Here is a 43709-nt window from a genome sequence, read left to right on the forward strand (position 1 = left end):
GAATAAATCAGGGTAAATTCATGATAAATGTTAGATGTTCTAATATTAATATTTAAGCATACTTAATATTATTAATTATACTTAAATATTTTTAATAAAAATAAAATATCGTGATTTAAACGATTAATAATAGTATAATTTATTATGTTGTCACATTACGCATTTTTGGTCATCGATACGGTTATCGTATAAAACTTACTCAAAATAATATATTTTAAAAATAAAATTAAAATCATATGTAAGAATATATAATTAGTATATTAATTAAAAATTTTAATTAATATGTATTTTTATGTATTAGTTATTTAGTATTTTATTTAGTATTTTATTTTCTTTTTTATTTTTTACAGTCTATTACAATAGAAGTTATCTATCGTATAATTATATCTATTTTAATTATATATACTTAGTCATCTTTTTTCATGTTAATAGTAATTGCATCTACAGGACATTTTCCTACGCATATTTTACAGTTGTGGCAGTCTGAAACATCAAAAGCATAGAACTTGCCGTCTTTGTCTTTTTTCCATATTCGTGGCCCTTTAGGACAAGCATAATAGCACTTTTCGCAACCAGTACACTTTTCCTTATCAACAATTATTTCTACGGACATAATTATCACATTTATATCTTTTTAGGATTTTATTTTAGTTTTATACGTATGCCCACCATAGGTATCAACCATTTTAAATCTTAATAAGATATGCCCATAATATAACTTATCATTTTATTATATATTATTTATTGCATTTTATCCATATTGGTGCATAATGTACATAATATACATAATATATTTATTCTAAAATTTATTCCATGACAATAATTTAAATAAGATAAAATTAAAAAAATAAAACTAATAAAAAATAAAACTAATAAAAAATAAAAAAAATAACAAACAAAATGTAATAAAATTGGTGCAGCTATGGAAGAATACAATTACGAATATGATTACAAAAAATATGCTAATAATAAAAACAGAAGCGGAAACAAGGACAAACACTACAAAAGATGTACAATGATATTGTACAATTCTTACGATAAATCAAAATGGCACGAAGCTCATAAAAGAGCAATAGCTAGAGCAGCGCCAATTTGCACAGCTTTTGATTGGAATTTAGCAATATATGATTTTCCAGTAGATAAAATAGAAAATTTGGAAGGTTTAGAAAGCACCAATACTGAAAAAGACGTTATAAAATTAATTGAAACTACCATAGGCGGTTCAGGTAGTTATTTAAGGAATTTGATTGATAATAATAGATTCATTGTAACAAATAAGTATCAAGCACAATTTGGTACGCCTATAGCTACAACTTCAAAGCCTGACGCTAAAAAGTTAATAACTCCAAAACAAGTGCTTCAAGAATTACAAAAAAAGCCTTGTGGTGTATTTATTGGGCTAGGAAGACACGGTTTACCTAAAGATGTGATGAAAATGGGTCATTATGAGTTAGATATCACCGAAAAAGGTTTATCACTTGAAACTTGCACTGCAATAGCTTCAATACCTTCAGTACTAGGTACTATGGCAAAATACGAATAAAATGACAAAATGACAATCTATTACATCATACCAACAATATAATAACAGTATAATAAGTTAAAAAAGAAAATAATATGTAAATTATATAAAATAAATAAAAAATTAAAAATTAAAAATTAAAAGGCGAAAAATTAAATATAACACAATAATTAGATGTAGATTAAGATTTAATTAACTAAATAATAGTTAAATAAATAATTAAATAAGAATTAACTATTATAGTTAATTATTTAACGTTAATCGAAACAATCGGCTTTACGCCTTTAACTTTTTTATCAGAGATTTTTTTGTCGATTAATGCTAAATCGTTTAATTTATCTTCTATTTCAACAGATATTTCTTTTACAAGGTCAACTGGGTCAATTGATGAATAAACGTATGGTTTTTTGCCCAAACCTTCCCTGTCCATTTTTTTCCTAAATACATGATCTTCATTAAACATCTCAAATATTGATTCCCTTACAGTTGATGGATATATGCCAGTTCCTTCCGCAATATCATCTACCGTACTTTCACCGTACATTCTTAGGTATACGTATATTTTAGCTTTGACCTCACTACCCATTAATTTGGATAAGTTTGCTATTAATTCTTTATTAACAGAACTCAAATCTTTGGTCAAATTTTCCCCTCCACTTAACGAAATAATGAATATTCATTATTCAATTGTAATAATCGCCCCTAATCGTTTAGTCACTCCATATATAAAGTTGCCGTGACTAACGATATTGTTAATTATTAAATAATCTAAATGTTTAGTCACCATAGTTGATAAATTAATGTAATTAAAGTAAATAATTAAGCAACATTATTTTAATTTCAGTAATTCAATTGACTTAGTTTAGTATGGTTTACTAATTTACTTAAATTTAAAATAATGCGTAGGCCCATTTAATCGTCTTTATTTTTCCATCTTCAAACGTAATAATCTCATTTATGTATCTTCTTTTATCCCACGATAAAAGGTTTATAGTTAATTGTTTATATAGTTATCCAATATGCCCATTATGTCACCAATTATATGGGTATATTATCCATTCTAAATTTAAAAATGGAATTAATAAGGGTATAAAATAAAAATAAGGATATGCAATAAAAAAAACTAAAAATGATAAAATAAAATGATAAAATAAGAAATAAAATAAAAAAATAATTGAATAAATAATTAAACGATTAATTTAAATTATAACCCATTTCAAAAGCTTTTAAATTTACATCTAAAAATCTTTCAGGAACGGTTTCCTTAATCGCTTTTACCCATTCCTCTTTAGCAATAGGGCTATTTTTTGCAAGTAATCCGATTAAAACAGTATTCACTGTTTTTATATTGCCAGATTCCTTTGCTAAATCAAGAGCATCAACAAATTTTGTATTTATGTTTTTTTCAGCCATTTTCTGCTTAATATCTTCAGGGTAGTCAACCGCTCCAATAATAACAGGCATTGGATTTATTTTTTGAGTATTGGATATCAATATGCCGTTTTCTTTTAAATAATCTACGTATCTAGCACCTTCGAGTAATTCGAAAGCCAAAACGATATCTGCGGAGCCTCTTTCTACCACTGGCGAATATATTTTATCGCCAAATTTAACATGCGCGACTACACTACCGCCTCTTTGTGACATTCCATGAACTTCAGATACTTTAACATCTTTTCCGATGTTTTGGGCTAACTTCCCAAGTACTTTAGAAGCTAATACGGCACCCTGACCCCCAACAGCAGCAATTAATATATTCATAATTCCACCTAAGTTTATTTTTTAAAATTTTTAAATTATGTATTACATTCACTAAATTTTTAAATTAAATTTAATCCTTTTTCTCTTTTAATTCGATTGCAGAACGTTTGCAAACATCTACGCATAAACCACAACCTACACAGAGCGATTTATTAATTTCTGCTTTTTTAGTTTCGTTATTAAATGAAATTGCAGGACAACCGATTCTTAAGCAAAGTTTACAACCATTACATTTTTCAGAATTCACTTGTAAATCTTTATATTCGAATTTAACTCCTTTTATCAATATACAAGGTCTTTTTGTAATTATAAGTGATGGCTCTTCAGCGTTTACTTCTGTTTTAATAACTTCTTCGAGTTTTTCTAAGTCGTAAGCGTCAACTTCTACAACTCTTTTAATACCGATTGCCTTACCTAATGCTACAAAATCAATTTGCGGAGCCATATCGCCTTTTAAGGTCTTACCAGTTGATGGATTTTCTTGGTGACCTGTCATAGCAGTTATTGAATTGTCTAATACTATAACGGTGCTATTTCCTTTGTTGTATACTATGTCGATTAATCCTGTAACGCCAGAGTGCCAAAATGTAGAATCTCCGATAACTGCAACGGATTTTTTCGCGAATTCTTTGCCTTTCGCCATTTCAAAGCCATGAGCCATTCCAATACTTGCACCCATACAAATTGTAGTGTCGATAGCACTTAATGGAGGTACACCGCCCAATGTATAACAGCCGATATCTCCTGAAACGTTTAATTTAAGCTTTTTCAAGATATAGAATGGTCCCCTATGGTGACAACCGGGGCATAATACTGGAGGTCTAACGGGTAAATCTTCCTGTACTTCGTAAGTAACCAAAGATTTGGATTCTAGCTCGCCAGCTTCTTTTAAACAGGTTCTTATGATTTCAGGGCTTAATTCTCCGATTGTTGGGAAAATTTCTTTTCCGATAACATATAATCCCCAAGATTTTATTTCTTTTTCGAAAATAGGTTCCAATTCTTCAATAACATATACCTTATCGCAATTATTAACGAATTCGGTTATTGCTTCTTTAGGTAATGGATATACCATTCCTAATTTAAAAAATGAAGCGTTAGGACATACTTCCTTTGCATATTGGTATGATGCGCCACTCGTTATAATACCTATAGCTTTATCATTGTATTCTACGTTTATAAGGTTATTTTCTGGATTGTTTGTGAATTCTTGAAGTTTACCAAGCCTTTCTTCGATAATAACTCTTCTTTTTCTTGCGTTTGCAGGTGCAGAGATGTATTTATCAGGATTTTTATCATAAGGTCTTGAAATTATCTCTTCGTCAGTTATCCGGTCTTCTAAGGATACAATACTTTGAGAGTGGGATATTCTTGTAGTTAATCTTAAAATCACAGGGGTATCAAATTTTTCACTTATTTCAAAAGCCATTTTCGTATAATCCTTACATTCTTGGCTGTTTGAAGGTTCTAAAACAGGGCATTTTCCTGCCATTCCGAAGTACCTTGTGTCTTGCTCATTTTGGGAGCTGTGCATACTTGGGTCGTCAGCTACAGCAATTACAAGACCACTGTTTACGCCAGTGTATGTAACAGTCATAAATGGGTCAGCAGCTACGTTTAAACCAACGTGTTTCATTGAAACTATACTTCTTGAGCCTGCTATTGATGCCCCTATAGCCACTTCTAATGCTACTTTCTCGTTTGTTGACCATTCTGAATTTATTTTATCATATTGTGCAATATATTCTGTTATTTCAGTACTTGGGGTTCCAGGATAAGCTGTTGCAACAGTTGCGCCTGCTTCGTACGCACCACGAGCTACTGCAAAGTTTCCAAGCAATAATTCTTTTTTTGACATGGTATACCTCAATTTACATTATATAGCCTATTTAGGTTATATGGATTATATAAATTATAATAAAATTTATAAGTTATAATAAAATTCGATTTAATAACTTTACTAATATAATTTACTTGTAATTTTACTTATCTTAATTGTAATAGTAATTGTAATCTTAATTGTAATTATTAATAGTGATAGTATTCGCACATAATAATAATTTCAATTCATATATAAATATTAAGTAGAAGTATTTAACAAAAACGCTGATTTAAAGTCTTCGTAAAAATTGATAAAGTTACATACTTAAATTAATATATACAAATCAATAAATAATATATTAAGGGGAAATTAAAAATATATCGTAAATAAGGATTAAAAAATACATTAAATTATAAATGGGGGAAATTTTGGCAAATTTATTAAAATTATTAACTTTACCAAAGTTATCGCGTAAGTCTAGTTCACAACGATGGATAAAAAACAGGGGAATTAAAAAATTATTTTTATTCATAGTTATTACTATGTTATTTTTAAACTCAAGTTGTGGATTAGTTGCTAAATTTATATTACCCACCATAAATACTGGAGATATCGAAAGTACGGACGAAAAAATAGTAAATACTAAAAATATAACTTCTTCAAACTATAAAATAGAATTAATTAAAGATTTAGCCCAAAAAGTACCTGTAATGGATAGGGGTACTGAATACGTAATTACTTTAATATCTGCAGTAACTTTTAGTATTTTGGCGTACGTATTTTTCGCTTACCTATCAGAAGAGCATAAAAAACAAAAAAAGCGGTTAGAGAAATCTAAAAAAAGAAAGGAACCGTCATACGTTTAGTATCTTATTAAATTATTTCTTTATTTCTTTATTTTATTATAGTAGTATTTTTTTATTTTTTTTATTTTTTTATCTTTATCTCATTGATAAATTTTTCACAATAATTACACCTTATTTTTAAATTTTCCTTATCTTCTATCTTGAATTTTCCCATAACTTTTTCCTTATTTGTTATACAATTTGGATTAGTGCAGATTAATATGCCTTCAATTTCGTCAGGAACTTTAACATTAAACTTTTTTACTACTTCACTATCTTTTATAATGTTTATGGTAGCATTTGAGGATATTAATGCAATTTTACTAACTTCAGCTTCACAAAGTTCCTTTCCTTCAATTTTTAAAATATCTTTAGCCCCATTTTTTGAATTAACGTTCATAGCTAAAGTTACAGTTGTATCTTTTGGCATATTTAATATTTGATATACGTTTAATGCCTTAGAGCTAGCTATGTGATCTATAACTGTTCCATTATCAATAGGTTTTACTTTTAACTGTTTTTTATCAATTTCTGCAACCATAAATTCACCATTATTATCTATCTTATTATTTATCTTATTATCTATCTTATTATTTATTTCGTTAGTTTTAATTTATAAGTTCATATTATATTTTACCCGTATTACTTATCTTGTATTACTTATCTCATATTATTTAACAATTTATATATAGCCATATTTATAAAATTTTATTACAGGTAATTTAGCTAATATAATACTCAAAAATAATGAGGGGGATTAAAATGGTCTTTAAAATACCTAAAATGAATAAAGAAGAATATGATACACTTGTAAATAGTAACCATGTTTCAAGAATCGCTTTTTCGGGCTTAGAATACCCATACATTGCACCATTCTTATACATCTTTGATGGTCAATATATGTATTTCCTATCAACTAAATACGGGCGAAAAATAGAGCTTTTAAAAAATAATCCTTATGTCTCTGTCGAAATTGATAAATTTTCTGAAGATATGTCTTGTTTTAAATTTATAACCCTTCAAGGAAAAATTGTTGAAGAAGAAAATGCCGAGAAAAAAGTTCAAATCAAAAAGAAATTCGCAGATATGATAATATCTAAGGGTTTGTCAAATATTGTACTTGAAGCACTCGGTCAAAATTCGGAAGAACCTGTGGAATCGATAATTACAAATGATAACACATACATTTGGAAATTAACGGATATTGAAGACATTGTAGCACTAAAAAATGAAAAATCATATTAAAATTATTATTTTTTATTTTATTAGACTATTATTTTTTTAATATAGTTTTAATATAGTTTATTTTAATTTAGTTTTAGTATGTGGTATATTTTTGCATAAACCCACATATAAATTAATAAATACTTTGTTTTAGAAATATAATTTATAATTATAACTATATGTACAATTTATAATCTAAATATGATAGTAGATAACTTAATAAAAATATGGGATTGATTAATATGGTATTATTTGAATTAGGCAGTGATAACAAAATAGCAGAGATTAAAGAAAAAGAATTTAAATTAGAAAAGGATTTGCAGGAAGTATGTGAAAAAAATTTAAAAGAATTTTTAAATTTAAAATTTGTTACAAGTGAATTTTCCGTTGAAAAATATCGCTTTGATACAGTTGCATATGATGAAGAAAACAAATCCTTCGTAATAATAGAATACAAAAGGGGACAAAATTACAGTGTTATAGACCAAGGTTATGCTTATTTAGCAACAATGCTAAATAATAAAGCCGAATTTATTTTGGAATTCAACGAAAAGTTCGAAACAAGCTTAAAAAGAAAAGATATTGATTGGTCTCAATCTAAGGTTATTTTTATTTCTCAATCGTTTAATAAATTTCAAAAAGATACAATTAATTTCAAGGATTTACCTATAGAAATATACGAAATTAAACGATTTGATAATAACATCTTATCATTTAGTGAAGTAAAAGGTAATAGAATTACAAATAGTATTTCAAATATAGCTGTGGAAAATGAAACAATTAAAAAGGTTAGCTCTGAAGTGAAAACATACACTATAGATTACCATTACAGTATGGGAAGTCCTGAAACGGTAGAGTTATACGAAAAATTTAAGGATAAAATAGAAGAAATGATTCCGGATATTCAAATAGAGCCTAAAAAATGGTACATCGCATTTAAAAAGGATAATAAAAACATTGTTGACTTTACGATACAAAAATCCCAGTTAAAAATGTGGCTAAATTTAAAAATGGGGGAACTTAACGACGTTAAATCATTATATAGAAATGTTGCAGGCATTGGTAAATTTGGAAATGGAGATTATGAATATAATTTTACAAATGACGAAGAGTTAGAATATATGTTAAGTTTAATAAAACAAGTTTATAAAATTCAAAATAAAATTAAAGATGAATAAATAACTAAATTATAAAATAAAATAGAGTGAAATAAAGTAAAAATAGGATATTAATAAAAATAATTACTCTTTAGGAATTAAATTTTCAAAAGGTCTAAAGTATCCTAAAGGTATCAATTCAAATTCCACATAACCTTCTTTTACCAATGGTAGCTTATTAATTTCTATTTCTGCTTCTTCTACGGAATTCGCTTCTAAAATCAACACCACACCTTTATTATCCGTTCTAAAATAAAATTCCCGTACAAAATCATATTTGTAGCCTTCCCAAAAATGAATAAATTCCTCATTTAAGATTTTTTGCATTTTTTCAGGATTCGTTTCAAAATCCATAGTTTTTATATCTTTTCCCACTGCCAATATTTTCATAATACCCCTCAAAAATATTGTTATTTTATCGTATTTTATCGTATTTCCATTATTTTTATTGTCATCATTCAAATTATTCTCATTAATAATTATTATTTCTTAATTGTTATAAATAGTATCATTATTTTTAATATTTCAATACTTCAATACTTCAATATTTGGCAATATATTAAAATTCATAAATATTAAATAAGGATATTTTCATAAATTATATTGGGTAAAAAATCAATATTTAAAATCAAATCTAACTATATGGGGGAGGAATTATGGTAGAAACACTAAAAGATGATACAAACTGCAAAAAAAGAGTTATTGTAGTCGTAAATAAATATTGGGAATGCGATCCAGTATGCTGGGTTCTTACAAATAGCTATCTACTAGACAAACACAATTATGGCGATAATGAAAAATATATTATTGACTTAGATGTTGAAAATTCGCTTACATTACTTACTTATCCGACTTATGGACCTGCTAAACCGTTTGAAGGTTCAGGAACTATTCCTAGAATGGTTTTTGAGACTGAAAAAAGAAATATCGAAGTATGGTGTATCTCGGACTTGCTTAGTAACAGTAAATCAGAATTACAGTCAAGTTCTGAAGAAAAAATGAGACTACTACCTCAAATTTATGAATATGAATATATGGGACAGAAATTAGACATTGAAATGGTTATTGCAGTAGGTACAGCTTCCGCAGGACCTTGTGTAACTTTTGATTCCCCATTTGGGACGGAGAACATCAATGGCGCCGTCGTAATTGGAAGTAACGTATTTATGCACGATAGTGGAAATGGGGGACAAGATCCTATAAGTAAATTTGAGTGTGACTGTTGGAGTCAAATAATGTCTTCATGCTCCAATGATTATATAAGAGAACTCGAAGAAGTTGATTTTAACAACTACAAAGGACTGATGCTTAGTCCACCAAATAATCCATCAACAGTCGAAACTCCTGTATATGTTAGTGAAAATTACGTTGCCTTAGGCTCTGTAAATGTAACGGACTATAATTTATATAGTACTAAAGATAAGGAAACAGCCAAAGACTTTTTTAGTAATTATCCAGGTAGCCATGACGGAGTTTCTATCGAAACTACGCATTGTTTGATATATTTAGCTGCAAAAGATTATTTATGTAGTAATCCGCCATTTATGTTTGTAAGTGGTATTGTAGACCGATTCGTATGCTTTCATGAGGATGTTGACCCTACGCCTTACGCCCAGAATGTTTCGGGAGCACATAACGCAGGAGTTGCTGTAGCTTACATAATATCCCAGTTAGAAAAATAATATTTAAATTAATTCTTATTAATTCTTTTTTAAATTTAGTTTTTAATTCGTATAATATTTTAAATTAAAGTTTAAAAAAGTAATAAAGTTTAAAAAAGTAAAATAGATAAATGAATAAATGAACAAATAGATAAATAAGTAGATAATTAAAATAATAAAAATTAAGAGGTTAATTATCTATTATTTTTTTATTTAAATCGTCAAGTGCTTTTAATTCACTATTTAAATTATTTTTCATAGTTTTTAATTCTCGAGTCTTTATATCGATTAATTCTTTTAATTCACACAATTCGTTTTGATTGTCGACATCTTCTGAATTCGTTGAATTCATAGTCTGAAGTTCGTGATAATCACGGATTATTTGCTCTAGTGAATTTTCACATTCAGCAATTTTTGAATTGTAATATATTACATTTTCTTTACAGTATTCTATTTCTAAAACTAATTCATTTAATAATTTCTTTTCACAAAGCAGATAACTTTTTTTATCGCTTTTGTCATTAGAGTCGTGATTATTTGTTGATTGAAGAGTAATCTCCCTCTGTTTTGAGTATTCTTTAGATTCATCTTTTGATAAAATAAAAAATAATTTACCAATACGATCTATAAAACCCTCAAAAAACATAGCGTAGATTACGATTATTCCTATTACTGCCATAATAATTATGGATAGTAGGTTAATATCTAATCCCATATTACCCCTATTCATATTCTATATATAATCTAATTTTGAATATTAAGTTCGTGGTTTAATATTTATCTTCCCATAATATAGTCAATAAGTTAATATCAACTAATATTATACCGTAGTTGGTAATAATTAAGTGAGAAATAGTACTAAATAAATAAATATTTTATTATCTAGCTAGTATTTAGTTAAAAAACTTAAAAATTTAAAAGTTTATTTAATATATTAAATTATGTAGTATTATATTTGCCCTTTGTAATACTTCATATTAATGCCGTTATGAATATATACCTTTTAATGTATATCATAACAACATTACTATATTATTTAGTTATCATATAAATACTATGTACAATTAATTCAGAACTTACTGAACAATTATGATATAATGTTCAAAAATGGATAAATAAATATATAAATAATTAGCTTCCAAAATGTTAGACTTAAAATAATGATAATAAAAAGAAAAATAAAAAAATAAAACTAAAAATAAATAATTAGGTATTATTAAACTAATTATCTTAACCTAACGGAATCTAAATTCATAGGTGATTTAGTCTCTTTTTTGAATAATTTATACGCGGTACTTGCTAAATCGATACATTTAGACGCTTCACCGTGTATGGTCAATATCCTATCTGGAATTGGTTTTAATTTCCTAAGGTATTTTATAAGCTGTTTTCTGTCACAGTGTCCGGAAAACCCTTCAAGCGTATGTACAGATAATTTAACCTTGATAGCTCTTGTTTTTCCGTTTTTACCCATTAAAGGTATTTCTTTCCAACCTTTTTGGATTTTTCTACCTAATGTACCTTCACTCTGGTAACCTACGAATACGATAGCGTTTTTCTCGTCATCTGCGAGTGTTTTAAAGTATTCGACACTCGGTCCACCTGTAAGCATACCTGATGTAGCGAGAATAATACACGGTTCATCCCTACCGATTACGTTTCTTCTATCTTTGGTATCTTTAACTTTCTTAAATACTTCTGATAAGAATGGGTTGTCGCCTTCGTGGAAAATTCTGTTTCTCATATTCTTTGATAAGTATTCTGGATAAGCAGTGTGTATTGCAGTAGCTTCCCAAATCATACCATCTAAGAATACAGGAGCATTGAATATTCCTTGGTTGTAACCTTCTTCAAGTACGAGCATTAACTCCTGAGCCCTACCAATACCGAATACTGGGAGAATTACCTTACCGCCTCTAGCGATAGTTTCAGAAATGACCCGTAATAATTCTTTTTCTGTTTCATCTCTTTCAGGTAATACATCGTCGTATCCCCCATATGTTGACTCCATAATAAGTGTTTCGAGTCTTGGGAATTGACAAACTGCAGGCTCTAATAATCTTGAAGCTTCAAACTTAATATCGCCGGTGTACGCTACGTTGTACAATCCATCACCGATGTGACAGTGTGCAATTGCAGAACCTAATATGTGACCCGCATTGTGTAAAGTAAGTTTTACAGCAGGTGCAATATCTGTTGTAACCCCATAATCTAAAGGTATTGTATGTTTAATAGCATTCTTTACATCTCTTGATGTGTATGGCACTTGTTTACCTTCTTTTTCTGCAATATCTATATAATCCTTTTGCAAAAGAGTCATTAAGTCTCTTGTAGGTTTAGTACAGTAAACAGGACCGTCATAACCATATCTGAATAAACCTGGGATAAAACCACAGTGGTCAAGGTGAGCGTGAGTAACTACAACAGCGTCAATTTCTTCAATTGAAAATTCTGGCGCATCAAAGTGAGGGAACGCTTTTTCGTCGTCCATACCTACGTTAATACCACAATCAATCATAATACGGCTTTCAGGTGTTTGGTGGTATAAACAAGTTCTACCAACTTCACGGCTACCGCCTAAAAATGATGTTCTAATCCAGCAATCGTCTCTTAATTTAACATCCCTATGTATTCTTCTTCCTATTCTTCTAAGGATATCTTTTACATCCGCTCTTTCTCTGTACATTGTTGACCTTATAGCCTTTATTGTATCAGATGGGATAGGTGGTGCTCTAACAGGTTTAGGTGCCCATTGAATTTCTTTTTTAATATCCTCTAATGTGCTACCTTCCTTACCGATTACCAAACCAGGTTTTTTTGACTCGATAATAACCTCACCGGTATTAGCGTCAAATATACAGTTTACAACCTCTGCGTCATCAGGAACGATTCTTAAAATTCTTTCCTTTGCTATGTCGGGTTCAAGTAAAACTGAAGGGTCAGGCCTTACAGCTATACGTTTTCTAAAATCTTTGGCAAGCTCCTTTATAAAATTATTTGAAAATAGTTCCGGGTTTTTCGCGTAAATTACCACTTCAGAACCTTCAAATTCCACATCCGTAATTACAGCATTTCCAGGGGCTCTTTTTACTACATTATCTTTTAATTCGTTAAGTATTTCTTCGGCTGACAAAATTGTCCCTCCTATTAATTACAAACAGGGTTTATAATTCATTAAAAGTATTGACTTATATTGATTAGTATTGTTATCACAATATTGTCTTAAAAATAACTGACTTAAATTGATTTAAAATAATGATTAAATAACTAATATTGCGTCATATTAATTTAATCGTTTAATTGTGTTTAAATTTAAATAAAACTAAATTTTACTTTATACTTTAATTTTTAATTATTTTATAAGCGATATACACAATTCTAAAAAATACTAATTTTAAAACTAAACTTAAAATTAACTTCAATATCTACATTATAGAACTATATATTGCTAAAAAAGAATCTCTTATTTTTTTAGTTACCTACTGACTTTAAGGTCGTTATTTTTACTATTTGTATCAATTATTGTGATGATTAATTAATAAAATGATAATACCTAATATTCCTAATAATATAACAATATAGGTTGATAATTGTCTAATTAATATAATTAATATCGTAAAATGTGACATTTTGATATTACACTATTTACATACTAATTGTATATAATTAAAAAAGAACACTGAATATGTTCATATCTATAATCATAATCATATAAAAAACATCATTATTTAATAGGTTGTATACAACTATGTTAATCATATATTTAATAGTATCTATTTATTCTAAAATTTTAAGCTACACCATAATGCACATTATAGTATAGTATTATCTATTAAGTATCTCCTTTTTATATTTTTTGGTTTATTGCTCTATTATTTTCTTTATACGCTCATTCAAATGTATAGCTTGTTTTATAGGGTTATTAGTTAAGTGATATGCTAGAAAAATAAGAAAAAAACTAAGAAGTAACTTACTAAAATATATGCTAAATTAAGTACTAAATTAAGTACTAAATTAAGTACTAAGATAATTAATAATATAATTTAAAAAACTAATTTAAAAAAAAATAAATTAAAAATAAAAATTTAATATTAGATAAATTAAATAAATTAAATAAATTAAAGTTATTCGATATCAATTCCTTTTTTGATTGAAATTTCTGATTTTGGAAGGAATAAAGTTAACATTCCATTTTCAAATTTAGCTTTTGATTCGTTTTCCTTAACTGGTGTTTGTAACGTAATCATTCTGTATGCGTCTTCTTCTGAAGACATTTCATTGTATATCACGTTTTCTGATTCAGTTACTGCTAAAGGTTGTCTTTTGGCTCTTAACTCAATTGAATTTCCAACTGCGTTTATAACAATGTTGTTTTTTTCAACCCCTGGTAAAAATGCCATAATTTTTATTGATTCGTCACCATCAATAATTGATATCGGCATAAATCCTTCGCCCTGTATTTCTAAACCATTCATTCTAACGTGCTTTTTTGAACCCATTGAGCCGAAAGCAGAACCCAAATCTGTCATTCCGCCCATAAAGCCCATTGATTTTATAATATCGAAAGGGTCGTTTGAATCTCTACCAAACATATATACCACCTCTAGATTATATCATAATTTAGCATAATTCGTTATATGGATATTACTTTGAAGTTCTATATATACTTTCCGGTTGTTAATTGACCTTATTTTTATTAATTTTTATTAATTTTACCCTAATTTGCAGATTCTCAATATGTTATATAACTCTATTTAAAATATATCTATATTTCTATATATTTAAATTTTTATTTTTTATTAATTTAATTCTTATTTTTAATTTTATTACATGTATTTTTTTAAATTGTAGATATTATTTATATTCCTTAATTCATAAATTATTATATAGCATGGTAAATCACATTAAAATAAATAATATGACCACGTATTTAGGATATAATTAGAATAATTGTTTAATTGTTTAATTGCATAAGTAGTATACAATTACTATGTAAGATAAGTAATATTATGTAATTATAGTAAAATTTGGTGATAATTTGGTTTTTAAGGCTTATGATATTCGGGGAAAATACAAAGAACAACTTGATTATGAATTTGCATATTCATTGGGTGTATCTTTAGGTGAAACCTATAAAAATGTACTTGTAGGTAATGACGTTAGAGTAGGCTCTGAAGAACTCGTTAAACCGTTCATTTGGGGGCTCTTAGACATGGGGAGCAAGGTTTATTATGCGGGGACTATCTCAACTCCGAAAATGTACTACGGGACTAAAGGGGGAGGCTACGATTTAGGTGTAATCTTAACAGCTTCGCATAATCCGAAAGAATACACAGGTTTTAAAGTATGCGACAAAAACGTTGTGCCACTTTCACCGGTTGAGGATATTAAACCTAATTTTTCAAGATTGGAGATACAAAATACAAAAATTGAAGAAATTCAAAATACAAAAATTTTGGATATACCAGATATTAATTTTGACCCAATCGATGATTATGAAGAATATTTCATAAAAAAATTTAAAAACAATTTTTCAGATGCGGAATTAGCTGAAATACCAATTTGTGTCGATTTTGCAAATGGTGCAACTACCATGGCCGAAAAAAATGCAATAATGAAGTTATTTAAAAACTATAACTTTATAAATGAATGCCCTGACGGAACGTTTCCAGCTCACGAACCAGATACTTTAAAAGAAGAATGTTTGAAGCAAATTAAAGATACTACTGTAATTACAGGTGCTAAACTAGGTCTTATCTTTGATGGTGATGGGGATAGGTTAGGCTTAATAGATGAAACCGGTAACGCGTTGAAAGGCGATATAATAACTGCCATAATTGCAGACCAAATTATGAAAGATATCGAATTGAAAAAAATAGATTATCCAAATTGTGAGTATGAATGCGAATGTATATGTCACCCTATAGGAGAAGATACAAACAGCGAAGAAATCGTTACCCATACTACAAAACTTACAAAGGACGGTAAACCTTGCATAACTACACCAAAAATAGTTTATGACTTAAGATGTAGCAATATAGTCCCTGAATTAGTAGAAAAACACGCTGCAAACGCTATTAAAACTCGTGTAGGTCATTACTTTATCAAAAAATTAATGCACGAAATCGACGCAGATTTTGCAGGGGAATTTAGTAATCATTTCTACTTTAAAGAAATAGGTTATTTCGAAAGCCCGTTATTAGCTTTAAAGTACGTTCTAGAGGCCATGAGCGATAATGATATGAAATTATCTGAATTAGCAAAACAATACGAAATATATTACCATAGCGGGGAAATAAACTTTAAATTAGCAGATAAAGCCACTCAGGAAAAAACGATTGAAACAATTAAGAATCATTTTAAAGAGTGTAAAATAGAAACTATCGACGGTATTTCCGTATATTGTGGAGATTGGTGGTTTAATTTGCGTGCTTCAAATACTGAACCACTTTTAAGGCTTAATTTAGAAGCTAAATCCAAAAAAGAAATGAATGATAGGGTAGATTACATAAAAAGTTTAATTATTTAATTAAATAGCATTATATAGTTAATTACGTAATTAATAAATAATTATTTAATATTTCTTATTTTTAATTATTATTTTGCTTTATTTTTATATTTTATATCCGTATTATGGTTATTTTTATTCTTATTTAATTTTATTCTTATTTAATTTTATTTTTCAGCATTTTTTTCTTCTAATTCTCTATCTTTTTTAGTCCAATAATTTGCCAATAAAGGACCGGTTATATTATGCCAAACGCTGAATATTGCACCAGGTACTGCTGAAAATGGCGAGAAATATTGCGTAGCTAATGCGACAGATAAACCAGAATTTTGAACGCCCACTTCTACGACTATAGCTCTTCTTTTAGCTTCAGATATGCCCAATTTTTTAGTAATTCCATAACTTATTAATAAGCCAAGCCCATTGTGCAAAATAACTGCGAGCAATACTAAAAGTCCTGAAGTTACTATTTTATCCGCATTTACTCCAATAATCGCTCCAACAATTAATATAATAGCTACCACTGATACTAGGGGCATTGATGACCTAAAAGGCTCTAATTTTTTGCCCATTAATCCATTTAATATTAAGCCCAAGGTTACTGGTAAAAGTACTATTAAAAATATCGACTGTATCATCGAAGATGCGGGAATCCCCACCCATTGATGAGCAAGTATTAAAGTCAATATTGGTGTTATTAACGGCGAAACTACCGTGCAAAATGTTGTTATTGCCACAGAAAGTGCTACATCCCCTCTAGCAAGATATGTAATCACGTTTGAAGCCGTCCCACCTGGACAACAACCTAATAATATAACACCTACTGCTAATTCTGGGGGTAATTGTAAAGCTAATGCAATAATATATGCTAAAAGAGGCATTAAAGTAAATTGTAAACCCATACCTAAGAATACATCTTTTGGTCTCTGTAAAACTATTTTAAAATCATCAAATTTTAGGCTCATGCCCATTCCAAACATTATTATTCCCAAAAATAATGATATGTGAGGTAACGCCCAGGAAAAAACATCTGCATTGAAAAATCCGATAATTGAGCCCAATATAACCCACAATGCAAAGTAATTTTCCGCAAGTCTTTTTATACTTTCAAAGACGTCTGAAAAAATGGTTAATATTTGGTACATAAAATCACCTAATAACAAAATCTAAATCTATAACACAATTACTATTTTAATAATCTATCTAATTCTATCTAATTCTATCTAATTCTATCTAATTCTATCTAACATTATATCTAATATTTTTATCTCATAAGTTATTTATAATTAAATTGTAATGATTAATCATTATAAATTGAAGTCAAAATAATATAATTACTCATCATATATAAATATATCAAAGAAACTTTAAAATTTCTATTTTATTTTTACATCGTATCTATTTTATTTTTATTTTAATAACCTATATATTGTACGAAAAAAATAATATATAGTATAGATTATCTAAAAAATTAGAATCTTTATTATTGGCTCTAATCTCATATCTGACAGGGGATATTATGTATCGATTTAAGATAAAAGATAATTCGAAAGGAATGGTAAGTTATCATATATCGTATTGTTATGAAAAAGAAACCGAAAACGAAAACGGACACAAAAACAGTGAATATAGTAAAAACAATAAACCAAATTATGAATTAATATTTGATGATGAATTTATTCAAATTATGAATGAGTTACAGGGTGAAAAAAACTTTAATAATTATGTGGATATAATTGTAAATTCAATCAATTATGAATTTGATGAAAAATTTTTAAAAGAATCAATATTGTTAAAAATTCCTACGTTTTATAATACGATAAACAAAAATATGCGTATAGGAACCGAGGAAGTCAAAGCAGATGCGCTTAATGATAATTTTTGCAATGAAATTTTTAAATATGTTAAATTAAATAATTTATATGATATAAATATAGAAAATAGCGACTTAAAAAGCCACATATTCAGAAAAAATATTATATTGTTTAATTTGTTGGATATTGAAGAAGATTATCTTAAAGACTTAAAAAATAAATTAAAAAGAAATGGTGCAAAAAAAGTAATCTTTATATCGTTCTTTAAACTACTGGGAAATCCTAAAGATTTGTTGGAGCAGATTACCAAAGAAGTTATATTGCAGGAGTTAAATGTAATACCTCGAAATAATCTGAATTCTGATAAATACGATTGGCGGGAGTATTATATCGAACAGCTTCGTAGGGATTCCTCATTGTGCATAAATCTCATAAATAGTCTAAATGATTCAGATTTGGAAAAATTTTCTGAAGTTATTTCTAAAAAATTAGAATATTTCCCAAATGACCCTAATTTAAATTTTAGTTTGGCAATAATAAATATTCTAAAAAAATACCCTGGAAAAGAAGATATATACGAGTTATCATTTGAAAATCAGGAAGAAATAGATTATTACAATAATTATGTGGATAAATATATAAGAAATGGTTTAGCTGAATTTAATGAGTTTATAGCAGAATATTTTGTACTCTATATCAATTTAAAATTTGAAAAAAATATTATATTGAAAAATAAAATGCTACAGCCGATTATGGATGGTTACATTCAATCTTTGGCAAAATATGAGGGTGAAAACTTATAATCAATAATCTGATTATATATGATCATATTATTAATTACAAATTATTAATTATGACGTATTGGTTATAACTAATATATATTAAAAAATATATATTTTCAAATATGTTAAACATAACCTAACATAGCTTAAATAAGTAGTAAACACATAACAAAATAGTAATGAAATATGAATATACTAGAATAAATCATCAATGATATATTTTTATCAACTAAATTAATTAAGTGGTGGAATAATGGAATGTCCTATTTGTAAGGGAGAAAAATGTATTAAAATGTCAGCTATTGAATTATATGAAGGTTTGATGGACTTATTTTTCAAATACCAAGACCCTGAAAGCGATGTAACCTTTAAAAAATACCCTACGGTTGGAGAAATCGGCGCTTGCGAGGAAACTGGTAAAAAAATATGGTACTGTCCATACTGTAAAAAACCATTCCCTGAAAACTATAAAACCAATGAAGTAACGATTATTTGCCCACATTGTGGTAAAACGCTTTGCATACCTGTTTCGAATAGAACTTTTTGTTAAATAACAATTCATAACCTTTCTTTTCAATTTTTAAATTAGTTTTTTAAATTATTTTTATCGTTACTTTATTTTTGTAATTATGTTATTTTGTATACCCGGTATAATTTTAGTAATTTAGTTCCTATTTTAGGAAATATAATTCATATATAGAAACTTTTATATACTATATTGTATACAAAAGTTCTTTAGAAATATATTAAAATTCATAAAATGCCCATACAAAAAACTCTCAATATCAATAAATCAATAGGTGATTTCTTGAAAAAAATAATCTCAACAGTACTTGCAGTATTGGTTGTATCTTCCGTCTTGTTATTCTCAGGATGTATCGAGGGCGATGCAAGCAGTAACCCAGTAAACCAAAAACAAAGTTTAAAGATATCTGGCTCTACAACCGTATTGCCAATAATAAAAGATTGTGTAATAAATTACGACGATAAAAACGTTTTAATCGACGTATCTGGCGGAGGTTCCGGTTTTGGAATTTCCGAAGTTGGAAATAAAATAGTAAATATTGGTATGAGTTCAAGAGACATTAAAAGCAGTGAATTCACAGATTATCCAGATTTAAAAGCACATACTATCGCAAAAGACGGTGTAGCCGTTGTAATAAACCCTGAAAATACAGCAGTTAATTCAATTACCAAACAGCAATTAAAGGACATATACGCAGGCAAAATAACCAACTGGAAACAATTGGGTGGTAACGATGCTACAATTAACGTATATACGAGAGATGAAGAAAGCGGTACGAGAGAAGTATTTGATAAAAAAGGACTTGACGGTCAAGAAATATTCCCTAAATCAATAGTTGTCGCTTCAAACGCTGCAATGAAATCTTCCGTTAAAAGCGATAAATACGGTATCGGTTACGTTTCAATCGGTTACATAGACAATACTGTGAAAACATTAAACTTTGAAGGCGTAGAACCTACAAAAGAAAATGTTATAATGGAAAAATATGAAATTTCAAGATCATTATATTTAATCACCAGTGGAGAACCTACCGAAGTAGAAAGTAACTTTATAAACTTCGTAAAAAGCCCGGCTGGTCAAGAAATTGTATCAAATAAAGGTTACATTGCATTAGCCTAATTAATCTTAAAAAATAAACTAAATTATTAATTTATTTATAAATTTTTTATCTAATTTTTAAATATTATTGTTAATTACCCATTTAATTCATTCTTATCTTCAAAGGTGATTTTATGCCAATTATGAATTTTACAAAGTTTACAAATTTCATTAATTCAAATCTCAAAAATAATCAGAAGAATCAGAAGAATCATAAAAAACTTAACAAAAAAATTCCCGAATATACTTTAAAATTTTTTGCAATGTTCTCAAGTTCGATAATTTTTGCAATAGTAATTTTTTTAATATATAATTCAGTTCCGCTAGTAACCGAGCTAAATATATTTGATTTCCTATTAGGTGGACAATGGACGCCCTCAAAAGAGCTCTACGGGATATTACCAATGATTGTGGGTACCATACTAACAAGTTTCTTATCGTTATTGATTGCAGTGCCTTTGGGAGTAGGTTGCGCCATATTTTTGTCAGAAATAATCCCAAACAATATTTCTAAGATATTTAGAAGTTGCATTGAGATATTGGCTACAATACCTTCCGTAGTTTATGGATTTATCGGCATGATATTGCTCATACCACTTATAAGGGACATTTTCGGCGGTACGGGCTTTAGCGCATTATCTGGCGGGATAATATTATCTATTATGATATTACCAACTATAGTTTCACTTTCGGAAGATGCACTGAGGAATGTTCCAAGTGCCTTAAAAGATGGAAGTCTTGCATTAGGGGCAACAAGATTTCAGACGTTAAAAAACATAACCCTACCTTCTGCACTTAGCGGCATAATATCAAGCATTATATTGGGACTTGGAAGGGCTGTAGGCGAAACTATGGCCGTCATCATGGTTGTAGGTAACTGGGCATTGATACCAAATTCCCCACTAGAGCCAGTTAGAACACTAACAAGCCATATCGTACTTAATATTAAAGAAACTGCTACTGGTGGGGTAATTTACCACATAATGTTTGCTACAGGTCTTGTTTTGCTCATTGTGGTTATGGCATTAAATTTAATTGCAAAATACGTTAATTCAAAGTATAATTTGAATAATTAACTATTAAAATTAAAACAACTCAAAAGGGGTAGTTTTATGAAAAAATTTATGGTCGGTAAATTAGGTAAATTAAGTAACGTAGATAAATTAACTAAAAAGGGCTTTAAAAATACAGTACTCAATAAATATTTAATTAATTTATTAATAAGTGATGTAACTATGGATAATACTAAAAATATTAATTATTTACAAGATGAAAATGGAAAATGGAAAATGTCAAAATATTTATCCCACTCAAAAAAGCGGAAAATTGAAGAAAAAATAGCATTTTCAATATTTTATTTGTGTGGATTAACCGTATTGGGGATATTATTCTTCATGATTTGGCATATAGTCTCCAATGGAATAGGGGTAATATCATTTAGCTTTATTGCAAGCATATACAATGCAATAGTTGGTACTTTATCATTAGTATCTTTATCCATCGTATTTGCAGTTCCTTTCGGCGTATTATCTGCAATATATCTTTATGAGTACGCAAAAGATAGTAAACTTTCGCAAATTGTTAGGTTTTCGTCAGACTGCTTAGCAGGTTTACCTTCAATCGTATTTGGGATATTCGGGTATGCAATAGCGCTTAAAACTATCGGTCCTTCATTATTAGTAGGGGGAGTTATATTATCATTCATGATATTGCCAATAATCATTAAAGCAACAGAAGAAGGCTTAAAATCTGTTCCAAGCGATATAAGGGACGGTAGTCTTGCTTTGGGTGCTTCAAAATGGCAAACAATCCGTCAAATAGTGGTTCCATCTGCCATGCCTCAGATTATAACTGGAGTTATATTGGCAATGGGCAGGAGTGCAGAGGAAACTGCTGCGGTAATGTTTACAGCAGCGACGATATATGCGTCTGGTTTTGGGTTATTAAACAGAGTTGAAACACTTTCATTTAATTTATACATTACTGCTACGGAGTATTCCACACAACAGGAATTAGCGTCTGCTTACGGTATTGCGGTCGTATTATTGGGTTTGATGATTACTTTATTTATCATATCTAATTTAGTAAAAAGAAAATTTGCAAAATACAATTCTAACATTTAATTGAATTAATATAGTATGCTATAAAATAAAAAATAAAAAATAAAACAAATAGAATACTGAAATTTGGTGTAATTATGGTGACAACGATGTCAAATGAAAATATTGGAAATGAAAATATGAATATTGATAATAATACCAATATGAATACCAGTACTAATACCGATATTGAAAATAATGAATTAAAAGACATAATAATTGACACAATAATCGACGTAAAAAAATTAAACTTAAAATATGGGGATAAACAAGTTTTATTTGATGTAGATATGCCAATTTACAAAAATAAGGTTACTGCTTTAATTGGCCCTAGTGGTTGTGGTAAATCCTCCTTTATCAGATGTTTAAATCGTATGAACGATGAAATACAAAATACGGAAATTAAAGGAACGATAATGTATGAAAACATCAATATAAACGATGTAGATGTGGAAGACTTACGAAAAAAGATAGGGATGGTATTTCAAAGACCTAACCCATTTCCTATGAGTATTTATGAGAATATTGCATACGGACCTAAAATTCACGGTACTAAACTATCTAAAAAAGAAAAAGATGAATTAGTAATTGAATCTTTAAAAAAATCGGCGTTATTTGATGATTTGGATGAGCCAAACGAATCTAATAAAGTTAAGATATTGCAAAAATCAGCGCTTAAATTATCTGGCGGTCAACAGCAACGATTATGTATTGCAAGATGTATTGCAGTTTCTCCTGAAATTATACTCATGGACGAACCTTGTTCAGCATTAGACCCGATTTCCACGCTTAAAATCGAAGAATTAATTAAAGAACTTAAAAAAGATTATACTATCGTAATCGTTACACATAATATGCAACAAGCAAAAAGAGTTTCTGACTACACTGGATTTTTTATGAATGGAAACGTTGTAGAATTTGGAAAAACTGATGATTTATTCAATAATCCAAAAAATAAGTATACTGAAAATTATATAAAAGGAATATTTGGATAATTTAATAATTTAATAATTTAAATAAGTTAAATAAGTTAAATATTTTAGATAATAAAATGAAGAATGAATAAATAAAGAATAAATGAATAAAAGAAATAATTTTAGTAAGGAACAGGTAATCCTAATTCCATTCTATGAGCTATTTCTTTTTCATTTTTCTCTTTTTTCTGCAATGAGAGTTTTTGCACTAAATCCAAACCTGGTTGTACGTCCTCGATATTTTTAGTTTCTAAGACGCCCGCTTCAACCATTTTGTTTAAGTATGCTTCACCTTTTTCAGTTCTTACAAATATGGTACTCCAGCCATCTGGACTACCCACTGAACCTGTTGAGATATCTGCAAGTTCTGCAGTGTAATCGGTGCAAATATGGCAGGATTTTTGTTCATACATATGTGTATCTTTCAATTTAACGGATTTTACATCACCGTATTTTGAGTATACCCAAAATTTACCTTTTCCGATGTCTGTTTTTAAAACATCATCCATTCTGATGCCCGCGTACTCTTCTACGATTGCTTTCATACCTTCGTATGAAAAGTTTTCCATACAGAATATACCCATTACTAAAGCAATTTTCGAATCTGTGTGCCTAAATCCCATAGGATACTTGATTAATTTTCTTATAGCCTGCACTTGGCAAGGTGTTCCTACAATACCTACCTTTTCGAGTGCATATTCCCTAACGGCGTCTTTTAAAACTGATACATTAGGTGATACAGTATATTTTGTACCTGCAGCATTTAAAACTTCTTCAGGGGTTGTAGCAACTTTTGGAGCTGCATTAAATCCATCTTCGGTGTTTGCAACAATTACACCATCGAGAAGTTTACTTTCTAAGCCATATATGTAAGCTGCGGATACGATACCACCATCTTGTGCCTTTTTTAAAATTTCTTTATCTGTGGCTCTTGCAGATATTACCGTTTTATAATTTCCAAATGGGTTCAAAATACCACCTCTAAGAAATATGAGCGTATTTCATTATTTTATTGAGTTTTTTTCCTTTATTTTCCGTTTATCTGTATTTATTCAAGTTTTCGAATTATTTCTGGGAATCTAACTCTTGGACATTGAGCACTACAAATTCCACATTTTATACAGAATTCTGAATTAATGTTTGGTTTTCCTTCGACCATATCTATTGCATTAACTTGGCAAGCTGCTGCACAAGTCCCGCAACCCATACAGAGCGATTTATTAATAACTTCTTTAATTACATCGCATCCGCAAGCATCTTTTCCATATTTTGCAATTTCTGCGAACGGTTCTAAATATTCCATATCTCCTTCTAGAGCTGCTGTAAGCAATTTTACAATTGATTCTGTGGAAGGAGGGCATCCTGGAAGTGCTAAATCTACTTTAATCACGTCACCAATCGGTACAAATGAAGCGTGACTAGGTTGTGACATTTGACCGCCTCTCGCAAATCTAGTAACTCCGCCAGAAGCTGCACAAGCTCCGAGTGCTACAACAATTTTTGAGTTCTTACGGGTGGTTAATATATCATCCATTGCGTGAGGATCATCTAAACACACGCTACCCTCAACTAATGCTATATCTATACCTTCCGGTATTTTTCTTTCGATTAATATTTTATCATCGGTTTCTGTGATTTCTGTTTTTTCATCAGCCAACGTTAACGCATAAACTAACTCAACAGACCCTAAAATATCAAGTAATTTTTCATAGGTATCTGTAAGGGATATTAAACATCCTGTACAACCACTCATGTGTATATGGGCAATTCTTACCACTATATCACCATTATCGATATAATTTATTTTATTTATTCTAAAACTTAGTTAAATTAATTTATTAACTCATTAATAGTCAATTTATAGTCCATTTAGTAATTTAGTAATTTAGTATAATACATCCATAAATATATTTTAAATTTAAAATTAAATTTAAAGAAGGACTAAAAACATGTTTTTAGATTATTTTAGATTATTTTAGACTATTTATTTAATTATTTAGTCTAATTTAATTCTTCAATTATCATTTTAACCGCATCATCGATTGAATTGGTTACTTCATCCGATAATTCAAGTAATATGTCCGGTGCCGTAACTCGTTTTTGTTGACATCCGATAACTACAATCTCAACCCCGTAATCATCGTTAATTTCTCTTAACATACCTGCTAATGGCATATCGTGGGCATCCACGTGATATTTAGGAAGATTTGGTATATCTTCAACATATAGTTTTTTCAAGGTCCCTGGTTCTAAACCATAGTCAATAATATCTGCAATTACAATCTTTCTTAAAGGGGTTTCTCCATCTATTAATGATAAAATAAAGTGAGAAGCTCCCGTACCTGCGTCAATGAGTTGTATTTTTTCGGAATTTAAGATAGGATATTGCTCTTTTAATTCATTTAATCTGTTTATTATATGGTATCCAAATCCATCGTCCCCAAAAAGGATGTTACCACATCCAAGTACTAATATCTCTTTATTTAAGTATCCTGGCATAATTCACCATTTTTAGTTTGGTAGTATACAATTATAGTTTATATGTAGTTTACATATGGTTTATAAAATATATTTATAGATTTAAATTAATTATTGTATTGTTATTATATTTTTATAATATTTTTATAATATTTTTTTATATTTTTATTTGAAGTATTTCTCATTTACAACCTTATTATCGTAATCTAAGGATATCATGTGAGTTGCACAGGAAACACACGGGTCGTAGGCTCTTACAACGTGTTCAGCGAATTTATAGTGCGTACCTTCTACCGCTTTACCAATTAATGGAATATTCCATGTGGTTGCTACAATTGCGTTGTAATAGGTAATTCTACCTTTTTCGTCTATTGAAGCTTGGTGGGTGTTGTGACCTCTAGCAGCTTCGTGAACTCCAAGACCTAATTTTTCACCATCTCCCAAAATAGGGTCTTTTGCTCTTGTTGGACCGTCCACGTTTAATTCGTCGACTATTTCCATCGCTCTTTTTACGTGCACAACGTTTTCGTAAGCTCTTGCAATATGTATTGCCATCGCACCTTTTTCCTTGAAATCGTGGAATTTCGCAAATCTTGCACGTGGACCTACTTCCATCAATCTACCGTTATACCTTGGGATTGTTGTACAAGCTTGTACTGCTACTTCTTTTTCATATACATCGTATGGCGTATACTCGTGTACCTTTTTCTGGTCTATATTTTCCCTATTTCCATATGTGGAGTCAGTAGCTAAATATCCAAAGTCGTGGTATCCTAATTTTTCAGGAATTTCTGTTCCATCAACTAGTGTTCTATTTTCAAAAATAGGAATTAAATATTCGAGCTGTTCTTTTGCTAATTTTTCAAATTCTTTACATTTGTAGTATATTTTTGAAGCTGCTGAAGGAGTAATGCTTTTTAACATACCGCCCACTTTAATGTTTGGAGCGTGGATTGCTTCCCCACCTATTGTATCAACAATATATTGACCGGTTTTTCTCATCTGCTGAATTCTTGTGATGTATTCAACACGGTCTTTTTCAGGTATAAAATCAGGAGCAATTAAAAATTCATGTAATGGGTGTGAGTGCATTTTGTTCCCGATTCCGGTTAATTCTCTTAATAATAATCCATCTTTTGGAGGTACAATACCACAAGCGTCTTCAATTGCTTCCACAGCTGATGTAGCGTGTGCAATAGGGCAAATACCACAAAATCTTGAAACTGCAATAGGTGCAAATTCCGCCGGTTTACCTACTAAAAACTTTTCAAAGCCTCTTACTGGCGTTACACTTAAATAGTTACCTTTCTCTACGATTCCATCGTCATCTACTTTCAAAACAAGTTTTGTATGACCTTCGTGTCTGGTTGTCGGGTTAATTTCAACAGTTTTTCCCATTAAATCACCTATTTGTTAAGCCACAATTAGTATTCTATTTATTTTTTATTTAACCACATTTTAATTTAAAATTTTTAATTTAAGAGATATTTATCGGTATTTTAAGTTTTTAATTTTTAAGCATTTTTTACACATATTTTTATTAAAAGTCACAAATTAGTCATTTTATTTAGTCTATATCTAGACTATATTTAGCCCAGAATTTCACATGTCATTAAACATTCAAATATTTATTAAAAAATTTAATATGGTATTTCTATAATTAATAGATATTAGAAATATTATTAACCATATTAATAATTCAATATAATGTCTTTAAAATTTTCTATATAAACCTTTTGATTTCGTTTTAAAAATTGTATTATATATATTAGGTAACGTTATACACATATGAGAAATTAGAATAACTATTGACTATATTAGATTATCTAATGAGGTGAAAATGTGGCTGAAAACTGGGAACCGAAAATTGTCGGTTTTTGTTGTAACTGGTGTACTTATGGTGGTGCAGATACAGCAGGTGTTGGGAGAATGCAATATCCTCCAAGCATCAGAATCATTAGAGTGATGTGCTCAGGCAGAATCGAACCATCATTCATATTAAAAGCATTCAAAGAAGGCGCTGATGGTGTATTCATCGGTGGTTGTCACCTTGGAGACTGTCACTACGATGCAGGTAACTACAAATGGCAAAGAAGAGTTATGATGCTCTACGATATGCTCGAAGAACTTGGTATCGAAAGAGAAAGAGTCATGCACGAATGGATTTCAGCTTCTGAAGGTGAAAAATTCCAAATTGCAATGAATGATATCTACGATAAAATAAAAGCTATGGGTCCTTGTACTTTAAAAGAAAATACGGGCAGTATAGACGAAGAATAATAAATAAACCGATTTGATTTAAAATATACTAGTATTATAAATTAATACTGAACTAATACTGAACTAATACATACGGTGGTTTCATGGTTAAAATAGCTACTACATGGCTTGGATGTTGTTCTGGTTGCCACATTAGTCTTTTAGATTTACATGAAGACTTATTAGGCATTTTAGAACAAGTTGAATTAGTCCACAGCCCTGTTTTAATGGATGTTAAAGAAATACCTGATGACATAGATGTTGCATTAATCGAAGGTGGGGTTAGAAACGAAGAAAACCTTCATATTGCAAAAGAAATGAGAAAAAAAGCGAAAGTTGTAATTGCTTTCGGTACTTGTGCAGTTTACGGTGGTATCCCAGGTATGGGTAACCTTTACTCAAACGAAGAATTGCTCGAAAAAGCGTACAAAACGACAATTACTACTAAAAATGATGAAGGTATCATTCCAAACGAAGAAGTACCTGCATTAACTTCGAGAGTAACACCCCTCTCACAAGTTATTGACGTTGATTACATACTTCCAGGATGCCCTCCTAAACCAGAGTTAATCGCAAGTGTATTGACTTCACTTTTAGAAGGCAAAGAACCTGAATTATCAAATAAAAACATGTGCGAAGTGTGCCCTAGAGAAAAAAGTAGCGAAGGGGTTGTTGTAGGCGAGCTTAAGAGAAATTACGAAGGCGAAATCGACCCTAAAAAATGTTTACTTGAACAAGGTTACGTTTGCATGGGTGTTGCTACAAGAGCAGCTTGTGGTGCCATATGTCCAAGTGCAGGCGTTCCCTGTACTGGTTGCTACGGTCCAACCGATAAAGTTGTAGACCAAGGTGCTAAAATGATATCTGCGTTAGCTTCCGACTATAAAGTTGATGATGATAAAGAAATGGATCCTAAGGAACTTCCAAACAAAATGATTGACAAAGTAGGTAGTTTTTATAAATTTACACTCCCTAGTGCGTTAATTCCTGTGAAAAACGATAGAAATAAAAAATAATTAAAAATAATTAAAAATAATTAAAATTGTTAAGTGGTTAATAACTCATATTTCCTTATTTAATTTAATTTAAATTAAATTGGTTATAAACTCAATATGGGGAATTTAGTAAAATAAATTGATTAAAATAGACAATTATATTATTTGACTATAAAATGACTATAAAATAATACCAATCTACTTTAAAATTAAAATAAATTAAAATAAAACGAATAGTTTAAAATTAAAAATTATGGATTATCATATATGGTGATATAATGACAAAATTGTCAATAGAACCTGTTACTCGGGTTGAAGGACACGGTAAGGTTACGTTATCATTTGATGATAGCGGAAAGCTCGACAAAGTCAATTTTCACGTTGTGGAAGTTAGAGGTTTTGAAAAATTCTTAGAAGGGAGATATATTGAAGATGCACCAATATTCACCCCGAGAATCTGTGGAATTTGTCAAGTTTCACACCATTTAGCAAGTGCTAAAGCAGTTGATAACGTATTTGGTGTAAAAATACCTGAAACAGCAGATATGCTTAGAAATTTAATGCAACAAGGTTCAAACGTGCACAGTCACGCTTTACACTTTGGTATGCTCGCATCTCCAGATTTAATGTTCCCAACTACGGATGACGCTTTAAAAAGAAACCTTTTAGGCGTTGCCGGGGAAAATATGGACATAGTGAAAGATGCAATTGCAATGAGAAAAGTAGGTCAAACTATCGTTCAAAAAGTAGGCGGTAGAGCAATTCACCCAGTAACTGCGATAGTAGGCGGTCAATCAAAACCACTAACCGAAGAAGAAAGAGATGAACTTTTAACTTTATCTGATAATCTTGTTGAAACAGCTGAAAGAACATTAAACGTCGGAAAACAGATGGTTGAAAGCTTAAAAGAAAAAGACTTAATGGACCTCGGATATTTCGAATCCTACCACATGGGTTTAGTAAATAAAGGCGCTCAAGACATCTATGAAGGAAATATTAGAGTCGTAAACGCTGAAGGTAAAACCGAATACGAATTCGATCCTGCAGAGTATGCAAACTATATTTCAGAAGGAGTAAGACCTTATTCATACTTAAAATTCCCGTACTTAACTGAAAAAGGGGAAGGCGAAGGAAATGGGGCGTATAGAGTTAATACACTCTCAAGATTAAACGTATGCGATAAAATGCCTACACCACTTGCTCAAAAATACTACGAAGAATTTGTTCAAACATATGGAAAACCTGCACATCAACCTATGTTATTCCACTATGCAAGATTAATTGAATTATTATCAAGTTCAGAATTAATCAGAAAATTCTTAGAAGACGATAAAATCGTTGGAACAGATGTTAGAGCTGAAGCTAACGATATTGTGGGCGAAGGTGTTGGTTGCGTTGAAGCTCCAAGAGGTACTTTAATCCACCACTTCAAAACCGACGATAAAGGAATTATTAACGATACTAACTTAGTTGTTGCTACCGTTCAAAATAACCCTGCAATGGACATCGGAGTTCAAAAAGTTGCTGAAAAATACATCAAAACACCGGAAGACGCAAAGCCTCATATTTTAAACCATATGGAAATGGTTATTAGAGCTTACGACCCTTGCTTATCCTGTGCAACACACACCATCGGTGAAGAACCTAAAATGTTATCCATGGATGTTTACCAAGGCGGAAAATTAATTAAAACATTATAATCGGTAATTTACTGATTAGTAACTAAATTAATAATAAATAATTGTTAAATACTGGTATAAATACGAGTATTGCTAAACGTAGTACGATCATGCTATAGAATTATGCTATAGAATTGAATTGAATAATACATTTACATAGTAGGGGATGTTTATGACTAACTTAAATTCAGAGAACAAGTGCAGTTGCTGTGATTCAGCTAATTCATGCGACGGAACAAATGGTATCAATTGGGACAAAGAGAAATGTGAATATTGTGGTCCTTGTGCGATAAAATGCCCAAATGATGCTATAATGGTTGTGAACCCAAAAGGTCTTGAATTACCATCTAGGGCTAAAACCGAAAGAGCAAATGAATTTAAAATGTGCGATTTATGTGGAACTTGCGTATCTGCATGCCCAACAGAAGCTTTAAAAATGGGAAAAATTGTACATAACGAAAAAGAATACGACAGGATTGAATTTACCCCAAGTCTCTGTGATAGTTGCGGTACTTGTGTTGAAATCTGTCCACAAAATGTATTAAAATTAAATGAAGAATACAAACTCAAAGGATTTTGCGTAATGTGTCTTAAATGTATAGATGCTTGTGACAAAACCAAAAAGAACGCTTTATCATTAAAATAATTTTTTTGATAAATGTAGGTATTAAGAAAATTGATATATTTATTAACATATTTAATATGTAAAATTTTACGATATTATATTAAAAATACCAAATTAAATTAAGATATTACCATTCCTATCTTTAAATTATAAAATAATATAAAATAATATAAAATAAGTATAAAATAACCATTAAAATTAATTATATAGCCAAAATATCGGTGATATTATGGAAGAACCAAGAATTGGAGTTTATGTTTGCCATTGTGGTGTTAACATAGGCGGAGTTGTAGACTGCGAAAACGTAGCTAAAACTGCCGAAGGACTCGAAAACGTAGTAATTGCAAGAGACTACAAATATATGTGTGCAGACCCGGGGCAAGAAATGATTAAAAAAGATATCAAAGAGCTAGGGTTAAACAGAGTTATTGTAGCAGCTTGTTCACCAAGACTTCACGAACCTACATTTAGGAGATGTGTTGCAGAAGCTGGATTAAACCCATTTTTATTTGAGTTCGCTAACATTAGGGAACACTGTTCGTGGGTTCACATGAAAGATAAAGAAAAAGCTACTGAAAAAGCAAACGATCTTGTAAGAATGGCCGTAGCAAAATCAAGAGGCTTAGAACCATTGGACTACCTTAACGTACCAGTGACCAAAAGAGCACTCGTTATCGGTGCAGGGGTTGCAGGTATCCAGGCAGCTCTTGATTTAGGTGACGCAGGTTTTGAAACAATCGTTGTAGAAAAAACCCCATCAGTTGGAGGTAGAATGGCGCAACTCGATAAAACATTCCCTACTAACGACTGTTCAATTTGTATCCTTGCTCCTAAGATGGTAGATGTTGCAAAACACCCTAAAATTAAATTATACTCATACTCTGAAGTAAAAGAAGTAAAAGGTTACATAGGTAACTTCACAGTTAAAATTGAGAAAAAGCCAAGATACTTAAGTGAAGAGAAATGTACCGGTTGCGGTTCTTGTGCTGAAGTATGTCCTATTAGCGTTCCAAATGAATTTGACATGGGACTTGGAATGAGAAAGGCAATCTACAAACCATTCCCACAAGCGGTACCTGCAAAATACACCATTGATATGGAACACTGTATAGATTGTGGTCTTTGTTCAAGAGTTTGTGGCCCTCAAGCAATTGACTACAAACAAAAACCAGAAATCATTGAAGCTGACGTAGGTTCAATCATTAATGCGACAGGTTACGACCCATACGACCCAACCGAAAAAGAAGAATACGGTTACGGAGTTTACCCTAACGTTGTGACTGCGATGGAATTAGAAAGAATGATTAACGCATCCGGTCCTACGCTAGGTAAAGTAATTAGACCTAGCGATGGTCAAAAACCAAAAAGAATCGCATTCATTCAATGTGTCGGTTCAAGAGATGCTAAAACAGGTCACAGATACTGTTCAAACGTTTGTTGTATGTATGCAATGAAAAACTCACAGTTAATCAAAGAAAAATCACCTGAAACAGATATCGATATCTACTATATGGATATTAGGGCATTCGGTAAAGCATACGAAGAATTCTACGAAAGAAGTGCGAAACAGTACGGTATTCAATTTATTAGAGGAAGACCTGCACAAGTATTGCAAGATGTTGATAGTGATAACCCAGTGATTAGAGCTGAAGATACACTTTTAGGTGAAATATCTGAAAAAGAGTACGATTTAGTAGTTCTCTCAGTTGGTATGGTGCCTTCAGAAAGTGCGGACGACATCCAAAAATTACTCGGTATTTCAAGAAGTGCGGACAGATTCTTCTTAGAAGCACACCCTAAATTAAGACCTGTAGATACCGCAACAGACGGTGTGTACTTAGCTGGTGCTTGCCAGGGTCCTAAAGATATTCCTGCATCAGTTGCACAAGGTTCAGCAGCTGCTTCGAGAGCTTCAATTCCATTAGCTCAAGGGGAAGTTCAAATTGAACCTATAGTTGTAAACATCGACAGTGAAGTTTGTGGTGCATGCGGTATTTGCGTACAACAATGCCCTTACGGTGCACCAAGATTTGTTGAAAAAGACGGTAAAATGGCTGTAGAAGTAATTTCTGCACTCTGTAAAGGTTGCGGTACTTGTGCGGCAGGTTGTCCGAGTGGAGCCCTAGAGCAATCACACTTTAAAACAGGACAAATTTACAGTCAAATTGAAGGAGCATTTAAAGATTCATTCTAATTAATACTCCATTCTACCAAATATTTTAAATTAAAATTAATTTAACTTAATTTAATTTAAATTGTTAAAATAGTTAAATAGTGGTATAACTAGTACAATTTAGATTTTAAAAAAATAACATATGTAAGCATATACGATAATGTATATACTAATTTACTTTAAGATATTATTAATTTCTATTTTTTTATATTTTTATTGTTTATTTTATTATTATAATTATTAGTATTATAATTATTATAATTATTTTATTAATAACCTAATTCAATTAATCGCCTAAGGTAAATAGCAAACCTTTTCCTACACTCGGAACAGTGTTTTACATAGAGCAAATAGTGTATAACGTTTCCACGGTCTGCTTTTTTCTGCAAAATATCTTTTGGCAAGTGTTTTATATGTGGCGATACATCTTCCAAATCTGATTTATGATTGTAACCCCTACTAATCATTTCTTTTGCTAGTTCATCGTGTCGTTCCTTTATGGTGTCAACTTCAACTTGGTCAAATTCCACGTGCTTTGTTATCTGTCTTTTACGTTTTAAAGAGCCTAAAAGCATATGACTCTCCACATGCGCACTTCCAAGGTGTTTTTGACACAAAGCTACGGCGGGAAAATGAGGAAATTGATTAACCATAGTTGCACCTTGTAAACTTATAATATTGTTAAAATCGTAATCCATGTAATAAGTATTGACATTTGTTCTTGTATTAATATATCTACAATAATGTATATATATTATAAGATTTCTATAGGTAAATATTGAATAAAAAAATTAATAAAATAAAATAAGATAAATAATAAAATAAAATAGAATAAAATAGAATAGTAAAAAATCAAAACAAACTAAAACCAAAGTTTATAAAAATCAATGGTGTTTAAAAATGAATCATATACCGAAAATCTCGAGTAAGGATAGTTTCCGAAATATGAATGCAAATGACTTGAATAATGAAATTAATAACGTAAATAGTTTAAATTCAAAAATTGTTGTTTTATCCCAGTGGTGGCACTAATCGCTGTGTAATTTGTTAGCGAACGCTATAGTTCGATAACGGTAATTGTAAATTAATTGTATTTTGCAGTAGTTAACTAAAAATTTATAAATTTTAAAATAATTATATCCATATATTTGACCATTTAAATTTATAGATGTTTAATTACTATTTTATGCAAATATATTGTACAATTAATATATTTAGATTTACAAATTTTAGTTAATTAAACTTAAAAATTTAGTAAATTTAACCAACTACATCTAAATTAACGAAAATTTAAGGCTGATTATCATGATAAATTTTAAAAGACAGGCGAATGCCATAAAAAATTGCAATAAATCGAATAAAAAGAATAATATGGATGAAAAGAATAAAACCAATAAAAATGCAGTAATTGCAGAAATTAAAGTTCATTCTCCTAAATACGGCGATTTACTAAAACAAAGGAACGAATTGGATATATTAAATATATATGAAGAAGCTGGAGCTGTTGGAATTTCTTATATCACGGATAAACAATATTTCAATGGAGACTTTGAAGTATTTAAGAAAATTTGTAAAAATACGGAACTTCCCGTACTTAGAAAGGATTTTATCACTGCAAAAGACGAAATTGAAAAAACTGCAGAAGCAGGAGCCAGCACAATACTATTAATTCCAAGGCTATTAAGCGAAGAAACAGCTGAATTTGTGGATTATGCAAACAGCTGTGGACTCGATACACTCGTTGAAGTACACAATGCGCAGGAAATAGAAATTGCGAAGAATACAAAAACTTCTATGATTGGAATAAACAACAGAGACATACGTAAATTAGAACTTGATGACGGGACGGTATCTTTAACTGAAAAATTAGCTAATTTAATACCTAAAGATAGAATACTAGTTAGTGAAAGCGGAATTTCTAATTTAAACGATTTAAACACTGCTTTAAAATATGCTGACGCCGTATTGGTTGGCACGTCATTTATGAAAGCAGACTTTAAAATACAGAAAGAGTTTGTTGAAAGCTTTGTAAGGGGAAAATATGACTGAAACAGCAGATAAAGAATTTATGAATAGAATTCTTGATAAAAATGATTTGACATTTGAAGAAGCTTACAAACTTTTCGGAATATTACTAAATGAAAACGAAATTAAAATAGGGGCTTACTTAACCGCCCTACAAATGAAAGGCATTACTTCTGAGGAAATTGCAGGCTTTGCAAAAGCAATGCGTGACAATGCAATAACTATGAATTTAGGAAACGTCGTAGACACCTGTGGGACAGGCGGGGATGGCTCAAAAACAATAAATGTTAGTACGGCGGTTTCTTTGATACTTTCCTGCTTTACAAAGGTTGCAAAACACGGTAATGTATCAGTAACTTCAAAAAGTGGCTCTGCAAATGTTTACGAAGCTTTGGGTTGTAAAATTCCTGAAACGATCGAAGAAGCAGAATTATCAATGGAAAAAACCAATTTTACATTCTTACACGCTCAAAAATACCATCCTGCTCTTAAAAAAATAATGCCCGTAAGGAACGAATTAAAATTTAAAACGATATTCAATGTATTAGGACCTTTAGCAAACCCTGCTAGTCCCAAATACCAAATAATTGGGGTAAATTCGATTGAATTGTGTAATAAAGTTGCAAAAGCGTTGCCTAACTTACAAAATATTGAAAAGGCATTGGTTGTAAACGGCTATGGGAAAAGTGGGAAAAGCTACGAAAAAAATTATACGCTTGATGAGTTAAATCCAAACGGAAATTCAAAAATCGTGGAATATAATAAAATTACTAAGAAAAATGAGTCAGAATGTAATTTCGAAGATAATTTCGAAGATAATTTCGAAGATAATTTTAAAAGTTATATTGTAAGTCCTGAAGATTTCGGACTTGAAAATTCAAAAATAATTCCTTGCATTAGTCCGGAAGAAAGTGCCGAACGTTTAAAAAATGTATTTTCCGGAAAAATAAATGAAGATAGGAATTTTATACTAATGAATGCCTCAGCGGGTTTATATGCTTGTAAAATTGCATCTGATTTCTTAGAGGGCGTGGAAATCGCAAAAGAAGTGCTTGATTCAGGATTAGTTTTGAAAAAACTCGAAGAACTTAACAAACTTAAAGAAAATAGCAGAATAAAAAAAATAACTGAGTATAAATCAAAGGGTGGGAATTATGAAAATTAAATTAGATTATGTAAACCCTTTGAAACTCTATGAAGTTATACAAAATGAAGGTAAATATCCATTAATGCTTGAATCACGTTCTAAAGGTAAAACAAACGCTAGATATACATACATTTCATTTAATCCAGAATACATGTTGCGAATAAAAAATAAAACCAAAATAGATAATCAAACAGTTTCAAAAGAGAGTAACCCGTTTAAATCGTTAAAAGAAATTTCAAAAATCAGTGGAATCAATGCCGATAAGGGTAATAATAATAGTAATAATAATTTAAAATACACCGATGACAGATTTACGGGTGGTTACCTGGGATATATGGCTTATGATTGCATACACAACTACATTGGTGGAAAAATAGAAGAACCATCTGTATTTGGGTATTATGGCAGTATGTATGTTTATGATCACCTTTTGAAGAAATTTTATTATTATTCTGAAAAAAATAATTCGATTGACGAAATAAAAGAAGCTAATAAATTTGTTGAAAAAGCTAAAAAACTTGAAATTGAAGATAAATGTGGAAAAAATAATGAAAATAAATATAAAAATAATGAAAAAAATGTTGAAATAATCGGTTGCGATGCAAATTTTGAAGATTATATTAAAATGGTGGAAAAGGCAAAAGAACATATATTTGAGGGCGATTCTTTCCAAATAGTACCTTCGAGAGAATACTATTTAAAAAGCGAATATTCTGCGTTTGAATTGTATAAAAATTTGAGAAAAATTAACCCGAGCCCATATATGTTCTTACTCGAATTTGATAAAAAAATAGTTGGTGCATCCCCTGAAACCATGGCATCGGTACAAAATAACATTTTAAAAGTAAATCCAATTGCAGGTACTGCCCCAATTGGTAAAAACGAATTAGAAACGGAAAAATTTGCAAAAGAGCTATTGAATGATGAAAAAGAGCAAGCAGAACACATGATGCTCGTGGACCTTGCTAGAAATGACGTTAGAAAGGTTTGCAAACCCGGAAGTGTAACTCTTGACAAGTTTTTCGATGTTGTAAAATACAGTCATGTTCAACATATTGAGAGTGAAATTAGCGGTATTTTAGATAAAAAACATAATTTCAATATGTTTGATGCAATAGAAGCTACATTCCCTGCAGGTACTCTTACAGGAGCTCCTAAATTTAGGGCGATGGAAATAATCGATAAAATAGAAAAATCAAGGCGAAAAGTCTACGGTGGTGCGGTAGGTTACTTCTCAAATAGTGGAAATGCTGATTTAGCGATAGGGATTAGGATGACAGAGATTGAAAAAAACGATATTTGTAGCGTTAGAGCGGGTGCGGGTATTGTAGCTGATTCAATTCCTGAAAAAGAGTATTATGAAACAGAACGGAAAATGCGAGCGATGATGAAAGCTTTAGGCGTTAAATCTCCATTTAAAAAGGGTGAAGATGTATGATAGTAATAATCGATAATAAAGATTCGTTTGTATGGAATTTAGCAGACTATGCGTCATTATACGATGAAATAAAAGTGGTTCCAAACACTATAGAAGTCGAACAATTGCTAAATCTAAATCCTGACGGTATTATCATATCTCCAGGACCGGGAAGCCCCGAAAACGATAAAGATGTTCAAAATTGCCCTAAAATTATTCAAGAATTAAATGTTCCGATTTTGGGTGTCTGTTTAGGTCATCAAACTATTGCAAACGTCTTTGGAGGGAAAGTCGGTAAAATTCCACCGTTTCATGGTAAATCAAGCTATATAAAACACGATGGAAAGGGAATTTTCAAAGATGTTGAATTACCATTTAAAGCAGGTCGATATCATTCGCTTTCGGTCTTAAAAATGCCCAAGAACTTCCATATATCGGCTACGAGCGATGATGGAACTATAATGGGGATAAGGCACAATTCAAAACCCATATTTGGTGTTCAATTTCATCCCGAAAGTATTTTAACAGAATTTGAGAAAAAAGAAGGTTTAAAAATTATTAAAAACTTTGTAGAGCTTTCAAAATTTTATAAATCGGATACTGAAACTAATCTTAATTGTAAATCTTAATATTCAATCTTAATTGTAAATCTTAAAAATTAGAAATAACGACGTGAAAAAATGTTTTTAAAAATTTGTGGAATAAAAACTTTAGGGGAATTAAAAATCGTCGAGAAATACGCAAATGCTACGGGAGTTATTGTAGAATGCGAATCAAAACGTAAGATAAACTTGAAAACTGCGGAAAATATCATCAATAATTCCGAAATTCCAGTTTTCACAGTTTCGACATCTAAAAATTTGGAAATTTGGAAATTAATAATTGATTCGACTTCAAAAAATTCAAATTTTAAGCCATATGTTCAAATTCATTCAAATTTATCTTCAAAAGATGTGAATTATCTTAAAAATGAATATGACTGCTTCGTAATGAAATCATTTAAAGTCCTTGAAAGAAGCTTAAATCCTAAAATAGACGCTGAAAAACTTATTGACGAAATTAAGGAGTATAACGTTGATAAAATTCTACTGGATACTGGCATGGGTTGTGGGAAAACTCATGACCATAGAATCAGTGCAATTATTTCAAAAAAATTTGATGTCGTACTCGCAGGCGGTCTAACTTTTGAAAACGTGAAAAAAATTGTAAATTCCGTAAAACCTGCAGGAATTGATATTTCGAGCGGTGTCGAATTAAAAAATAGCAAAGACGAATTATTAATAAAAAAGTTTTGTGATAATTTGATTTAATAAGAATTAGTCAAAATAATCAAATTATAACTAATTGTAGTTAATTAAAAATTATAACTAATTAAAAGTCATACGTAATTAAATTATGGTGAAATTATGAAATGTAATACAAAATGTGATAAAAACGGATATTTTGGAGAATTTGGGGGTCAGTATATACCTGAAGTTTTAAAACCTGCTATTGAAGAGCTTAAAGAAGCTTATAAAGAATTAAAAGATGATGAAGACTTTCAAAATGAACTTTCATACTATTTGAAACATTATGCAGGACGTGAAACGCCCCTTTACTATGCAAAGAATCTATCTGAAAAACTTGGTGGTGCTAAAATCTATCTAAAAAGAGAGGATTTATTGCACGGTGGCGCCCATAAAACTAATAATACAATAGGTCAAGCATTACTTGCTAAAAAAATGGGTAAAACAAGAATAATTGCGGAAACTGGCGCAGGTCAACATGGTGTCGGTACATCAATGGCAGGGGCACTTTTTGGCCTTGAAACAGAGATTTTTATGGGTCGGATAGACACGGAAAGGCAACAACCTAACGTAGCACGTATGAAACTATTGGGTGCAAAAGTAACACCAGTCGATACAGGTTCAAAAGTTTTAAAAGACGCCGTAAATGAAGCTATGAGAAACTGGACTGCTACATTTGAAAATACGCACTATTTACTCGGTACAGTGATGGGTCCACATCCATTCCCGACCATGGTACGGGATTTTCAATCAGTAATTGGTAAAGAAGTTAAAAAACAAATAATGGAGCAGGAAGAAAGACTACCTGATTATTTAGTAGCCTGTATTGGCGGGGGTAGCAATGCAATGGGTTTATTCCATCCATTTTTGGGTCAGGATATCCAGGATAGCAATAATAATGGTGCCAAAAATATTAAAATGATAGGGATAGAGGCCGCAGGTAAAGGACTTGATACTAGTCTCCACGGTGCATCCATATCCAAAGGGGAAAAAGGAATACTTCACGGCATGCTTTCGTATTTCCTACAGGACGAAGATGGACAGATAGAGGAAGCCTACAGCATTTCTGCAGGATTGGACTATCCTGGAATAGGTCCTGAACATGCTTATTTGCATAATCTCGGACGTGTACAATATGCTTCAGCAACAGATAAGCAGGCGTTAAATGCGTTCATGGAACTTACGAGAACCGAAGGAATTATTCCTGCCCTAGAATCATCTCACGCGATTGCTTATGCCATTGAAAATGCGGGTAATATGAGTAAAGATGACATAATGGTGATAAACCTTTCAGGACGTGGAGATAAGGATTTAAACACCGTAATAAACTCAGTAAATAAATTAGATAATAAAATTAGATGATAAAATTGCCAATAACATCAGATGATAAAATATCGAGGAATTTAAATGAAAAACTTAGAAAATAATTTAGAAAACGATTTAAAAAAAGATTTAAATAAGAATATCGATGAAAAACCAATTTTAGTTAGTTTTTTAGTATCTGGAGACCCAAATATTGAAGCTACACTAAAATTTATGAATGCACTAGATGAATATTGTGGAGTTATCGAGCTTGGTATTCCATTTAGTGACCCAGTAGCAGATGGTTCAACTATTCAAGAAGCAAATGTACGTTCTTTATCAAATGGTTATAAAATACATCAATCTTTTGACGTATTACGGGAATTTAGAAAATTTTCAGATACGCCTGTTGTATTGATGACTTATTACAACCCCGTGTATAAAAGAGGTATTGAAAATTTTATAGTTCAGGCAAAAGATGCAGGAGCAAATGGACTTATAATTGTAGATTTACCACTAGATGAAGCAGAACAGTATAGAACGATATGTAAAAAACACGATATGGGGACCATATTTCTTGTGGCACCAAATACATCGGATGAACGATTAATTTATTCTGATGAGGCTAGTACAATGTTTCTATACTTAATTTCAACATTTGGTATTACTGGAACAAGAGATTCATTTGAAAAGATGACTTTTGACTTTATAGCTCGTGCAAAAAATCTTTGTGGTAAAAATAGTAAGTTGTACGTAGGTTTTGGAATTTCAAACGGTGAGCATGCTGAAAAAATAATTGAAAATGGTGCTGATGGCATTATAGTGGGAAGTGCTTTTGTAAACATTATTAAAGAATACGGGGACTCTGAAACAACCCCTTATAAATTAAAAGAATTAGCTAGAGAATTAAGTGATGGAATTACTAGGGGTTATGATAAATACAATGAAAAGAATAATTATTAAATTAGAGAATTATTAATTTAATAAATAAAAAAAGATTAATGAGTAAACTACATATTTATTTTATAATATATTTATTTTAAATTTTTTGGGTGGGAATATGGATTTAAAAGATAATATACTTTATAAATCAATCAAATGGTTTTTTGCAGTTGAATCAGAGAAACCTAAAAATTATGATACAGAAGTAAAGCCTATATTATATGAACAAGAGCGACGTGGTAGGCGTCGTATAATCTAAATTTATAAGTTTGTAAATTTATAAAATAAAAATAATAAAGTAAAAAAGAAAAATATTGTTAATGTGTATCTAATGTATTGTATATTAATAATTAATTAATTAATTAATTAATTATTCATTTAATTCTTTTTTGAATTCAAAAAGTTTTTAGCAACATCCATTATATTTTCAGATATGACATATTTTGAATTCTCTTTCAAAACACTATTTGTAACGTCGAGTGATTTATAAAGTTGTGCTTCACCTTTAAAGTACTGTTGTGCAGCTTCTGCAACTGTTTGTATTGCTTTAGCTTGCCCTTCAGCTTCAATTTTAATACTTTCTGCAGTACCTTGCGCCCTAAGGATTTTACTTTGCTTTTCCCCCTCAGCTTCCAAAATTGCAGCTCTTTTAAGCCTTTCAGCCTTCATTTGTTGGGTCATTGCGTTTTTGATATCAGTAGGCGGGTCAATTTCCCTAAGTTCTACTTTTTCAACTTTTACCCCCCAACTGTCAGTATCCTTATCGAGTGACTCTAAAAGTTTGTTATTTATGTATTCCCTTTTGTTTAAAACTTCATCCAATTCAAGACTTCCGATAATTGCCCTAAGTGTCGTTTGAGCTAAATTTACTATTGCATACTGGTAGTTTTGAACTTCAAGAACTGCTCTGTTAACGTCCATAACTCTATAGTAAATAACCGCATCGGTTGTAACTCCCGCGTTATCTCTTGTAATCATTTCTTGAGGTGGTACATCGATTACCTTTGTTCTTACATCCACTTTTATCGCGTTATCGATGAAAGGGATTATTAAGTTTACACCAGGTCTTAAACTTCCTACCACTTTTCCTAATCTAAATATTAAACCCAATTCGTATTGGTTAACAATTACAACGGATTTAATAATTATAAATAATATAATTAGCCCTACTATGGGTAGTAATAGCCAGTCCATATATTTCAACCTCTAATAAATATTTAAACAATTATTCCGTATTTTATTTGTTTAAGTTAAGTTATATAGTTAATTTAATTTATTTAATTTATTTAATTATGATATTATCTATATTCCTAAGTATATTAATATGCAGGTATGTAATTTAAATAACTATTGATTAAAATTAAATTTAATTTAAAAACAGAATATCAAATGTAAAAAACATAATAAACTTTGTAATATAAATCTATTTTAAAAAAATAAAAAGAAAAAGAATTGAATTAGGGATTAATCCCCATTAATTAATTAATTAATTCTTAATTAATTAATTTTTTTAGCTTTTCCAGAAACTTTTGAAAAAAGTTTCATCAAAACTTAAGTAAAGCTTACTAGCTTACTAGTTTAACAGCTT

General features: G+C 30.3%; 41 protein-coding genes and 1 pseudogene. 26 read left to right on the top strand and 16 right to left on the bottom strand.

Going from position 1 to position 43709, the window contains the following annotated elements:
* Positions 1-406: 406 nt before the first annotated feature.
* Positions 407-613 carry a 4Fe-4S dicluster domain-containing protein gene (locus J2127_RS07840; RefSeq protein WP_209733008.1) on the bottom strand — a complete coding sequence of 69 codons (207 nt, stop codon included), beginning with the start codon at positions 611-613 and terminating at the stop codon, positions 407-409.
* Positions 614-922: 309 nt separating this feature from the next.
* Here J2127_RS07840 and J2127_RS07845 point away from each other — a divergent pair, with 309 nt between their 5' ends.
* The gene (locus tag J2127_RS07845; RefSeq protein ID WP_209733009.1) at positions 923-1543 is read left to right on the top strand and encodes a DUF531 domain-containing protein; all 621 of its coding nucleotides are present in this window, start codon (positions 923-925) and stop codon (positions 1541-1543) included.
* Positions 1544-1769: 226 nt separating this feature from the next.
* On the opposite strand, the gene J2127_RS07850 is transcribed toward J2127_RS07845, so the two are convergent.
* The 3 genes from J2127_RS07850 to iorA all read right to left on the bottom strand — a co-directional run bounded on the left by J2127_RS07850 (position 1770) and on the right by iorA (position 5141).
* The gene (locus tag J2127_RS07850; protein WP_432442933.1) at positions 1770-2108 is read right to left on the bottom strand and encodes a helix-turn-helix domain-containing protein; all 339 of its coding nucleotides are present in this window, start codon (positions 2106-2108) and stop codon (positions 1770-1772) included.
* Positions 2109-2716: 608 nt separating this feature from the next.
* Positions 2717-3283 (bottom strand): indolepyruvate oxidoreductase subunit beta, encoded by a 567-nt coding sequence (locus J2127_RS07855; protein ID WP_209733011.1) that lies wholly within the window; start codon positions 3281-3283, stop codon positions 2717-2719.
* 70 nt (positions 3284-3353) lie between these two features.
* On the bottom strand, positions 3354-5141 hold the full coding sequence (gene iorA, locus J2127_RS07860) for an indolepyruvate ferredoxin oxidoreductase subunit alpha (RefSeq protein WP_209733012.1): 1788 nt from the start codon (positions 5139-5141) through the stop codon (positions 3354-3356).
* A 392-nt stretch (positions 5142-5533) separates the two neighbouring features.
* On the opposite strand from iorA, the gene J2127_RS07865 reads away from it, so the two are divergent.
* A complete protein-coding gene (locus J2127_RS07865; RefSeq protein WP_209733013.1) occupies positions 5534-5971 on the top strand; it encodes a hypothetical protein in 438 nt (145 codons plus the stop codon).
* A gap of 61 nt (positions 5972-6032) precedes the next feature.
* Here J2127_RS07865 and pyrI read toward each other — a convergent pair whose 3' ends face one another.
* A complete protein-coding gene (gene pyrI, locus J2127_RS07870; protein WP_209733014.1) occupies positions 6033-6491 on the bottom strand; it encodes an aspartate carbamoyltransferase regulatory subunit in 459 nt (152 codons plus the stop codon).
* A 221-nt stretch (positions 6492-6712) separates the two neighbouring features.
* On the opposite strand from pyrI, the gene J2127_RS07875 reads away from it, so the two are divergent.
* Both J2127_RS07875 and J2127_RS07880 read left to right on the top strand, forming a co-directional pair.
* Positions 6713-7195, top strand: a complete 483-nt coding sequence (locus J2127_RS07875) for a pyridoxamine 5'-phosphate oxidase family protein (protein WP_209733015.1) — start codon at positions 6713-6715, stop codon at positions 7193-7195.
* A 221-nt stretch (positions 7196-7416) separates the two neighbouring features.
* Positions 7417-8352 (top strand): DUF5655 domain-containing protein, encoded by a 936-nt coding sequence (locus J2127_RS07880; protein ID WP_209733016.1) that lies wholly within the window; start codon positions 7417-7419, stop codon positions 8350-8352.
* A 63-nt stretch (positions 8353-8415) separates the two neighbouring features.
* Here the strand turns inward: J2127_RS07880 and J2127_RS07885 are convergent, their stop codons facing one another.
* The gene (locus J2127_RS07885; protein WP_209733017.1) at positions 8416-8721 is read right to left on the bottom strand and encodes a hypothetical protein; all 306 of its coding nucleotides are present in this window, start codon (positions 8719-8721) and stop codon (positions 8416-8418) included.
* A 266-nt stretch (positions 8722-8987) separates the two neighbouring features.
* On the opposite strand from J2127_RS07885, the gene J2127_RS07890 reads away from it, so the two are divergent.
* Positions 8988-10013, top strand: a complete 1026-nt coding sequence (locus J2127_RS07890; RefSeq protein WP_209733018.1) for a hypothetical protein — start codon at positions 8988-8990, stop codon at positions 10011-10013.
* Positions 10014-10182: 169 nt separating this feature from the next.
* On the opposite strand, the gene J2127_RS07895 is transcribed toward J2127_RS07890, so the two are convergent.
* From J2127_RS07895 to J2127_RS07905, 3 genes are all read right to left on the bottom strand, one after another.
* Positions 10183-10707, bottom strand: a complete 525-nt coding sequence (locus tag J2127_RS07895; RefSeq protein ID WP_209733019.1) for a hypothetical protein — start codon at positions 10705-10707, stop codon at positions 10183-10185.
* Positions 10708-11217: 510 nt separating this feature from the next.
* On the bottom strand, positions 11218-13125 hold the full coding sequence (locus J2127_RS07900) for a beta-CASP ribonuclease aCPSF1 (protein ID WP_209733020.1): 1908 nt from the start codon (positions 13123-13125) through the stop codon (positions 11218-11220).
* Positions 13126-14116: 991 nt separating this feature from the next.
* Complete coding sequence (locus J2127_RS07905) at positions 14117-14584, bottom strand: Hsp20/alpha crystallin family protein (protein ID WP_209733021.1); 468 nt, start codon at positions 14582-14584, stop codon at positions 14117-14119.
* Between the two features lie 446 nt (positions 14585-15030).
* On the opposite strand from J2127_RS07905, the gene J2127_RS07910 reads away from it, so the two are divergent.
* Positions 15031-16521, top strand: a complete 1491-nt coding sequence (locus J2127_RS07910; RefSeq protein ID WP_209733022.1) for a phosphomannomutase/phosphoglucomutase — start codon at positions 15031-15033, stop codon at positions 16519-16521.
* A gap of 146 nt (positions 16522-16667) precedes the next feature.
* Here J2127_RS07910 and J2127_RS07915 read toward each other — a convergent pair whose 3' ends face one another.
* On the bottom strand, positions 16668-17645 hold the full coding sequence (locus J2127_RS07915; RefSeq protein ID WP_209733023.1) for a bile acid:sodium symporter family protein: 978 nt from the start codon (positions 17643-17645) through the stop codon (positions 16668-16670).
* Positions 17646-18019: 374 nt separating this feature from the next.
* Here J2127_RS07915 and J2127_RS07920 point away from each other — a divergent pair, with 374 nt between their 5' ends.
* The 6 genes from J2127_RS07920 (at position 18020) to pstB (ending at position 23814) form a co-directional block, all read left to right on the top strand.
* Entirely contained in the window at positions 18020-19117 is a 1098-nt protein-coding gene (locus tag J2127_RS07920) for a hypothetical protein (RefSeq protein WP_209733024.1), read from the top strand.
* A 232-nt stretch (positions 19118-19349) separates the two neighbouring features.
* Complete coding sequence (locus J2127_RS07925) at positions 19350-19646, top strand: hypothetical protein (RefSeq protein WP_209733025.1); 297 nt, start codon at positions 19350-19352, stop codon at positions 19644-19646.
* Between the two features lie 258 nt (positions 19647-19904).
* Positions 19905-20741 (top strand): phosphate ABC transporter substrate-binding protein, encoded by an 837-nt coding sequence (locus J2127_RS07930; RefSeq protein WP_209733026.1) that lies wholly within the window; start codon positions 19905-19907, stop codon positions 20739-20741.
* A gap of 113 nt (positions 20742-20854) precedes the next feature.
* On the top strand, positions 20855-21796 hold the full coding sequence (gene pstC / locus J2127_RS07935; RefSeq protein ID WP_209733027.1) for a phosphate ABC transporter permease subunit PstC: 942 nt from the start codon (positions 20855-20857) through the stop codon (positions 21794-21796).
* Between the two features lie 213 nt (positions 21797-22009).
* The gene (gene pstA, locus J2127_RS07940) at positions 22010-22843 is read left to right on the top strand and encodes a phosphate ABC transporter permease PstA (protein ID WP_209733049.1); all 834 of its coding nucleotides are present in this window, start codon (positions 22010-22012) and stop codon (positions 22841-22843) included.
* 74 nt (positions 22844-22917) lie between these two features.
* Positions 22918-23814, top strand: coding sequence for a phosphate ABC transporter ATP-binding protein PstB (gene pstB, locus J2127_RS07945; protein ID WP_432442932.1), 897 nt, complete (start codon positions 22918-22920; stop codon positions 23812-23814).
* A 101-nt stretch (positions 23815-23915) separates the two neighbouring features.
* Here the strand turns inward: pstB and frhB are convergent, their stop codons facing one another.
* The 4 genes from frhB to frhA form a co-directional block, all read right to left on the bottom strand.
* The gene (gene frhB / locus J2127_RS07950; RefSeq protein ID WP_209733028.1) at positions 23916-24764 is read right to left on the bottom strand and encodes a coenzyme F420 hydrogenase subunit beta; all 849 of its coding nucleotides are present in this window, start codon (positions 24762-24764) and stop codon (positions 23916-23918) included.
* 77 nt (positions 24765-24841) lie between these two features.
* Positions 24842-25570, bottom strand: a complete 729-nt coding sequence (gene frhG, locus J2127_RS07955) for a coenzyme F420 hydrogenase subunit gamma (protein ID WP_209733029.1) — start codon at positions 25568-25570, stop codon at positions 24842-24844.
* A 224-nt stretch (positions 25571-25794) separates the two neighbouring features.
* Positions 25795-26292 (bottom strand): coenzyme F420-reducing hydrogenase, FrhD protein, encoded by a 498-nt coding sequence (frhD, locus tag J2127_RS07960; protein WP_209733030.1) that lies wholly within the window; start codon positions 26290-26292, stop codon positions 25795-25797.
* Positions 26293-26436: 144 nt separating this feature from the next.
* A complete protein-coding gene (gene frhA, locus J2127_RS07965; protein ID WP_209733031.1) occupies positions 26437-27669 on the bottom strand; it encodes a coenzyme F420 hydrogenase subunit alpha in 1233 nt (410 codons plus the stop codon).
* A gap of 444 nt (positions 27670-28113) precedes the next feature.
* Between frhA and J2127_RS07970 the strand changes: the two genes are divergently transcribed.
* The 5 genes and pseudogenes from J2127_RS07970 to J2127_RS07990 all read left to right on the top strand — a co-directional run bounded on the left by J2127_RS07970 (position 28114) and on the right by J2127_RS07990 (position 34023).
* The gene (locus J2127_RS07970) at positions 28114-28551 is read left to right on the top strand and encodes a hydrogenase iron-sulfur subunit (RefSeq protein ID WP_209733032.1); all 438 of its coding nucleotides are present in this window, start codon (positions 28114-28116) and stop codon (positions 28549-28551) included.
* Between the two features lie 83 nt (positions 28552-28634).
* A complete protein-coding gene (locus tag J2127_RS07975; protein WP_209733033.1) occupies positions 28635-29546 on the top strand; it encodes a F420-nonreducing hydrogenase in 912 nt (303 codons plus the stop codon).
* A gap of 257 nt (positions 29547-29803) precedes the next feature.
* Positions 29804-31225, top strand: a complete 1422-nt coding sequence (locus J2127_RS07980; protein ID WP_209733034.1) for a Ni/Fe hydrogenase subunit alpha — start codon at positions 29804-29806, stop codon at positions 31223-31225.
* Positions 31226-31445: 220 nt separating this feature from the next.
* Positions 31446-31850: pseudogene (locus J2127_RS07985) on the top strand (4Fe-4S binding protein); the annotation flags it as partial.
* Positions 31851-32058: 208 nt separating this feature from the next.
* On the top strand, positions 32059-34023 hold the full coding sequence (locus tag J2127_RS07990; RefSeq protein WP_209733036.1) for a CoB--CoM heterodisulfide reductase iron-sulfur subunit A family protein: 1965 nt from the start codon (positions 32059-32061) through the stop codon (positions 34021-34023).
* Positions 34024-34271: 248 nt separating this feature from the next.
* Here J2127_RS07990 and J2127_RS07995 read toward each other — a convergent pair whose 3' ends face one another.
* On the bottom strand, positions 34272-34655 hold the full coding sequence (locus J2127_RS07995) for a pyrimidine dimer DNA glycosylase/endonuclease V (protein WP_209733037.1): 384 nt from the start codon (positions 34653-34655) through the stop codon (positions 34272-34274).
* Positions 34656-34902: 247 nt separating this feature from the next.
* Here J2127_RS07995 and J2127_RS08530 point away from each other — a divergent pair, with 247 nt between their 5' ends.
* The 9 genes from J2127_RS08530 (at position 34903) to J2127_RS08035 (ending at position 42380) form a co-directional block, all read left to right on the top strand.
* Positions 34903-35034: a hypothetical protein gene (locus J2127_RS08530; RefSeq protein WP_281063940.1), complete on the top strand. Its 132-nt coding sequence runs from the start codon at positions 34903-34905 to the stop codon at positions 35032-35034.
* Positions 35035-35304: 270 nt separating this feature from the next.
* Positions 35305-36051: an indole-3-glycerol phosphate synthase TrpC gene (gene trpC, locus J2127_RS08000; RefSeq protein WP_348635426.1), complete on the top strand. Its 747-nt coding sequence runs from the start codon at positions 35305-35307 to the stop codon at positions 36049-36051.
* 19 nt (positions 36052-36070) lie between these two features.
* Positions 36071-37192, top strand: a complete 1122-nt coding sequence (gene trpD, locus J2127_RS08005; RefSeq protein ID WP_209733051.1) for an anthranilate phosphoribosyltransferase — start codon at positions 36071-36073, stop codon at positions 37190-37192.
* The gene (locus J2127_RS08010; protein WP_209733039.1) at positions 37182-38612 is read left to right on the top strand and encodes an anthranilate synthase component I; all 1431 of its coding nucleotides are present in this window, start codon (positions 37182-37184) and stop codon (positions 38610-38612) included. The genes trpD and J2127_RS08010 overlap by 11 nt, the downstream gene beginning before the upstream one ends.
* Positions 38609-39220 carry an aminodeoxychorismate/anthranilate synthase component II gene (locus J2127_RS08015; RefSeq protein ID WP_209733040.1) on the top strand — a complete coding sequence of 204 codons (612 nt, stop codon included), beginning with the start codon at positions 38609-38611 and terminating at the stop codon, positions 39218-39220. The genes J2127_RS08010 and J2127_RS08015 overlap by 4 nt, the downstream gene beginning before the upstream one ends.
* A 51-nt stretch (positions 39221-39271) precedes the next feature.
* Positions 39272-39901: a phosphoribosylanthranilate isomerase gene (locus J2127_RS08020; protein WP_209733041.1), complete on the top strand. Its 630-nt coding sequence runs from the start codon at positions 39272-39274 to the stop codon at positions 39899-39901.
* A 96-nt stretch (positions 39902-39997) separates the two neighbouring features.
* On the top strand, positions 39998-41239 hold the full coding sequence (trpB, locus tag J2127_RS08025) for a tryptophan synthase subunit beta (RefSeq protein WP_209733042.1): 1242 nt from the start codon (positions 39998-40000) through the stop codon (positions 41237-41239).
* Positions 41240-41284: 45 nt separating this feature from the next.
* A complete protein-coding gene (gene trpA / locus J2127_RS08030) occupies positions 41285-42142 on the top strand; it encodes a tryptophan synthase subunit alpha (RefSeq protein ID WP_209733043.1) in 858 nt (285 codons plus the stop codon).
* Positions 42143-42239: 97 nt separating this feature from the next.
* The gene (locus J2127_RS08035) at positions 42240-42380 is read left to right on the top strand and encodes a hypothetical protein (protein WP_209733044.1); all 141 of its coding nucleotides are present in this window, start codon (positions 42240-42242) and stop codon (positions 42378-42380) included.
* Positions 42381-42499: 119 nt separating this feature from the next.
* Here J2127_RS08035 and J2127_RS08040 read toward each other — a convergent pair whose 3' ends face one another.
* Positions 42500-43315, bottom strand: coding sequence for an SPFH domain-containing protein (locus J2127_RS08040; protein ID WP_209733045.1), 816 nt, complete (start codon positions 43313-43315; stop codon positions 42500-42502).
* Between the last annotated feature and the right edge of the window lie 394 nt (positions 43316-43709).

This window comes from Methanococcus voltae (assembly GCF_017875395.1).
Taxonomy (GTDB): Archaea; AGJL01; Methanococci; order Methanococcales; family Methanococcaceae; genus Methanococcus; species Methanococcus voltae_C.

Excerpts from the sequence above, each read along its gene's own strand:
- J2127_RS07840 (WP_209733008.1), bottom strand. The coding sequence starts at position 613 with ATGTCCGTAGAAATAATTGTTGATAAGGAAAAGTGTACTGGTTGCGAA.
- J2127_RS07845 (WP_209733009.1), top strand. The coding sequence starts at position 923 with ATGGAAGAATACAATTACGAATATGATTACAAAAAATATGCTAATAAT.
- J2127_RS07850 (WP_432442933.1), bottom strand. The coding sequence starts at position 2,108 with ATGGGTAGTGAGGTCAAAGCTAAAATATACGTATACCTAAGAATGTAC.
- J2127_RS07855 (WP_209733011.1), bottom strand. The coding sequence starts at position 3,283 with ATGAATATATTAATTGCTGCTGTTGGGGGTCAGGGTGCCGTATTAGCT.
- iorA (WP_209733012.1), bottom strand. The coding sequence starts at position 5,141 with ATGTCAAAAAAAGAATTATTGCTTGGAAACTTTGCAGTAGCTCGTGGT.
- pyrI (WP_209733014.1), bottom strand. The coding sequence starts at position 6,491 with ATGGTTGCAGAAATTGATAAAAAACAGTTAAAAGTAAAACCTATTGAT.
- J2127_RS07875 (WP_209733015.1), top strand. The coding sequence starts at position 6,713 with ATGGTCTTTAAAATACCTAAAATGAATAAAGAAGAATATGATACACTT.
- J2127_RS07880 (WP_209733016.1), top strand. The coding sequence starts at position 7,417 with ATGGTATTATTTGAATTAGGCAGTGATAACAAAATAGCAGAGATTAAA.
- J2127_RS07885 (WP_209733017.1), bottom strand. The coding sequence starts at position 8,721 with ATGAAAATATTGGCAGTGGGAAAAGATATAAAAACTATGGATTTTGAA.
- J2127_RS07890 (WP_209733018.1), top strand. The coding sequence starts at position 8,988 with ATGGTAGAAACACTAAAAGATGATACAAACTGCAAAAAAAGAGTTATT.
- J2127_RS07895 (WP_209733019.1), bottom strand. The coding sequence starts at position 10,707 with ATGGGATTAGATATTAACCTACTATCCATAATTATTATGGCAGTAATA.
- J2127_RS07905 (WP_209733021.1), bottom strand. The coding sequence starts at position 14,584 with ATGTTTGGTAGAGATTCAAACGACCCTTTCGATATTATAAAATCAATG.
- J2127_RS07915 (WP_209733023.1), bottom strand. The coding sequence starts at position 17,645 with ATGTACCAAATATTAACCATTTTTTCAGACGTCTTTGAAAGTATAAAA.
- J2127_RS07920 (WP_209733024.1), top strand. The coding sequence starts at position 18,020 with ATGTATCGATTTAAGATAAAAGATAATTCGAAAGGAATGGTAAGTTAT.
- J2127_RS07925 (WP_209733025.1), top strand. The coding sequence starts at position 19,350 with ATGGAATGTCCTATTTGTAAGGGAGAAAAATGTATTAAAATGTCAGCT.
- pstC (WP_209733027.1), top strand. The coding sequence starts at position 20,855 with ATGCCAATTATGAATTTTACAAAGTTTACAAATTTCATTAATTCAAAT.
- pstA (WP_209733049.1), top strand. The coding sequence starts at position 22,010 with ATGTCAAAATATTTATCCCACTCAAAAAAGCGGAAAATTGAAGAAAAA.
- pstB (WP_432442932.1), top strand. The coding sequence starts at position 22,918 with ATGGTGACAACGATGTCAAATGAAAATATTGGAAATGAAAATATGAAT.
- frhD (WP_209733030.1), bottom strand. The coding sequence starts at position 26,292 with ATGCCAGGATACTTAAATAAAGAGATATTAGTACTTGGATGTGGTAAC.
- frhA (WP_209733031.1), bottom strand. The coding sequence starts at position 27,669 with ATGGGAAAAACTGTTGAAATTAACCCGACAACCAGACACGAAGGTCAT.
- J2127_RS07975 (WP_209733033.1), top strand. The coding sequence starts at position 28,635 with ATGGTTAAAATAGCTACTACATGGCTTGGATGTTGTTCTGGTTGCCAC.
- J2127_RS07980 (WP_209733034.1), top strand. The coding sequence starts at position 29,804 with ATGACAAAATTGTCAATAGAACCTGTTACTCGGGTTGAAGGACACGGT.
- J2127_RS07990 (WP_209733036.1), top strand. The coding sequence starts at position 32,059 with ATGGAAGAACCAAGAATTGGAGTTTATGTTTGCCATTGTGGTGTTAAC.
- J2127_RS07995 (WP_209733037.1), bottom strand. The coding sequence starts at position 34,655 with ATGGTTAATCAATTTCCTCATTTTCCCGCCGTAGCTTTGTGTCAAAAA.
- J2127_RS08530 (WP_281063940.1), top strand. The coding sequence starts at position 34,903 with ATGAATCATATACCGAAAATCTCGAGTAAGGATAGTTTCCGAAATATG.
- trpD (WP_209733051.1), top strand. The coding sequence starts at position 36,071 with ATGAATAGAATTCTTGATAAAAATGATTTGACATTTGAAGAAGCTTAC.
- J2127_RS08010 (WP_209733039.1), top strand. The coding sequence starts at position 37,182 with ATGAAAATTAAATTAGATTATGTAAACCCTTTGAAACTCTATGAAGTT.
- J2127_RS08015 (WP_209733040.1), top strand. The coding sequence starts at position 38,609 with ATGATAGTAATAATCGATAATAAAGATTCGTTTGTATGGAATTTAGCA.
- J2127_RS08020 (WP_209733041.1), top strand. The coding sequence starts at position 39,272 with ATGTTTTTAAAAATTTGTGGAATAAAAACTTTAGGGGAATTAAAAATC.
- trpB (WP_209733042.1), top strand. The coding sequence starts at position 39,998 with ATGAAATGTAATACAAAATGTGATAAAAACGGATATTTTGGAGAATTT.
- trpA (WP_209733043.1), top strand. The coding sequence starts at position 41,285 with ATGAAAAACTTAGAAAATAATTTAGAAAACGATTTAAAAAAAGATTTA.
- J2127_RS08035 (WP_209733044.1), top strand. The coding sequence starts at position 42,240 with ATGGATTTAAAAGATAATATACTTTATAAATCAATCAAATGGTTTTTT.
- J2127_RS08040 (WP_209733045.1), bottom strand. The coding sequence starts at position 43,315 with ATGGACTGGCTATTACTACCCATAGTAGGGCTAATTATATTATTTATA.